This window comes from Methanobrevibacter sp., from assembly GCF_017409525.1.
Classification (GTDB): domain Archaea; phylum Methanobacteriota; class Methanobacteria; order Methanobacteriales; family Methanobacteriaceae; genus Methanocatella.
Genome location: NZ_JAFQSO010000016.1, coordinates 1 through 53,520 on the forward strand (window position 1 = coordinate 1; position 53,520 = coordinate 53,520).

Consider the following 53,520-nt stretch of genomic DNA (forward strand, 5'->3'; position numbering starts at 1 on the left):
AGCGCTACCAGTAATGTTATTGCCAGTATATTCAGCAGTAACATCAGCACCATTCATACCGGAATAAATAGCATAAACGGAAGTATTAGCCTTAATATCAATCACATTATCTTCTACAACACCAGTTGCAGGACCTTCAATATCAATACCGTTAGCATAATAATCGGATTCTACTGTAATTTTGTTTCCATCAATAGTGAAGTTTTCACCGCTGACTTGAATGCCGTAAATGTAAGTGTTACCTAAAGCAGTGATATTATTTAATGTGATAACTGCATTATCAGAGTTTTTGAAACTAACAGCATAAATAGTGTCATAAGAACCTACAACATCACCATATACAACATTAATCTTGTTATCTGCTAAAACTGCATCATCAGAATCCTCAACTACAATACCTTCAGATACAGGGAAAGATACCCAATTGCCTGAACCGGCAGGAATTTCAAACCAAGGAACATAAGAGGACACTAAATCCAATTCAAAAGTATTGCCGAAAATTCTAGAGTCTGATGCATTAGTGAGATAAACCGCATTATTTATACCAGTGCCCATTGTAGTGCCTTGATAATCAATAGTGTTAGTGTAAATATCCAATATTGGAACATCAGCAGCATAAATTGCATAAGCATCCTTATCAACATTAGCAACAACATTTATGAAGTTGTCTTCAATTTCAACGAAATAAGTAGCGCCTGTAATAGAAATACCTTTGCCTTGAGTAGCGATAACATTGTCAGTTATGCTAGCATTACCTTGAACAACTTTAATACCAACAGTCTCAACACCAAAACTTTCCGAAACGGACATGTTGCCCTCTTCAGAAGAAGTTAAAATTATCCTATTCTTTTCAGCATTGATGTATGAACCTCTATAAGCGATACCGGTAGTGTAATTACCTGTTAAATCAACGTAGTTGCTTTCAAGATGGCTTGAAACATCACCTAATGAGAAACCAAATACATTATAAGCGCTACCAGTAATGTTATTGCCAGTATATTCAGCAGTAACATCAGCACCATTCATACCAGAGTAAATACCATAAACGGAATTATTGGCTTTAACATCAATCACATTATCTTCTACAACACCAGTTGCAGGACCTTCAATATCAATACCGTTAGCATAATAATCGGATTCGACAGTGATGTTATTTGACCTGATTGCAAAATTTTCACCAGAAATGGTCATACCATAAATGTAAGTGTTTCCAACAGCATTAATGATATTCTCTTTAATCATGGCATTGTCAGAATCCTTGAAATCAATAGCATAGATAGTGTCATAAGAACCTGAAACGTTATTATAGATTACATCAACGAGATTTTCAGAAAATTTAACATCATTAGATGATTCAATTACAATACCTTCAGAAATCGGAGCGCTTACCCAATTACCTGAACCAGCAGGAACTTCAGCCCAAGGAACATAAGATGAAACTAAATATAAATCAAATAAATTTTCCTCAATTAAAGCATTTTTTGCATTGGAAAGAAGAATTGCATTGTTTATAGCGGAACCAGTTGTTGTTCCAACATAAGTTATTGCATTTCTTAAAAGATATAAATTGGATACATTATCCGCTTTAATAGCATATCCGTCTTCATTTGCAATAGCTTCAAAATTAATTATTGAATCTGTAATATTAACATTGGATGTGCCATAAGCAGAAATTGCATAAGTTCCATTATTTTGATTTAAAGTTAAACCGGATATAACAACATCGCTAGCTTTTACATCAATAGCTATATTGCTTAAAGTAGCATTATTACCAGTCAAAGTTATTGAACGGTCTAAAACTATTGTGTTTACACCAACGTCGGAAATTTCGCCACTAAAAGTCAATTCTTTAGCAGTTACATTTGACAACAATGATCCGTTTCCATCAAAATAATTATTAAAGTTCTCCTTTGTTACAACATCAGAAGTAACAGTTTCATCACTTGCTACTTGAGTATCATCAGAAATAGCAAGTGTCTCCCCACCGGTTAAATCATCATTAGCTAAATCGGAATTATTATCAGCAGCAAACGCTGAACCAACTGATAACATTACCAAACAAAGCATAATTAATGAAATAACCAAAGTTTTCGATTTAATAATTACACCTCTATTTAATATATATTAAATTTTGTAATAGTCTAAAAAATTTTATAAAAATAAAAACAACATGACTATTGGTAAATATTTTTGATTTAAAAATATTTAAATATTATTCAAGTAAATTTTAAAAAAAAGTAAAATAAAGGTTAAAAACCCTTATTTTTTAATTGTAATGGTATTTTTAATTGTGCATCCACCGTAAGAGGAGGATATGGTATATTTGCCCACACTTAAATTCTTAATGGATAAGGTGGAGATACCTTTGGCATTGGTTTTTGCAGTGTATTTCTTATTTTTGATGCTGAAGTTAATCTTTTTATTCTTCAAGATCTTACCGTTTTTGTCAACTAATTTCACGGTGAATTTTGCAACTTTTCCTTTTTTCTGAGTAACATCTTTAGCTGTTAAAGTAGGTTTGAAGGTAATTGTATTTGATACCTTTTTAGCGCAGCATTGCGCTGTGATTGTGTATTTACCGGCAGCTAACTTTACGGAATAAGATGCATAACCATTACTGTTAGTTGATACAACCTTAGTTTTTCCATTAATTTTAAATGTTACTTTCTCGCCTGCTCCAACCGCTTTGCCGTTGGCATCAAGAATTCTGACTTTGTAAGTTACGGTATTGCCGTAATATACAGAATAGTTTTTACCGCCGGTGATTGAAACCTTTTTAATAACATCCATAGTGGAAGAAGTGTCCGCATCATTATACTTTTCTACATCGGATACCTCAGAAACAATTTCATGTGATCCAACAGCCAAAGATACAGGCACATTATAAACGAGTGTAGCAATACCCTCATTGTTTGTTATGGCAGTTCCCATAATAGCAAGCCTATTGGCTGAAGTTACACGATTGAATTTAACTTCCGCTCCTTTGATTGGATTTCCAAGCTCATCAAATACTTCCGCAGTAATATTCACATCAGATCCTTGCTCTGCAGAAACGTTTATCACGTTGATTATGATATTTCCTTTGGAAATGGAAACACCAATATTGAAACTAATGGACTTGAAATCCTCTTTTGAAAATTCGGCTGAGAACAAATACTGAGCCGGAACATATGAGGAGTCGAATTCATAAGTTGCACTGGCAACGCCATTTGATACAACTGCCTCATCAAAACAGATATTGTCAGCATCGAAGAATTTTACAACTCCTCCATCAACATTCTTGTCAAAGGTCACTTTGAAAACGCCAGTGCCCCAATATGGAACATTGATGCTTGAAGCTGACGGAACTGCAATGTATCTGTAATTATCAGATACGTCATTGTTTCTGGAATCATATACGGCACCGTTGCCTGAAGTATTCTCTCCAACCAGATAATTGTCATAAACCACATTGTCAACGGCTACACTATCAAGTAAGATTGCATACCCTTTAAGTGAGGTGACCTTGTTGTCTTCAATTAGATTGTTGGTAGAGTTTGATTTGAGATACACACCAGCATTGCCATAACCGAGAGAATCTGTATTTAAAAATGTGATGTCCTTACCGTTTCCGTTTGCATGAATTTCATTGCCTGAAATCAGGTTATATTTACCGTTTGAAAATAGCATTCCATAGGCATCATAAGCATTTGCTACAACGTAATTATTGATTATAGTGTTATTGCTTGAATCGTATCCTATGATACCATAAATGACCTGTGAATCCAATGAAATATTATTGCTGTCGACAGTTGACATCTGAGACATTTCAAAGTAAACGCCGTAACTAACGCAACTTGATTTGATGTTTATCACATTATCTTTTATTATTGTGTCTTCAGATTCATCACCGATGATTATTCCTTCAACACAATACAATCCTTCAAGATTAATCTTGTTTGCGATGAAGTAATTGTCTGTAGCACCTTGACCTTCAGGAGCTGAATGTCCGGTGTAATAGCCTAAAACGCCCATACCATAAATGTAATTGTCGTTACCTGTAATAAAAACGTTATTGTTTGAAACAGTGTTGTTATGACAGTTGAAATACAAATCAATTCCCACCAATGAATTCTGGGAAGACTCGTTTCCAATATGTGAATATGTACTTTGCAAGTTTGAAGTGACATTTACGTCGTTTCCAGAAATTATACTATTAGATGAGTACAACAATAAAATTCCATAGGTTTGATAAATTTCTGAAACTATGTGGAATCCACTGGTTGCTGATTCACTGCCATCCAAACAGTAAGTTGTTCCGTTAATTACTAGCTCATTGCCGTCAATGCAATAGGAAACACCATTAATGAATACTTCATTACCGTCCAAACAGTATTTGTTACCATCAATTACAACTTCCTCACCATCAAGGCAATAACTGGTTCCATTAATTACAAGCACATCCTTGTTTAGAGTGTAGGAAGTACCGTTGATTACTAATTCATTACCATCAAGACAATAGCTAGTGCCGCCAATGACAAACTCGTTACCATCCAAACAGTATTTGTTACCATCAATGACTAGTTCATTACCATCAAGACAATAGGAAACACCGTTTATGTATAATTCATTGCCATCCAAACAGTATTTGTTACCATCGATTACAACTTCCTCACCGTCAAGACAATATGATCTGCCATTGATTACCAATTCATTGCCGTCAATACATTTTTCAGGACTGAACTTATATGCATTTCCAGTTCCAATAGTGTAAATTGTGTTATTGGCAAAATTACATCCTTCAGAAGCATAAGAAAGTAAAGTGAATGTCAAATAATCTCCTTCTGAAGCTAAATAATTATTCCAGACATCAACATCAGTTGATTCCAAGACATAAATTGCATAAGACGCCTTAGGGTCATTAACAGTGATTCTATTATTTACTATTCTAACGCCCGGAGCCTGGTTAACAAATATACCCCAAGCATTTACTCTTTCTGCATATTTATTGATGATTGTTAAATTTTCAATTAAAACATTGCCGGAAGTTACTTTGAATGTTGAATTATAGAATATAGGGTTATTTCCAGTGATTTTAACACTTTTTGTGATATATATTACTTCGTTTGAAAAACTTCCGGAGAAGCTTAAAATATCACTATTGTTTACTTCAGATGTTAATCCACCATTCTCATTAATATAATCACGGATATTGTCCGGAGTGATGTAGATGGTCTTTCCTTTATATGTGTAAGATGGTTTTGATGTGTCAATAACACCTGAAGGTGAATTTATTAAGGTTGAAACTATGTTATTTTCTATTACGGAAGTATCAGCCTGTACACCACTGGCATCTATTGAATATTTGTTAGTAGTTAAAACAATATTGTTGATTATTGTCACGTTCTTCGGCATTCTTTTTGGGCTCACTTGCTCTATTAGAATTCCAACACCTGAGTGTGAAGTAATGTTATTTGCTTTAACTAATAAACCAGAACCTTCATCTTTTTCATAAATTCCGGATCCAACTTCAGTATATACAACATTATCTTGAATAACTACATTAGAACCTCCTGCTGCAATACCTCTACCTTTTAAAGTAACATTAACGACATTATTCTCTACAATAGAATTGTCAATAGCTGAGATTCCTGCACCAGTAGAAATTACTTTAGCGCCGATAATCTCATTATTTGCAACATATGAATCATAGGAAGCTACAATTCCATATTCTCCACCGGTTTCAACATTAGGATGATTAAAATCTGCACCAGTAAGGTTGATAATTTTGTTTTCAATTATAATATTTCCGCTACCTGCAGTGGAAACACCCCTATAACTTCCGATTACAGTATTGGATTTTATAGTATTGTTATTTCCCATTACTTGAATACCCCATGACCATGAAGTTGGTAAAACATTATAATGGAGGGTATTATTGTAAATAATATTAAAATTGGAGTTGCCTCCATTTAATGGACCTCCAGAGTAACTGGACAAATAAATACCATTCGCATCATCAGATTCAACATGGTTATTAGCCACATAATTATAATAGGCACTACTTAAGATTAATGTAGGTGTGGATCGTGTAAAACTACCATGACCATATGTTATACCATATGTTTTCAAATAGTTATCAGTGACGGTATTGTACATTGCCCCATTGGCTACACAAATACAGTATGAAGACTTACCTGTGTTGACTATATTACAATTCTGAACAGTACAATTATTAGCAGAGTTTAAAAATATCCCATAAGTCTCATCTTTAGTATTGGCAATCTTCAAATTAGTTATTGAACTTCCAGATGCTCCACTTGTCAATGTAATGAAACAATTTTTAATATCATTGGTGGAAGTTCCGATAATGTTTACCGGTTTATTGATTGTGAATTTCAAGTTAGAGAAAGCACCATCCAAATAAATAGTGTCTCTTGAATTCACAGTTGAATCTATTAAATTCCCCTTAGTATCAAAATATTTTAAATAATTGCTTTGATTGATAGTGTGAGAAGAAGATTCTGACGTCATATCATCAGTATCGGAAATCTTCAACACATCCGAATTAGATTCATCATCAGTCATGTTTACATACTCGGAAGCGCTTACCGCCCCTACAGATAATAAAATAACCAATAATAAAACTAATATGCTTAATTTTTTTATCATTATTATACCTCATCATATAAGCTTTATAAAAATATATGAAAGTTTAATTAAAATAAACTTTAAAAATTTTCTATTATATTATTAGATATACAAAGATATAATATTTAAAAATAACGAAAAAAATAAAAAAAGTTGATGATGAATTAATAGTCATCATCATCGTTTTTCCTCACATATCCGAAGAAGAATATCGCAAGCAATACAAGGACTGCTCCAATAACAAATATTGGCATGCTTGATTCGCCTGAAGCAGCAGATTTTGATGTTGATTCTGTAAGCTCGTAAGCATTGGATCCATCGCCAGCACTATCTCCAGAGGCCCCTTCTTGAGAGCCTTGTGAATTAGAGCTGGATTTTGCATTAGCTCCTTGTGAAGGATCAGCACCGAATGCGGTTTTTCCTCCAGAATTGGACCCCTCAGATTGCTCTTGAGAAGTGTTATTAGCTAATGTATCTGCATTCTGATTACCATTACTTGAACCGGATTGACCTTGATTACCGTTTGATTCTTGTTCATCCATTTGATATAATGGATCAGTGTTTGTTGCCTGTGCAAGGATATCTGCAAATTGCTGTTTTTGTGAAGAAGTTAAAGAACTCAATTGAATTATTTCTGAATTCCAAGCGAGATTTTTACATGTGTGGTGACAACAAGCTACACCATAATCGATTACGCTTTGCATGTAAGTATCAACCAGTTGCTGAACAGTGCTGGCATCACCGTCCCATATTCCTTGCTGAGCCATATAAATCATCCAAGCAGTGGAGGATTGTGCACCTGCAGCAAGCTGAGAGTTGGTTACTCCGGAATTGATTGTCATTACTGTATCAGCCAATTGATTACCGAGTTCTTTATTCAACTCGCCACCACCAATGACTGTACTTGCATAGAAGTTCTGGAATCTGGATGCATAAGCGTTCATTCCACCAGGAGTATTTACCAAAGCATTATAATATTGAGGATTCAATAACATACTTCTCACTTCAAAATCAATTTCATCTTGATAAGTTCTTGAAATATAGTTATTTTTATTCCTAATATCGAAAAATGCAGTATCAGGTTTTTCTTTACCGGATTGAGCCTTTAACACATTAGCTGCATTATACAATCCGCCAAACCAATCATAGTAATCATCGGAATCGAATAATCTCCATGAACTGTCGAAGTTTTGTGTAATGACATCGACCTTATCAAGCAAATATTTATAGTTCTCTTTTTGATTGTTGACTACAACATTTCCTTTTTCATCAAGAGTCCAAGAATAAGATACCTTACTTAAGTAAATATCCATAGCATACTCGTTAACTGTAGATATGTTCCAGTCTGCAGTATTCGGAATAAGATTGGACATACCAGTTCCTTCCAATACGTTGCCCGGAAGACCGAACAATCTGTCCAAGGTAGGATTTTCAGCGTAATGCTTGATTACATAATTGTTTGTCTCATCCTCACCAGTTGCATTTACTGCCAAACTGAGTGAAGTTAACATCCAAGTAATCCAATCCTTGTTGTTGGTTACCATACTTGCAAATACATCAATTCTAGGCCTGTTAACAACAGTGCCATTATTTAATTGAACTGTTAAATCTTCTATTGGAATCTGTTCAACACCAAGCACTTTACCATTGTCTGCCCAAACCGGCTTGCAGCCTAGGAAATACATGAACTCGGCAACACCAATTCCTTCTGTCCTGGATATTTCAGTACCCCACAAGATTAAAGAGGTCAATTCAGGCCATTTACCGTGTTGTTCATAGTAGTTAGCTAAAAGCATGTCTACAATCTTCACGGCAGACCCATAAGCAGCCTCGGAAGGCATCCTTGTAGGGTCGGAAGCGTAACCGTCATAACCTGTAGGTATTGAATCACCATAGGATGGATCGGCGAATAGTCCTGATTTAACATAACGTCCACTTAATGAAAGCATGATTGCATTCCATTCATTGTTTTTCTGAATGTTGTCAATAATAACTTCACAGTAAAGTGTGGAATTATATAATGCAGTACCTTCCTTAATGCCAAATTCCTTATTCAAATCTGCTGCAGAAGTTCCATTGACTAGGCGAGAAGCATAGTTCTTCAGGAATGATTTGATTTTATCCACTTCATTAGAATATTTGAAATTGCCCTGCATGTCTCCGAAGAAGGTCAATCCTTTCAAATCAGGATATAAAAACTCAATTAACTGGTCATAAATCTTGGTTTGGGAAGTTACGATTGTAACAATTTCCTCTGAAAGCTCATAACCGGTCAATATTTTTCCTAATGTGTGAAGGCCGAATGTATTGAAATCATCTTCCATTGCATCCAGATAATGGTGCAAATCATCAATCCAATGCTGGAATGTTTCACCGCGTGAAAGATTTCTGAAACCTAAACTAGGAGCCAAATCAAGGATTTTATTTTTATATTCCTCTGCATTTGTTGTTACATTTAAAGACATTTGGTCTTTATAATAATTAATGTAATTTTTTAAAGTGGTATAATTGCCGTATAGCTCAGATGAAACCATTGCAGGAGTCATGTGAGTGATCAACAAAGCTGAACTTCTATCCCTTGCAACCATCGCTTCACCAGGGTTGGATACAATATATGGATAAACTGTAGGAATTAAGGACAACTCAAAAGTCCAATCTCCAGGGAATGCCCCAAGATTAATACCCGGCAGCCATTCCAGAGTTCCATGAGTTCCCATACTTACAATTGCATTGATATTTGCAGTCTTTTCCATCCATTTATAAAATGCAACATACTGTTGATGTGGAGGAATCACTAGGCTGTGATAATCTTGAACCTCTTCCCAACCTCTACTTGGTTGGAAAGTGATGAAAATATTACCAAACCAAACGCCAGGAATAACAATATACTTTTGCTTATAGACCATTGCAGGACCTAAATTATCTCCCCAATAGCTAATAAGATCATTATACAGTTCATCCCTAACATCTGCGGTTAAATGTTCAAACTCTTCCAGTGAAATCAATTGGTGATGCTCCATCAAATCATCCCAATTTTCTTCCACATACTTTTCAAGCAAACCAGAAGCCCATGACCCCTTATTGTTCATGTCAAAAATAATCTGGGTTAGATTATATAAGGAGATGAAGTTGGTCAAAGTTCCGTTGATCTTATAACCGTCTCCTGATGACTTGATAAGCAATTCATAGGTATTGTTGTAATAGTTTAAATACTCGACTGAACCGCCTATATCATAACCCTGATTATATAACTGAACAAGCAAATCATAAGCACTGGAGAATACATCCAAATAAGAAGCGCCAATCTCAGCCTTACCCGGAGGATAATTATAAAGCATCACAGCAACTTTTTTATCGGAATTATTTAAATCATGCAAATCGGCCCATTTACAATTCAGTTGGACCATCTTGTCTACACTGTCTTGGATAACATGAGATTTTCCGTAACTATCCACCCAAGATAGAGCAACTTGACCGAACACCCCTTCGAAACTTGGATATGTAACCATGTAAGTCCATTCAACCTGAGGACCCAATTCACTATTATAACTGTATTCGGAAATTTCAACGATTCCTTTCAATACATGCAAATCAATGTCAGTTAAATCAGGCTCTGCAGTACCATTGGCATAATCCAATGACCAACTGCACAAGGAGTTGACAGCAGAGATTCCAACGGTTGAAATTGAATTGATCTTATTCAAGATTGAAGACATTGGAGGCTGAGTTCCAGTTTTAAATACATTAAATGCTGGTCTTCCATTAGCTTCATAACCTCTAATTAATGCATCAGTTACCTCTTCTCCACCATAGTAAGAAGCTATAGCTATGAATGATTTATCTGGATTGAATCTTTCGATATAATCCTTTTCGAATTTTTTGAACAATGATGTAGGGTCCAATATTTCGGATAACCACACAACATAATTTTCAGTCATCCAATTCAGGCTACCGTCTGAACTGTGAGTATAACCAGGATTCTCTTGAATCCACTGGTTGATTAAATATCCTTCAGGAACTAAGGTATACATGCCCAAATCGGGATGATAAAATCCGCATTCTGGAGACATTAACGGAGCATTATTTTCATCTAGTGTCGGATTACTATATTTAGATGGATTAATTAAGTAAAACACATAATCTAAATAATTTCTCATATTGCTTTGCAAGATATATGACTCTTCAATGTCACGAGCTTGGAAATATGAACCGATATAAGTATTTTCGATAGTATCAAAGGTGTTGTTAGCTGGAGAAGCACCTACAACATGCAAACCAGTGTTATTTAAAATTTGCTGTGAATAAACACTGAATGTATATGCCACGTTATAATTTGCATTTGCCGGAGATTTCGCCAGAAGCTGCTTTAGATACTGACCAGTGAGAACACTGTATGCCGATTCTGAAAACATGTCAATATGCATATAATTAGCATATTCAACTAGCCATGCGCGGGATTTATCAAAATCGGTAGTACTGATATATGCAACTCTCCTGGACATGTTCATCAACACGTCAACCTTCTCATTGTGAGAGTTATAGTCCACAAGCAGCAATATGTCCGGAATAAAGGTTACTCCATTAATATCAACTGTGCCGCTATTTTTGGTGAAGTCTACAGCATCAAGCCTGATTGGTTCATAAGTTGAATAGCTAACTTCCAAATAATACTTATCAGAGCCCAAATTTTTAATTGCGGCATTACCGTTTGAGTCTGTGGTGTATGTTGAAATCAGCTTATTTTTTGAATCAAAAACTTTTACTGTAGCTCCGGCCAGATTAAAACCGTCTTCATCCCAAGTTTTGACTGTTCCATTGTAAGAATCCCTGACATTAATATTGATAGCATTGTTATTTGCTGTTAATACTTGATTATCCTGTGCTGTATCTTGAGCTTTGAGAACCTTACCGCACGTTATCGTGCTAATATCTGAATTATCCGTTATATCAGATATTGTCTCATCATCAACTGCAAATGTACAACTTACAGACAATAGAAGCAATAAAGAAATAATTAATGTAAATATAATCCGTTTATCAAACATTTTCGTATTTTCACCTCCTTTAAGCCAATTAAATGAAATAATAATAGCAATAAATAATTTACTATAAGTTTAAATTTAATTTGAAAACATATAAAATTTACTAAACTTAATTAAAATTATGATATCGTCAATTAAATTATACACATAAAAGATACATTTAAATAGTAAATAAAATAAATAAAGTGTGCTATTATATTAGAGGTGATAATATGCGCAAAAGCACTATTGGTATAGTAATTTTATCCATAATATTTGCGGGAATGATAATCCCTATGGGATTTTCAGGGCAAGCTAGTGACTCCGTGGTAATTACCTACGGTGAAACCACATATGCAAACTCAGATTATAAAAATGATGTTGACACATTCTTTAAAAATCAAGCCAACATCGATTTGGGAAATGCAAACTCAAAAGTAATAACAGCTAGTGAAGTTAATAAAATTGCAAAAAACATAACTGGAAAAACTTACGGGTCAAACCAAATATTTTCATCTGCACTCGTTGATTTAAACGACAACGAAGATCTCAAAGTAAGTGTTGACAAATCAAAAATCACAACCATTACTGGAGACATGTACATTTCAGCATTGAAATCCGTTGGAATCACAAGCGGACATGTTTATGTAACCAGTCCTGTAACAGCAACCGGTGAATCTGCTTTGACTGGAGTTATGAACTGTTATGAAGAGGCAACTAACGTTGAAATTCCGGAGGATATAAAAGAGGCAGCAAATGACGAAATTTTCACAGAAGCTGAAATTGTTGAAAACTCAAATGTCAGCGCTGATGAATTGTCTGACTTGGTTGACGATGTAAAAGAAAAAGTTAAGGAAGACAATATCACAGATCACCAAACAATTGTAAACATAATCAACAATTACACTATCATCAACAACATCAACATTACAGATAGTGATATCGAAAACCTTGCAAATACAATTGAAAAACTACAGAATTTACAAAGCGACATTGACGATTACGAATCACAAGTATCAGATGTTTTAAATTAACACAAAGCGGTGATTCGGGATTATTTGACGGACTATTCAATTAGGGATAGTCCCTATCTTATTTTTTAAAACATATACTATTCAGTTTTCATCATTTTTCACAAAAGTTAATTAATGCAGGCTTAAAAAATATTAGTAACAATTTTTAACGATAATATGAAATGGAAAATAGACAATGTTAAAATAGACAATCAGGTCGTCTTGGCCCCTATGGCGGGTATTTGCGACTCTGCCTATAGAAGGATTGCCAAATCCATGGGATGCGGCCTTATCGAAACTGAAATGGTTTCGGCCAAATCAATCGTATATGAAAACAACAAAGCCAAAGAAATGCTGTATATGACTGAAGAAGAGAGGCCCATTTCACAGCAGATATTTGGAGCGGATGCTGAATCCTTTAAAATTGCATCAGAATACATCTCCGAAAACATGAAACCCGACATCATTGACATCAATATGGGATGTCCTGTTACAAAAGTGGCAGTGAAAAGTAAATCCGGAAGTGCACTTTTAAAAAACCCTGAAAAAATAGAAAGCATTGTGCAAACTGTTGTGGACAGCGTTCCCGAGCCGGTTACGGTTAAAATAAGAAGCGGCTGGGAGAGAAAAAATATCAATGCAGTTGAAGTTGCAGGAATTGTTGAGGATGCTGGTGCATCTGCCATTACAATTCACCCGAGAACTAGAGAAGACAGGTATGATGTTCCTGCCGACTGGTCACTAATTCGTGAAGTGAAGGAGAACGTTTCAATACCAGTAATTGGTAATGGAGATATCTGGACATGCTATGATGCAAAAAGAATGATTGATGAAACCGGATGTGATGCAATCATGCTTGGAAGGGCAGTTAGGGGAAACCCATGGCTCATTAAGCAGTGCATTGATTATCTGGACAATGGAATCGAACCCCAAAAGGTAACAATCGAGGAAAAAATAGCCATGATAAAAAAGCACATGGAACTTCTCAGTGAAATAAAAACTGAAAAAATTGCATTGCATAAAATGAAGACTCAAACTGCCTACTATCTAAAAAATTCATATAGAAGCGTTGAGATAAAGCCGAAACTGTTTAAAATCAATACTAAAGAAGAGCTGTTTGATTTGCTTGATGAATATAGAAAATCAATAGCCCGTTAGTTCAACTCTTTTTTATGGCCCAAATGGATGCCGATATGACCAATTCCCAAAATGATTGTTGAAATAATCAAAAATACATTTTTCCCATAAATCCCCAAACATAAGAATGCTAAAACAGGCAGAGTTGCACCTGCAACTGGAATGCCTATGAAACTGGAATACATGTCATCCATTGTCTTAGAGCTTTTGAAATACTCAATCCAATAGAATTCATACAGAATCATGAATATAAATGCCAAAACCAATATCAACACCGAAAATTCAGATCTAATGTTGAAATCTGTGAAAATTAATGAAAAGCAGACTACCAATACCTGACCCGCTCTCTCAAAAATAGATAAAATCCTATTCTCATTTTCAACATATTTCTCATAGTCCTTTGGTTTGTTTTTTGACCAGACAATGTTTGGAGCAAAAAGCATTATCAGAAACACTAACCCAACATATGAAAATCCAAAATCCATAATTAAAATTAAAACTTTAATAAATATAAAGATTTAAAAATGAAAAATTAAAATAGTGATAAATAATTAATATTTTCCATCTTAAGAGTAACACTCAAGAATTTGGTGGGTTGTCTATTAAAAATCTGTTAAGACTACCATTATTTCCGACAAAAGTGTGGATTTGAATGTTATCTTGTATAACAAGCGGTGAAAATATCGATTCGAATGATTGCACTTGAATATGGCAATTGTCTCAGATGCATCGATGATATATGTATAATATATAGACCAACATAAAGTATATGAAAAGGAGGAATTTAAAATATGGAAAAAAAAGAAGAAAATTACAAGATTGAAAATTAGGTAGGAGTTCCCATCGACTATTCTGACGAAAACAACTGGGTTCCTCTGCCTGAAAATGCCGACAAGGCCGTAGACACCCTTTTCATTTACCCAACCCTCTATGTCAACCCAGAACCTGACGCTCCGGCAATCGTTCCGGTTGAGGATCCTATGCTCCGTGAGACTGTGAGCAACCATTATTCTCAAGCCCCGATGGTTTTTGAGGAAATGACAAATGTGTATGAACCTTTTTACCGCCAAAGTAATCTATGCGCTCTTAATGGAAAGAATCCTGAAGAGCTCATGGCTTTCCAGCTTCGCGAACAGAGGACAGATGTCTATGCCGCACTGGACTACTTCTTTGAGCATTATAATAAGAACCGTCCATTCATTATTGCCGGACACTCTCAGGGTTCTTTGATGCTGAAGATTGCGCTGTGCGACTATTTCAAGGAACACACAGATTATCTCGAGCGCATGGTGGCCGCCTATATAATCGGATTTTCCATCACAACCGATGATTTAATGATAAACCCTGCCTTGAAGTTTGCCGAAGGTGAAGACGACACCGGCGTAATCGTATCATGGAATACCGAGGGCCCTGGCAATAAGAATGAGGAAAATGCTGTGGTTCTTGAAAACGCAATTTCCATAAATCCCCTCAACTGGAAAAGGGACGACACATATGCGCCCGCATCTGAAAACTTGGGTGACCGCATTCCAGTCATGAATCCCGGAACCTTACTGGCAGTGGACTTCAATGTACACAAGCCCGGCCTTGCGGATGCACAGCTCGACCTTGAAAGAAGCACAGTAGTCTGCACTGCCCTGGAAGATGAATATGTCAAGCCTATAGTGCCTGAAATGGGAGATATCTTCGGACGTGCAAGCCTTCACCTTGTTGACTACACTGCCTACTGGGACAATATCCGCGAAAATGTCAAAACAAGGATTGAAGCATTCTTGAACAAGTAATCACGAAACATGCGGCAATGTCTGAGTTGCCGTGTGGTCATTTTTTTTAAACGTTAACCAACACTTTTTTTATGCTGAGATGTTACGTCTATTTCAACTAGTTGAAAATCAGCATTATCACTAGAAATCCTACACTTGCAGTTAAGACCAATTCTGTTGCAATTATTCCAATGAATAATATGAAATGCAGAATACTAAATGTGAAAAATATGCAAAACAAGAAAAATAATTAATATTCATGGCCTGTTAAGAGTAACCCACCTTCTGTTTAACAGCATTCATCTTAGCGTGCTACCTTGCCTCATACAGATTGTCATCGGCACCTTTGCTCTTGCATCCTATGGAATGGCCGTTTCACCGCTTCTTTTAATGTCCTCAATTAAATATCATCGTCTACCATTAAAAGCCGTGTCGTTTCTGCTCCAGAGTCATACTTCTCAGTATACGTTTTTCAACGCCATAGTTCTGTACTGATGGGCGGAGTTTCCTTAGTTTAAAATAAACCAGCAGCTGTCTTTAACTTGCCAAAAAATATTAATTAAAAGTAGCAGGGCCTAGATTTGAACTAGGGATCTCGGGGTTATGAGCCCCGCGGGATCACCAGACTACCCCACCCTGCTATACGACAAAAAATAGTTTACACTATAATATAATTATAATCAGGATAATATATAAATCTTTCTATAAAAAGAGTAAAAATCAAAGAAAATAAATTATTTATTTTCTAATGATTCAATTCTTTTATCTAATTCATCCAACTTGTCTTCAGTTGCCTTTTGGAATTCTTCAGATGATTTTCTAAATTCATTGAAACTTTTGTCTAAACTATCAACATTAGCTGAAGTTTCTGAAAATTTAGATTCTAGTTCTTCCAAATCATTTGTAGTGGCTAAAGACCAACTTTTAATCAATTCATCACTTTTCTCATCCAAAAATGCATCGATTTTATTGGAAAAAGCATCAGTATTAATAGAGGACATGTCAATGTCACTTAATTTAACTTTGATTCTTTTACTCACTGAATTAGAATCATCTTTTGGAGCATCTTTAGACAAATCATAACCGGAATTGTTGGATCTGCCTAGAATTTCGTTCATATGAGCATCAGCAGTAGTTGGCACATAGCCACGTAATTTATCCACAGTTCCAGGACTATTCAATAAATAATAATAAACTAAAACAACAATCGCTAAAATTAATATTAAAACAGCAACTGCTTCCATAGCATCCATTTTACCACCTATTTATTCATTTTTTTAAGTTTTGCTTCTTTTGCTTCAATTTCTTTAAGCATTTTCTCTAATTTTCTTTGTTCAGTTTCAGCTTCAAGTCTTGCTAATCTCTCATTAATCTCTGAGTGAAGATAACCAACATTGCTTCTTACTTCAGTAGTTGATTGTCTAATAGCTGAAAGACTATCCTGTTGCTCTTGTGGTAATGGAATAGGATTATCCATTAATCTTTTGGATTCAATGTCTTTTTCCACCATGGACATTTTCTTAAGCTCTATCTCTTTTTCAAGCATTAAAATTGAATTTTTAGATTGAGCGATTTTCCTCCATTGGAAAACAATGATAATTAATACAATAGCAACAATAACCAAAATGATTAAATAAAACATTTGGTCAGGTATTGTAGGAATTTCCATCTTCTAACCTCCAAATAATATATACAGTATAATAATTATAAAATATTATATAAACTTTATCTATTATATAATTAATTATTGACTTAGAAGGTAATATCACATGATGGAATCTTATATTAAAGCAGGAAAAATTGTTTCTGACATTCGCAGTGAAGCTTCAAAAATGATCAAGGATGGAGCTTTAGTTCTGGACCTGGTAAACTACGTGGAAAGCGAAATTTTAAAGACTGGTGCTGAAATTGCATTTCCATGCAATGTTTCAATTAATGAAATAGCTGCCCATTATACTTCTCCTGCAGGCGATGAAACCAAATTTAAAGCTGGAGATATGGTGAAATTAGATTTGGGAGCCATGGTTGACGGATATATTGCTGATTCAGCAGTTACAATAATAGCTGACGGAAATATCGATGAAAATTACAGCCAGGATGAAATTAACTTGCATGAAGAGATAGTAGAAGCATCAGCAGCAGGTCTTGAAGCGGCCATTGCAACAGTAAGGGCAGGCATCGAAGTCTCAAAAATAGGTGCTGCAGTCCATGAGGCCATCTCAGAATACAATCTCAATCCAATATTCAATTTAACTGGACATAGCTTAGAACAGAACAATTTACATGCCGGTATTTCGATACCAAATTATGACAATAACGACAATTACGTCTTGGAAGAAGGACAAGCGGTGGCCATTGAACCGTTTGCAACAAACGGAGAAGGAATCGTCAATGATGCTCCAGGCCATTACATATTCTCATATATGGCAAACAAGCCTTTCAGAATGAAAAGTACACAAAGGGTTTTGAAATATATCCAACAGAACAACAGGTATGTTCCATTTTCAGGACGATGGATTACTGATGAGTTTGGCGAGAGAAAAGGATCCATTGCACTAAAACAACTTTCACAGGCCATGGCCATCTATCCATACGCTCCGCTTCGCGAGAAAAAGAACTGTTTTGTAAGCCAAAAGGAGCATACGATAATCGTTGAAAAAGAAGGCTGTACAGTTACAACAATTTAATTTCGAAGAGGCTTTTTCTCTTCACACTATTTTTTTTGAAAAAAAAGAATCTGAAATATACTAAAGACGAGAATAAACTATTTTTAAAAAAAAAGAAAAAAGAAAGAAGATTTAGTATATAGCTGGGATTTTAACTCCCATTTTAGCTCTTCTTTCACGTTCTGCAGTGTTTTTATCTTTTTTACCTTTAGCTAATTTTTCAAGTAAAGGAAGACCTGGTTTTACTTCATCCATTGGTTTGGTTTCAATTAAACCAGCAGATACAGCGGCTTTAAATATGTTGTCACCATCATCAGTTCTGGTTAAAACAGTAGACCATCCATCAGGAGATCCAACAGAACCAGTTGATACGTCAGCCCATTCACAAACGTAATCTTGACAGATGTTACAACCTGCTTGTTCATATCCGTGAGTTTCTTTAATAGCTAAACCACTGTCTTCACCATCTTTGGTTAACCAGAATTTACCTTTACCGATGTCCATTTTAGTAGCGTCTTGTAAGCTGTCAAATCCTAATTTAGCAGTTGCAAAGGTATCAAGAGAAGCCATAGGGAAGTTTTCCATACAGTAGATACCGACGATTAATTTGATTTTTTCAGCGACAAATCTAGTGAATGGGTAAGCTTGTGCTTTCCTTAAACCTTGGGTTTGACATGGAGTTGCTACTACACCAACTTTTTCTAATCCGTATTGACGTGTTGCTTCTTTTAATGCGGATAAAGTTGGAGACATTGAATATTTTGTTCCAGCTGCTGCGATAACTTCATCAGCGGAAGTTACAACAGTAGGAATTGGTCTCCAATCATCATCAGGAGTTCCAGCTACTACTGCACCTTCAATAATTCCTTCATCGAGTGCGTAACAGAGCAATGCTGAAACAATTCCTCCGTCTTGTGATACATCTAGAATTTTTTTATCAGTAGATCTTGCAGATAATGCTTCTTTATAAGTACCTAATGGCATATCCATTCCTCCTATAATCCTGTTTCCTTTTTAATTCTGCCTTCAGGCAACCAAGATCTAGGACACATCATGTAGCAAGAACCACATTTGACACATCTGTCCCTGTCACATGCAGGTCTACCTTCAGCAAAGCCCATTGCCCTTGTAGGACAAGCAAGAGCACAAGTTCCACAACCAGTACATAATCCTTGGCGAACTACATTGGTTAATACATCACAGCCACAGCCTTTATCACATGCAGCCCAATCCATTGCTGGTTTTAAGTAATCTAAGTCGCCTTCGCATAATGCGACAACAGCTTTAGCGATTACTTCAGGTGCTACAGGACAACCAGGAAGTGCTAAATCTACTTTAATTAATGAACTAATTGGTAAGAAAGATTCGTGTTTAGGTTGTGCTTGTTGACCTCCACGTGCGAAGGTTGTGAAACAACCAGTTACAGCACAAGATCCAAATGCACAGATTAAACCAGATTTTTTCCTTGCTTCTAAGAGTTCGTGAACACTGTGTTCATCTTGTAAACATACAGATCCTTCAATTAAACATAAGTCCATTTCTGGCATTTCTTCAGCATAGGTACCGTGAATCCATTTATCAACTAAAGTTTGTCCGTATACAATATCAATCATATCAGTTAAAACAGTGGATAAAATGTCATAGTTTTCTGTTAAAGACATTGCATCCCCAGTACAACCACTTAAGTGTATGTAACCAATACGTGGTTTTGATGAAGCAGCTTTAGTTTCTTCTGCAGGAGCAGCTTCAACTTTTTCTTCTACAGGAGCAGCTTCAACTTTTTCTTCTACTTTTGGTGCTTCTTCAGAAGATCCTCCAAAAGCTTTTTTCAATTTATCAAACATTATTTTACCCCGATTTCTTTTAAAATAATATCAATAGCTTCAGGAATCGCCTTTTCTACAGGTTCTGTTAAACCCATATCCACATCCGGAGTTGGAATCTCTGCTGGTTTACAACCAACAATTACTACTTCACATTTTTGAGAAATCTCTTGTAGTGGATTCTCCACAGTCATTCCATGAGGATTGTCATATTTTCCCTTTTGCATAACATTTGGATCAAATACATCTACGGTTCCAGGCTCAGCATTAAATTCAACTACATCTAACACGATGAGTTTTTTCCAATCATACTCAGTGTATAAAGGGAAGAAATTAGTTGGAGCCGCAGTACCACCATCAATGAATTGAACACTTTCAGGTAAATCAATACCTTCAAATTTCTCTTTAATTTGTTTCAAAATCTCTTTATCGAATTCATTCTCCACATATGAAGTAACAACAGGATCATAATAGTCATTAGTGTCATTGAAATATTTTTGTAATATGTTAATCATGACTGGACCGAATCCATCATCCTTAAATAAAATATTTCCACAGCCAATAACAATAATGTCCGAATGATAAGGCATTAAATTCCTCCAAATTACTTAGATTCTCACCATTTCGTTTTTAAGAATGGATTTATCTTCATCGTCAACTACCATTACGTGAGTAGCACATGATAAACATGGGTCGTATGCTCTGATTACATGTGGACCAAACTCGTGATGGAATCCTTCAGTTGCAGGACCCATGGTTGGAATGTTCCAAGTAGTTGGTACAATTGCAGAGTAAAATTTAATTTTACCTTCAACAACTTTTGCCATGTGAGCATTGGTTCCTCTAGGACCTTCGATAATACCGAATCCGAGTTCACCAGTACCTCTTTTATCATAACTTACATTTGCAGGAGCAGCAGGATCAATTGCGTCTAAAGCTTCCATACATGCATCGTAGTTTTTCAACATTTCGTCAGCACGAGCTACATGTTGAGCAATGACACCTTTATCTTTAAATCCTTGGAATTTTTCCATTCTTGCTCTAGGACCAGTTTCGACATTTTCACCATTAATTAATGGAATTACAGAACATCCTCTTTTACCAACTTCAGGGTCATCATACCAAGCTTCAGGTAAAACTTCAGAAAATGCATCCATATCAAAGTCGTTTACACCATAAGTTGGGTGAACTGCCATTAATGGTTGATTTACTACACCTAATTCAGCAGGAATGCCTAACTTTTCAGCACTTTCAGCAACACAGTTTTTGATTAATTCAATGTGTTCTTCAAGTTTTGGTTTAAATGCAGTCATTCTTTCGATTAATCTTTCTTTAGTGAATGGAGTAATGTTTCTAGCCATTCCACCTACTCTTACATCAGATGGGTGGATACCTTCACCAGCACACATTTCTACAACATATTGTACTGTTTTTCTTACTTCACTGACACTGTCGACAGCAGCAGCGAATAAATTTTCTGGCACAAAGTCTGTTGCAACTAAGAAGTGGTGAATTGCTGCACTGTTAATGTTATGTGCTGCTAAAGTAGCTCTTCTTAACTGTTTAGCTGCTTCAGGAATTTCAATACCTAATGCCATGTCAATAGCTTCAGCGGATGCTAAAGTATGTGGAATTGGACATACTCCACAGATTCTTTGACATAAAACAGGTGCGGTTTCAGGAGCTTTGCTAAGAACCATCTTCTCTAAACCCCTTACAGGAGTTATACTAAAATACATACCTTTTGTAACTATCCCTTCATCGTCAACTTCCATGACAAGCTCGGCATGGCCCTCTTGACGAGTTGTAGGGGATATAACTACTCTATCTTTCAAATATGTCACCTCAATTATTAGCAATTAGAAACTAACATTAATTATATTTATACATTATTATTAATAAGTTATGCCACAAAAATATAATCGAAATATATATAAGAAATAAAAAACTAAATTTAAATATTATACATAGTAATATAATTTAAAGGAGGGAAAAAATTGGATAAAGCAAACATCATAATTTCTATAATTGTCGTGTTATGCGTTGCAGCAGCTGTAGCAGCATATGGAATAACAAATAGTGATAATCCAATATTCTCCGACTTATCAAGTATGTCTGGTGACAATGGCGATGGCGATGGACTTGGAAACAATACCACTTCCGGAGATGATGGAAGTGGAGACTCAAGTGGTACCGATGGATCTGGAAGCGGGTCCGGAACCGGAAGCGGTTCAGGCTCAGGCTCAGGAAGTGGATCCGGGTCAGGAGGCGGTTCAGGCTCAGGTGGATCTGGAACCGGTTCTAACACACACTTATCAACTTCCCAAGCACAAAGCATTGCAAACAGTGCTGTTGGAGAACCAGGATGTCATGCCGGAAGAGTATCATACTCTGGTGGATACTGGTATGCAAAAGTCTATGATTCAGATGGCAATGTTGTAAGTGGCCTCAGAATTAGTGATGCCACAGGCCATGTTGATGAATGGTAAGGATTAAATTTAATCCTTTTTTTATTTTTTTTAATGAATATAGATAAATATATATAACAAAAAAAATATATTTATTATTGTTGTATATGAAGGGCCCGTAGCCTAGCAGGATAGGGCGTCGGACTTCTAATCCGAAGGTCCCGGGTTCAAATCCCGGCGGGTCCGCTTTCAATACATAAAAAACTTTTTTTATTGCAATTTCATCTATTTAACGTTATGGGCTTGTAGCCTAGTCTGGAAGGGCGTAAGACTCCTAATCTTAAGATCGAGGGTTCAAATCCCTCCAAGTCCGTATTTATTTTTTTTAAAAATTATCCAAAGTAGTAATTTTAGCTTCTTTTGGCTTTTCTAACTTACCACTGAAAGAAATTTCCCCATATTTACCTCCACCACCAGGAATAACATCAATAGAGTTATTTCTAAAAGATTCAATAGCTGAAGCTATATTGGAGTCGATTTTAGATATTTCACCAATTGGAACCTCGATTAAAACATCTATTTCCGTGCCGAAATTATCAATTAATTTTTGCCATCTGCCCTGAACCGTTTTGGTCGTGACGCCTTTGCCATATACTGTTGAAATCAATTCGGCAAGAGGCATTAGATGAACATATTCCGGCCTGAATTCAGGATGCATAGGTTGCGAATAATCAGCAATTTCAGAAATCCTAAAGTCAACACCCTTTTTGATAGTTCCTCCGCAGCTGCATTTCATTTTATTTTCCCTAGCAACAATAGGGTCAACCAACTTATAGCAATTTGTGCATGCAGTCATGTGATATTTGCCCAAATTCGGAACCAATCCGTAATTCGCCTTAATATCATTGTGTTTGATCGCCTTTTTAATTGATGAAAATGAAACATCCTCAAGTTCAACTTGATTAAATTCCCTTCCCAACCTATGGGGCCATGGGGAGTGCGCATCGGAATTAGTGAGAAAAGGAAAGTCTTCAAGTTCGCTGACAGTATCTGCCATGAATGTGTCTGCAGATAATCCAAGCTCTACAAAATCTGGCTTTTTTTCATAACAATCATAAATACTATCAAACGATTTATACATTCCAGTCCATGGCGTGAAAGCATGAGCGGGACCAATTAAGCAATCATAATCATGTGCCAACTCCAAAAGCTCAGCACCATCCAAACGTGTTTTAGGCCTCCCGTCAATATTCTTATTTTTTGAAGGCAGCTTTTCAGACAACTCCCTTGCAATATCCATATCCGGAATGATAATTACATGATGGATTCTGTTTTTGCCTTCGACTTCTGTTGTCAAAACAAAATCCATATCATCAAAAGTATAAATTCCATCACCTGAATAGGATGTGGTCTCTTCAATTATGTCCAACCAACCGGGATGGAATGCATCTCCAGTTCCTAAAAGGTTCAAACCTTTTAATTTAGACTTTGGAGCCATATTCTTAATTAGCATGTCCTTTGATGATGCCATCGAAAAACAGCTGTGAACATGAAAATCAGCATTTACCAACATGATTAAATGTTAGAACGTGGCATTATATTAAATTATCCAATATCTTTTTAACATCAAAAACATCACATTTATCCTTATTCGGATATAAATCAACATTTAAATTATCCAAATTAGAATCATCGGACATCTCATTTAGATTTTTTAAAAAATAGTTAGTTTTATCAATCAAATCTATTATCCGTTTTTGATTGGTCGGATAAGACAATTTCAATACTGGAATGTTCAAATCATGAAGTATCTTCAAGGACAGGCTGTGTGCATTATTGCATGCGTTACTTCCAAACAAGATTAAATCGTTTAACGTATTGTATATCGGTTTGTGATTCTTTGGCCGTTTTCCGATTACAATGGCCGCATCCGCCTCATTAATGACTTTAGAAAATAAGATTAATCTTGATTTAACGCCTGAAGGCATTTCACTGGAGCAATACTCACTAATTATATTATCAAAAACCAAATTGCCTTCACAGATATCCATATTATCATATTTGGAAAAATTTGAAGGCGACAAATAATTGTGTCCATTTTTTTCAATCAATGGAATGACAATCATGGACGCATCTGGAACAACTACAACGTTCATGTAAAAAAAAAGTAAAATAAATATATTGAAATCATCCAATATATCTTAAATCATCAGCATTTCCTGCATTGGCTTTATTTATTAAATCTTGTTCCATTTGTTGAGCTTTAGCAATCATTTGTCTAGTTTCTTCAGCTCTTTCCTCTAATTTATCGACATTAATCTCAAAATTAAGCAAAACGGACAATTTATTCAATATCGCTTCAGCAGATTCGGCATCAATAAAGTAGCCTGGAGTTTCACCCATTAGACAAGACCCAGGTATTTGCTGGCGAACACCTAAACCTAAAAACAATCCGGAAGCTCCAACAATGCCTCCATCATTAGCCCTAAGTTCGATTCCGGCTTCTTTCAATAATTCAGCATTTGCTTCATCAGTTGCAGCACCAAAAACCTTAGGATTTTCAGGAGCCTGGCCTGTAACCATTCCGCCTAATGTGTAGATTCTACCAATGCCATAACCTTTAACAAACTCCAAAATATCTTTACATACCAAGTATTGACCTTCTGGGGATAAAGATTGGGTATTTCCAACAAGAATGATTAAATCCAAATTTTCTTCACCAACATCTTTTAGGTAATATAACTCATTGATCATATTTTCTATTATCCCTTCATCTTTAACAATGACTTGCGGAGGGAAAGTCGGAGAATAAATTTCAGCAAATTTTACAGCTCCCAATTCATCTATAATATGATCAGCAGCTAATTTGCCAACATGTCCAAGACCAGGTAATGCCTCTATAAAAATAGGATTGTCTAATTCGATGTTATCTTCTAAAACTGTTATTTCTGTAGTTTTCATATCCCATTACTCCTTCATTGATTCTTTTTTCAATATTCTGCGATATTTACCATACTTATCCTCAATTGAAAATTTAGGAGGATAGATTACCTTAAGCTTTCCGCCACATTTAGGGCAAGCATCCTTTAAAGTATAAATACCGCATTCAGGACATTTATTCATTTTCATATTCATAAGAATCTAATTAATTATCTAATTCTCTTAAAAATGAACCATTTCCATCAGATTCTTCGACGACTGCAATGCATCTATCGGCAGCAGCTTTAAGAGCTTTTTCCGCCAAGATATAATCAGTAGATTTTACGGTAATTCTATACCTCGGTGCACCGACGCATTGAACCTTAATTTCTTCCTCGTCATCACCATTATCTTCAGCAGCTTTCAAAGCATCGATAATAACTTCCACACCATTAGGTACAAAAGTTTCAATATCTACATAACCACTGATGTGAACTTCAGGGGGAGTGATATTTTTCTTAGCCACTTCGGTAATAGCTTCAGCCCAATCCTGTGGAATTCCTTCTTCAGTAAGTGATTCAGCACCTTCATCAGCAGCTGTTTCAAAAGCACCGTAAACATCCCCAAAGATGTCCATGAGTTCATAACCTACTTCATCATAAGCAACGTCCAAATCTTTATCTAATGATTTAGCAGCTAATTCTAAGAATTTTTCAGCTTTTTGCTCAATTTTCCAATGTTGGATTTTTTTAGTTCTTTGATCTTCACGGATTCTTTTCAAGGAAGCATCAACATGCCCCTTTTTAGGATTTACTCTGAGAACACGACAAACGATTTTCTGGTTTTCCCTTACATGATCTCTGATATTTTTAACCCAACCAGAAGATACTTCAGAAATATGAATAAAAGCTTCTTTGCCCTGATATTCTTCTAATTTAGCAAAAGCCCCATAATTAAGAACTTTATAAACTGTACCTACAATAAGTTCTCCTTCATCAGGCCATTCTTGACTTTTTCTCACCATACTCTCACCAACATTAATAAAAAATTATAAAAAATAGTAAAAAATAAGTTTAAAACTAGAAATCTAGTTTAAAACTTTTTCAATGTGTGCAGTGATTTTAGCTTTAGCACCGCGAGATTTGACAAGGGTTTTACCACAAATAATACATTTTACATCAGATGCTGCACGATCGAATATTATTTGTTCATTGTCACAATCTAAACATTTAACTTTTAAAAAGTTTCCTCTACCTTTACTAACCATGTTAATCACCTATTTAGCTACAAATTCAGGTTTTCCTGTTCTGAAAGATTGTTTGATGTGAGATTTGCCACATTCTTTACATTTAAGTCTTAAGTCTAATTTTTTAACTGGCTTGTTTCCAGCAGGTAAAGGTCTTGGATAACCTCTGTAACCAGCAGTTACACGTCTGAATTGTCTTTGTCCCCAAGTTAACTCACTAGCTTTCCTTTTTTTAGCAGTGTGAACCTCATGTACTGTATGTTTTTTACAATGAGGACAGTATGTTCTTTTTTCTTTTGGTATTTTCATTTTTCCACCGTTCTTTACACTAAAAAGTGTTTAATTAATAAATCATTGTAAATCTATTCATAAATTTATCTAAACGGAAGTTTTATTAAAAAACGTTAGAGATTAAAACTGCTTTGTAACGCATCAAGTCTACAAACAGCAAAAATCCAAATTATATAAAATATAATTTTTTAGTATCACAAATAGATATGCTCTTTATTTATGTTTAATAAGTTATATAAAGTTAATGGAAAAATAGCTAAATTTTCACTTGACGGCCTTTTCGATTTTTGAAAAATATTTTTGCATTTACCATCGGCAATGTTACCAAATCCTGAGGTCTGAACGGACCGTAAACCTTCTCATCAACGCCCACAATAGGACCGATGTCATCAAAAACCAACATGGTAACCAATTCAGTATCCTTGGCTATCCTTTTAGATTCCAAATCATAAAACTCATTGTTTTCCTTGAATGCATTAGGATTTTCCTCCAAATTAGTTTCTTTAGGCTTGGAAATATCGTTTGGTTTGGTTTTGGAGTCGATAATCTGTTTTTCTATTGGTTCCCTCTTCTCATCAACAAGAACCTTGGCATTAGTAATCTCATCCAACCTGTCCAATACCTCATCATTCTTTGGAGTCTCCTTAGGCGGTATCAAAGTATTCTTTTGAACTTGCTTGATTTCCACATCGCCAGAGGCCTCATCATCATCGGATAATTTTTCTAAGGAAATATTCCCCCGATGGTTTCTTAAAGTTTCAATTAAGGAATAATAAAATTTTTCCTCTTCAGGGGTTAAATTTAGTGGAGTCGTATCAACCAAATCAAATTCAGGCTTGCCTGTGAAAAGATGGTATGACCTATGAATATTGACTACTGCCGCTTCGGTGATTTTCTTTTCACGTCTTTCACAAATCTCGGTTGCAATAATCTGAGCCTGCTTAAGTATTCCGTGAACATTTGAAAATGGGTCTTCAATGGCCTGCCTTTTTAAGTCATCCAAATACTCGTGAATCTTATTGTAAAAAGTTTCCTCAACACGAGCTAGAGTACCGTTATTTCTTTCCTTTTTCTGAATTTTACGTAATTCCTGATAAAACTGATCCACTTAATACCATCTCTAAAATATGATTTAAAAAGAAAAAAAAGTAAACAAATGAAATTATTCATCTGTTTCTAATCTAGGAGCAAGCAAGAAACTTAGTTTACCATCGCCAGTAACCATATTAAGGGTTAAACTTAATGGCATGTCAGTACCTAAACCAATTTCAGCTTCCTCTGAAAATTTGTCTGCCTTAAGCATTTCTCTAATTTTATCCAATGAGAATAAAGATTTTGCATGTTCATTGATGTTTTCCCCATGGAGATATTTGATGCTTGCATCACCAAATTCACCATCAGCGGATGCAATAAAGTAATCTTCATCCACTTGGAAAGCAATTTTATCTGAAAAGATATCAATATCGTTGATACAATCTTTTAAGATGGAGAAACGTACTTTAAATGAAGTTGGATGATCGATTTGAGGTGGAACAGGGTTATCGTATTCCATATCAATCAATCTTATTTTGAAAGTTCTTGTTGCATCACCTTCAAAAGTAATGATGAAATTACCTTCATCTACAGACATCAAAACTCTGTCCTGTGATTTAGCACGTTTGAGAACTCTCATGAATTCATCAGTGTCAATATTGATTTTTTCAGGAACATCACAAAGATACTCATCAAATAAACTAGCTTTGAGTTCCAAATGTACGAAAGTTATATGACTACGGTCTAAGGCATCCAGTCTCATGCCTTCACTATCAGTTTGAATTTGTACTTCATCAACGATTGATGAAATAGCATCAAAACTTGTTTTTAATATACTAGAATCACTTAATTCTGCTTTAAACATAAATAATCCTCTAATCAATAATATTTCTATATTTATTTTTTATTATATAATAAGTTTATCTTTTTTTAAAATTATTCATTGGCAGCCTTTTTCATACTTGAAACATAATCCATCAAAGGGCCTTTAGCGTCTTCGCCATTCTCTTCTATGATTTTTACAATTGCGCTTCCAACAATAACCCCATCGGCAATTTTACCAATTTGAGAAGCCTGCTCCGGAGTATTTATTCCAAAACCAACAGCCAATGGCAAATCAGTGACATCGCGAATGTCGCTTATTATTGCATTCAGGTCCGTTTTAATCTCAGAACGCATCCCAGTAACACCTAGAGAGGATACGATATAAATAAAACCGCTTGCATCGCTTGCAATTTTTTGAATTCTTTCCTTGGAAGTTGGAGCAATCAGAGAAATCACATCCACACCATTTCTCTTAGCGATTTCATCGATTTCACCCTTTTCCTCATAAGGCAAATCGGGTGATATTATCCCATCAACACCCAATTCTGCGCATTTTTTAAAGAATTCCTCATAACCGTAAAAGAAAACCGGATTGATGTATGTCAAAAATACTAAAGGAATATCAGTCTTTAATCTAACCTGCCTTATGATATCAAACACATCATCGGTTGTGGTATTGTGCTTTAAAGCCCTTACATTAGCATCCTGTATAACTACTCCTTCAGCCATAGGGTCTGAAAATGGAATGCCTATCTCTATTAAGTCACATCCCGCTTCTTCCATTGCTAAAATATATTCAACTGTCTTTTCAACAGTAGGATCTCCTGCAGTTAAAAAACCGATGAATGCTTTTCCATCTTTAAATGCATTAGCTATTTTACTCATTCAACTCAACTCCCCTGTATTCTGCAATTGATCTAACATCCTTGTCTCCCCTTCCTGAAAGACAAATCATAATAATATCATCCTTATCCATTTCTGGAGCAATTTTCATTGCATATGCAACCGCATGAGCACTTTCAATAGCCGGAATAATTCCTTCCATTCTTGATAAATATTCAAAGGCTTCAACAGCCTCTTCATCATTAATCGGAACATATTCCGCCCTTCCTATATCCCTTAAGTATGCGTGTTCCGGACCAACACCCGGATAGTCAAGACCTGCTGAAACAGAATATACCGGAGCAATTTGACCATAATCTCCTTGGTTAAATATTGATTTCATGCCATGAAATATTCCAATCTCCCCATTGGTTAAAGCTGCCGCATTATATGGGGTATCAACGCCTTTACCTCCAGCTTCACATCCTATTAATCTGACATCCTCATCTTCTATGAAATTATAAAATGCCCCCATTGCATTGCTTCCACCACCGACACATGCAATAACTGCAGTAGGCAGTTTTCCTTCAATGTCTAAAAATTGTTGGCGAGCCTCCTTACTGATAACGGCTTGAAAATCACGGACAATCATAGGGAATGGATGCGGTCCCATTGTAGAACCAATTACATAATTCGTATCATGAACACGAGCAATCCAATCTCTAAATGCATCATTAACCGCATCTTTCAGTGTTTTCGTTCCCGATTTAACAGAATGCACCTTAGCACCAAGCAATTCCATCCTATAAACATTCAATGCTTGTCTTTGTGTATCCACTTCCCCCATAAATACTTCACATTCCATATCTAAAAGTGCAGCGGCAGTTGCAGTTGCAACACCATGTTGGCCTGCACCAGTTTCAGCTATCACTCTTGTTTTCCCCATCTTTTTAGCAAGCAATACCTGGCCTAAAACATTATTAATCTTATGAGCTCCAGTATGGTTTAAATCTTCACGTTTTAAATAAATCTTTGCTCCACCTAAATCCTCAGTCATTCGTTTTGCATAGTATAACAAGGAAGGCCTTCCGGCATATTCCTTCAATAAAGTATTCAACTCATCTACAAACTCGGGGTCGTCCATGTAATGATAATATTGCTCTTCCAAATATAACAGTTCATTCATTAATGTTTCGGATATGTATTGGCCCCCATACTCACCATATCTTCCTTTACTCAATTTATTACCTCCATAATCTCTTTAATTTTACCTTCATCTTTAAATCCGTCAGTTTCAAGGCTGGAACTTAAATCAATAGCATAAGGATTAAATTCTAAAATTGCTTCCCTGACATTAAGAGAATTAATTCCTCCTGCTAAAAAAAACTCTTTTTTTAAGTCTTTTCTGATTAAACGCCAATCAAAGGTTTTACCACTGCCTTTACCACTATCTAAAAGTAAATAATCAGCTAATGAATCATCATATTTTAACAAATCATTATTTTCCGCCATTTCAATAGCTTTAATAATTTTTAGTTCATTATCAGTTCTTTCTTTTAAAATATTAATATACTCCTCACTTTCATTGCCATGAAGCTGAGCAATTTCTATAGTCTTCGCATTAAATAACTCTAAAATTTCATCAATGCCTGCATTTACAAAAACGCCTACTGAAACTATATCTGAACTTAAATTGCTTTTTAAATCTGCAGCAAGCTCATGTGAAACTTGTCTTTTTGAATTAGCAAATACGAACCCAATGTAATCCGGTTTATACTTATTCACGATATCAATATCTTCAAAACGCCTGATTCCACAGATTTTAATCTTAACCATTTTTCAACTCCAAAATCATAGCCTTCTTATCATCGCATTTCATTAAAGTTTCGCCAATTAAAACTGCATCGACATCATTTTCTTTTAATTTCCTAACATCTTCCGGTGTTTTAATCCCACTTTCAGAAATAAATATGACATCTCCACTTACACATCTACGTAGGCTAATACTATTTTCAATGTCTACAGTGAAATCATTCAAGTTCCTATTATTCACGCCTATTATTTCAGCACCTACATTCAAAGCTGTCCTAATTTCATCACCATCATGTGTTTCAACGATAGCAGAAAGACCCAAATCATGAGCCAAATCCAAAAATTTCTTCAATTCTACAATGGACAATATAGAAACAATCAATAATACACAAGAAGCTCCCAATAATTTAGCTTCCCAAATCATGTACTCGTCAATTACAAAATCTTTTCTCAAAATTGGAATGTTCACATTCTGTGCGATTTCTTTCAAATAATCATCAGATCCTTTGAAAAAGTAGGGTTCTGTCAAAACGGAAATCGCTGATGCCCCTGCATTTTCATATTCCTTTGCAATGTTCACATAATCAAAATCTTCAGCGATTAATCCCTTTGAGGGAGAAGCCCTTTTAACTTCCGCAATAATGGAAATCTCATTTTCACTTAATGCCTTTTTAAAAGGGAAATCTTGAGTAATTTCCAATTGTTTGACTTCTTCCTTAAGTTCCTCAAGAGACTTATTCTTTTTTGACTGTGATACCCTTTCTTTAGTTTTATCAACAATTTCTTCCAACATGATAATCAACTATTTGTAATTTCAATAAATTTTTCCAATTGCTTTAAGGCTTTTCCAGAGTCAATTAGCTCTTCTGCCAATTCAACACCTTCGCGTAAAGAATCTACTTTTCCAGCGGAATATAATCCTGCAGCTGAATTTAATAAAACAGCATTTCTTTTAGGACCCTTTTCACCATTTAAAATTGACAATGTTATTTTTGCATTCTCCTTTGCATCTCCACCAACAAGATCCTCTTTTGATGCCAGTTCCATGCCGAAATATTCCGGTGAAATTTCATAAGACATTATATTGCCATCCTTAAGTTCGCAAACTGCAGTTTTATCGCTGACTGAAATTTCATCCATTCCATCCAAACCATAAACAGTCAATGAAGATTTAACACCCAAATTCTTTAAAACTTCAGTCAATGGTTCTACAAGTTCCTTTTCATAAACTCCCAATACCTGCATTGTTGCTCCGGCAGGGCTTGTTAAAGGCCCCAATATATTAAATATTGTTCTGATTGACAATTCCTTACGGACCCCCGCAACATACTTCATGGCCAAATGATAATTTTGAGCAAACAAGAAACATAAATTGATTTCCTTTAAACATCTTAAGCTTTTTTCAGGTTCAATGTAAATATTAACACCCAATTCTTCCAATACATCAGCAGCACCGCATTTACTTGATGCAGACCTATTTCCATGTTTTGCTACAGGAACTCCTGCTGATGAAATGACAATTGATGATGTGGTGGATATGTTAAATGTGTTTGAACCGTCACCACCTGTCCCGACAATTTCCAAAACTTCCTCGTCGTTCAATAATCTTACACAATGAGCCCTCATTGCTTCAGCGGAAGCTGTTATCTCTTCAATTGTTTCTCCTTTCATTGACATTGCAGTTAAATATGCACTCATCTGGACTTCGCTTGCTTCGCCACTCATGATTTCATCCATAGTCTGATAGGCTTCATCATAAGTTAAATTTTCATGTTTGTACACTTTTAAAATAGCTTCTTTAATCATAAAATCCCTTTATCTACTTTTTCTAAAAAATTACTGATAATAGTTAATCCATCTGGAGTTAAAATTGATTCAGGATGAAATTGAAGTCCATAAATATTGTAATCTTTATGTTTAACCGCCATGACTTCCCCATCATCTTTCGCTTTTGATATTATCTCCAAACAATCTGGAATAGTGTCCTTTAATAAACTTAAGGAATGATATCTGCCAACAGTTATCTCACTTGGCAATCCTTTAAATATAAAATCATAATCGAGAGAAATTTTTGAAGATTTGCCGTGCATTAATCTTTTTGCATGAGACACTGTGCCTCCAAAGGCTTCACAGATTGCCTGGTGGCCTAAACAAACCCCAAGAATAGGAATTTTATCGCAAAATTCCTTTACGACATCAATGCAAATTCCAGCATTTTCCGGCCTTCCAGGACCGGGAGATAAAATTATTGCATCCGGGTTTAAACGAGAGATTTCGCCAAGAGTTATTTTATCATTTCTAAAAACAGCAAGGTCATCATCAACCTCTCCGATTAATTGGAACAGATTATATGAAAAACTGTCATAGTTATCAATTAAAAGAATCATTCTATCCCCCCATCTGCAATTTCTAATGCATTTATAACGGCGGCCGCCTTATTTAAGCTTTCATCAAATTCAGTTTCAGGCACACTATCAGCAACAATGCCTGCCCCAGAACGGATGAAAACTTTATTTTTCCTTGCAAAAGCTATCCTAATAGAAATGCATGTGTCAATATTTCCGCTTAAATCAACGTATCCAATAGCTCCACCATATATGCCTCTCTTATTATTTTCAAGCTCATTTATAATTTCACAGGCTCTTATTTTTGGAGCTCCAGACAATGTTCCTGCAGGGAGAATTGAATCGATTGCTACAAGGGAATCCAAATCGCCTCTTAGAGTGCCGCTAACTGTAGACCCAATATGCATCACATGTGAAAATCTCTCTACAGACAGGTACTTGTCAACATTGACAGAGCCTATTTCAGATATTCTTCCAATATCGTTTCGTCCCAAATCAACCAACATGTTATGTTCAGCCAATTCCTTTTCGTCTGCAAGCAATTCCTTTTCGAGTTCCAAATCCTCCTCTTCGGTCTTTCCACGAGGCCTTGTTCCTGCAAGGGGGAAAGTATACAATTTTCTATCAGTTAATTTTACTAAAGTTTCAGGAGAAGCACCGGCTATTTCAATATCATCGCTTGAGAAATAGAACATGTATGGAGAAGGATTTGTAGTCCTTAAAACCCTATATGTATCAAATAAACTCCCTGAAATATCCGCTTCAATCCTATTTGATAAAACAACCTGGAAAATGTCTCCCTCCTTAATGTAATTTTTGGCTTTTGAAACCATGCCGCAATATTTTTCTTTTGAAAATGCTGGTTTAAAATCTGATTTTAATTTTAATGGCTCGATTTCGGCTTTTTTGCCATTTTTAATTAAATCTGCTAAATTCCTTAAGTCTTCACAAGCCTTTTCATAATTGTTTTCCAAATCATCAGTTTTCATGTTTGAAATTAAGATAATCTTTTGCTTGAAATTGTCAAAGGCTATGACCTTATCAAACAACATTATATCAATGTCTTTGAACTGATCCTGGTTTTCAGCATCCAAGTTTAATGAAGGTTCAGCGTATTTTATATAATCATAAGCAAAATAGCCGACAAAACCTCCTGTAAATGGAGGCAAGTAATCCAGTTTTGGAGATTTGTTCAATTTAATCAAATCCCTAATGATTTCGCTTGGATTATCTGTTCCAATGACGATTTCATCATCAGTTAATCTCTCAAATTTATCGTCACCTTTAATGTGAACAACACCGTTTTGACATGTGAACTCCAACACAGGATTAAAGCCTAAAAAACTGTATCTTCCCCATTTTTCGACATCTTCAATACTTTCCAATAAGTAACAGTGCTTGCTTGTTGCTTTTAAAACTCTTAAAACTTCTATAGGAGTGGCCATATCTGAAAACAATTCACAGAATATGGGAATCCTCTTATACTCTTCATTTTTTGATATATTTTTTACTTCTTCTAAACTTGGGGAAAACATATAATCACATTATTCTAATTCTAATAGTATATAGTATAATGTACTATTTAAAACCTTGTTGTAACTTTTTGTACATTGATGAATATTTCAAAAAAAATATGCTACATCTTATCCTGTTCTTGGCTAAATTGAATAACGATTTTTTTAATTTCCCTACTTTCCAGATAAGGAAGCTTTTCTGTTATTTCCTTTTCCAAATCCCTATTCAATTGCAACCTTTTCTCAACATATTCCTCACCATCAAGTTCGGCCTTGTACTGTTTATTCAAATTGGAATATTTAGTGATTAAAGGTTGAAGAATATTGCCGATATCTTCATCCAATCTGTCATTGATAATCTTTCTTTTTCTTATTTCAGTCACATAACCCAGAACGGTAATGAAAAATCCTAAAACCGTAACTGTCAAAGCAGGAACAAAAATCTTCTGATTACCAATGAAGACTATTGTAAAAAAAATTCCTATAAATATCAGAACAATTCCAATTTTTCTTATATCCATGTTAAAGATATTATAATTTATTAATATTTAATATTTTTTCAATTCTTCAATGATTGAACTTAACAACAACCATGTGGAAATGATTGCCAAAACACCTACAAAACCCATCACGAAATAATTTGTAAATAAAATATTATTCACATCACTTAATCTGATTATTTCAGCGAATAAATTGTTTAAGAAATGAGCAAAGATGGGAACGAAAATATTTTCTGTTTTAAGATATAATATGGCCATGCAAATTGCAAAAACAAATGCGGAAATCATCCCTCCAAAACTATGAAGGGCACCAAACAGCAATGAAGTAATCAGCACTGCAAAGACTGTTGGAATAAACAATTTAAATTTATTTAAAAAAACGCCTCTAAACAACAATTCCTCAGAAATTGGAGAAACGACAACAGTAGTGAGAAAACTGCCAACCATCGGCAAATAATCTATTGACATTGAAGGTATCGAAAAGTTAACTAAAAAATCCAGAGATGGAAAATTATTAATCAAAGCCACTGATACATACAGCATCCCATATGAAAAGAAAATATTTAAAAATACGATTAATAATATGTATCTCAAATGCATTTTTGAAAAGACATTTTTCACATCCTCTTTTAAACCTTCAGTGCAATTTCTTAGTGAAAATACAAAATAAGCAATAATCAAAATATAGAACAGACTGCTGTCATTAACAATATTGAAGCAAGACAAAATGAAAAATATCACATATGCCAAAACAATGAAAATGGCAAAATCTATAATTTTAATGTTTTTTAGATTCTCATTCAATTCAGACATACTATCAAAATCAATCAATCAATTATGTAAAAGATAAATTACATCGAAAAACGGCACATATCCTAACCTAAACAACCACAATACAAATCCAAATCTCATTCAATCGTTTTCATCAAACGTAAAAACATCTTCAATAGAATTTTTACCTAAAATCTTTGTGATCTTATAGGCCAATAATAAGGAAGGATTATAACGAGCATTTTCTAAAGCATTTATTGTCTGACGAGTGACGCCAACAGATTCGGCCAACTCCTGTTGAGTCATGCCTTTTTCATGGCGAAACTGGCGTATTTTTGTTTCCATATACTCACCTATCATATAATCCATTGACTATATAGTTGTATTATTCTCTTTAAATAAAGCAATATAAATGTTTTGTATAATTTAACACTATAAATATGTAAAAACATATTATTTTAAAAGAAAAATTTTTACAAATTTTATAAAAAACGATGAAATTAAAAAAATTTAACAAAACAATTTCAAAATGCACATCTTAGATGTTAAAATATAATATAGAGAACGGTAATAATATAATATAGCATAATGAAAAAAAATGAGTTGATAAAAAATGGCAATACATCCTATTGAATTTAGGTATGGTACCCCAGAAATGAAAAGAATATGGGAAGAAGAAAATAAATTACAAAGAATGCTGGATGTGGAATCTGCATTAGCTCAAGCTGAAGGAAAACTTGGCATTATACCTCAAGAAGTAGCAGATGAAATCGCATCCAAAGCAACTACAGAATACGTAAAATTAGAACGAGTGAAAGCTATTGAAGCTGAAACCAATCACGATATTGCGGCTCTTTCTAAAGGAATTACAGAAGTATGTGAAAATGGCGCTGGAGAATATGTCCACTTTGGAGCTACCTCCAATGATATTGTAGACAGCTCCAACTCATTGCTTATTCGTGACTCAATTGAAGTGTTAAAAGAAAAATTAGAAAGATTGACTAAAATCATGCTCAAATTGACTGAAGAAAATAAAATGAAGGTGTGCATTGGACGTACTCACGGACAACATGCGCTTCCAACAACCTATGGAATGAAATTCGGTATTTGGGCGGATGAACTTCACAGGCAATATGAAAGGCTGGAACATGCTGAAGGCAATGTCTGCATTGGCATGATGGATGGGGCCGTAGGAACAACCGCCGCATTGGGCGAGCAAGGTTGGGAAATTCATAAAAGCGTTGCCGAAATATTGGGATTGCCTGCCGCCACAATTACAAACCAAGTTGTCCAAAGAGACAATCACGTTGAATTCATTAGCGTATTAGCCAATATCGCAAGTACCCTAGATAAAATCGGATTGGAAATTAGAAGCCTTCAGAGAACTGAACTCATGGAAGTTGGAGAATATTTCGACCCTGAAAAGCAAGTAGGAAGTAGCACAATGCCACACAAAATGAATCCTATTACAGCTGAAAGGATCTGTGGCGTTGCAAGAATTATTAAATCCTATGTAAATGCGGCCTTGGACAACAACCCCCTTTGGCATGAAAGAGACTTGACCAACTCCTCCTGTGAAAGGATAATGTTTCCGGAAAGCTGCATTTTAACTGACTATATCCTCAATTTAACTATAAAATTAATGAATAATTTAGTTTTCTACGATGAAAACATCGAAAGAAACCTGAACTTAACAAACGGTTTAATTATGGCTGAAAGACTAATGGCAGAACTTACCCGTGCTGGAATGGGAAAACAAACTGCATATGGAATTGTAAGAAAAAATGCAATTAAAGCCAATAAAGAAAAACTATTATTGGGTGAACTAATCTTACAAGACGAAGAAGTTCAGAAATATCTAACCGAAGAAGATGTCGAAAAGATAATGGACCCTCACACATATGTCGGGTCCATATCAATAATAATTGACGAATTACTTGAAAAATCCAAGAATTGGTTTTAGGTGAAAAAAATGACTAGTATAAAAGAATTAAAATCTATTGATTTATCTTCCTTTACAGTAAATATAACTGGAATTTCCATATTGTTTGCTATTCTAGCAGCAATAGTGATTACCTTAGCAATTGGAATTATGAACGTTAGTGCAATCATGGTTGCGATTTACCTTATCCCAACAATTGTCGTTGGCACCTTCATGGTGACCATATACTATGCATTTTCCAGCGGATTGTTATACAATACCCTAGCTAAAAAATTGAATCCAATTAAATTAACATTTGAAGATAATGGAGAACTCGTAAAAATTTCAACAACCGAAACTGCAATAATGACTTCAATAATAGCTACACTCCAAGTAATAATATTTTACTTAGCAACAATGCTGATATTACCATTACTTCTCAATACTGTTGTGCAAACATTATTGTTCTCAGGTCAGCAAATGCTTGCATTCTTGATGTACCAGTACATGCTAATTTTAAGCCAACCTACCACAATCGCAATAATCATCTTCGGTACATTCATCATTACATTCATACTTGTTTTGCTTGGATGTTACATCTACAATGCTTTTGCAAAAACAGGCAGAGGAGCTGTAATAAGCTTGTCTGAAGAAGATGGCATGACTGCTATCGAATCAATTGACATAATGAAATTTGCAATCGCATTCGGTATAGTTTACGGTATATTAAACTTGATTCTCACCCTCATAGGTGCAATCAGTGGAGGAGACATCGTGAACTTAATAATAAATATTATTGGAGGATTCGTTAGTGGAATTGTTAATGCTGCATTAATAGCATTGTTCTACAACATCGTTGCACCAAGAATCGCAAAAATAAAATTAGAATTAATTGATAGATAATCAATTAATTTTATTTCTTTCTTTTTTTATTTCAGGAACATATCTCTTAAGCATTAGAGATAACGTAATAACTGTCACGGAACTCATTGCCATAGCGAGCCCTGCCAGTGCCGGTTCAAAAGTAATGCCAAATGCAGGATATAAAACACCCGCCGCTACTGGAATCAAAATAGAGTTATAAGCGAAAGCCCAGAAAATATTTTCCTTAATCCTTCTCATTACCTTTTTGGAAAACTGCACTGCGGCAACAACATTTTCCAAATCGCCTTCCATAACAACAATATCCCCACTTTCCATAGCAATATCAGTTCCGTTACCCATAGCAACACCAATATCCGCTTGTGTTAAAGCCGGAGCATCATTGATACCATCCCCAACGAACAGCACTTTCTTGGTATTGTTCGCTTGAGTTTCCTTCACTATGCTTAACTTATTTTCAGGAAGAACACCAGCTCGCACATTGTCTATGCCAACTTCACGAGCCACATTAAGTGCAGTCGATTCATTGTCGCCCGTAAGCATATATGTTTCAACGCCCATCTTGTGCAGCTCTTCAATTGTCCTTTTGGAATTAGATTTAATCTTATCTGACAAACTTAAAATTCCCTTGACAGCTTTGTCTTTTGCCAAAAAGATAATGGTTTTGCTTAAGCTTTCAAGTTCATGATACTTGTCAATGGCCTCATCTGAAACATTAATGTCATTGGATTTCATTAAGGCCAAATTACCTGCAAGGACTTCACTGCCATTTAAATTGGCTTTAAGTCCCTTACCAGTTACATTTTCAAAGCCATCAGTTGAATCTAAAGCAATGTTCATCTCCTTTGATTTGTTGACAATGGCCTTGGCAATAGGATGGTTGGAATTTTGCTCTACACTAGCCGCAAGAGCTATTAATTCCTCATCGGAAATTCCATAAGTTATAATGTCATCAACTTCAGGCTTTCCTTCAGTGATTGTGCCTGTCTTATCAAAGGCCGCCACATCGATTTGACCAGCATTTTCCAGAGTATCCCCATTTTTGATTAGAATACCAAATTCGGCAGCCCTTCCAACACCTACAGTAACTGCAGTTGGTGTAGCCAGTCCTAAAGCACATGGACATGCCACAACCAATATTGAAATCAGACATGTTAGGGAGAATAACAATGTTTCGCCTAAAACAAAATACCATATTAGAAATACCACAATGGCTATTGTCAGAATGACTGGAATAAAGTAGGATACGATAGTGTTTGCGAATTTTTGAACAGGAGGCCTTGAGGACTGTGCCTTTTCAACCAAACGAATGATGTTTGACAATACTGTCTCTTTTCCAATTTTTTGAGCTTTAATATATAATACTCCATCTTGATTAATGGTTCCCGCAAATACTTCCTCACCATCCTTTTTAACCTTTGGAATCGGCTCCCCATTAATCATTGACTCGTCAACATAGGACTCTCCACCAACGACATCGCCATCGACAGGGATCTTGTCACCGGGTTTTACCAAAAGCAGATCACCAATGACAATGTCGGCAATTGAAACTTCCTTTTGAGATTTGATTTCATTGTTTTCATCAAGCTCAATTGCAGTTGCAACTGTTGGCTGAAGGCCTATCAATTCCCTGATTGAATCGGAAGTTCGCTTTTTAGCTCTTGCCTCCAAATATCTTCCAATCATTAGAAATGAAGGAAGCATTACCGCTGAGTCATAAAACATGAAGGAATGGTCTAGGACAATGTGAAATGTTCCAAGGATACTTGAGACATATGCCACCATAATACCCATCGAGTACATCACATCCATGTTCAAGTTCTTATGGGCCAAACCATTGCCGCCCGCTTTCAAAATAGGTAAAGAAACATATAAAAACGGAGCAATACTAACAATTAATGACAATAGACCCATCGAAGAAATATCAATTCCAGTAGCTTGTTTAATGGATTCTGTGATTCCCATCAATGGGTCCCATCCACTGAACATCAGCACCATTAGAATTGCAGAAAAAATCAAACCTACAATGATTCTATTGCGTTTTTCCTTTAGGTCCTTTTGATAAATGGCTTCCTCATCGATTTCTGTTTGTCCCTCAACACCCAGAAGTTCAAAACCCAATGAATCGATTACCTTTTCAATTTCATCCAATGTGACTTTGGAAGAATCATATCGAATTTTTGCTGACTGTGATGTCAAATCGGCCTTTACATCGAAAATACCGTCGAGTCTTATTAGGAAATTCTCAACATTCATAGTGCATGAAGCGCAATGCATTCCCTGGATTCTTATGGTCATTTCATCCGTGTGGAGTTCAAAACCCAGATTTCTAACCAGTTTCTCCATCTGTTCATAGGAAATTTTTTTAGTGTCAACTGTAATATGCAACTTATTTGCCGACAGGTCCGCATCCACTTCCTCTACACCTTCAATTTTTCCAAATGTTTTATTTACGCTTAAAACACAGGAAGCACAGTGCATTCCTTCAATTGGCAAATCCATATGTTTATGCTTTACTATGACATCACACCCCTATTTATCATATAAAATTAGTTTATTTTTAAATATTATAAAAGTTTAGGTAATGCTAAATTATTGGTAAGGCAATTCTTTTCTTGAGAAAATTATTTAACTTTAATTCCATCTTGGAAAACACTTAAAATATTATCATTGTCACTTAAAACAGAAATATCATCCAAAGGATTAGTATTGACCAAAATCAAATCTGCGATGTAATTTTCCTTTACTAAACCTAAATTATCTTGACCTAAATATTTAGCTGCTTTAACAGTTCCACTAGCTATTGCTTCTGTTTCACTCATTCCAATGTCGACCAAATGAGACAATTCCTCCAGATTATGCCCATGAGGGATAACACCGCTATCAGTTCCCATCAAAATATTAACGCCTTGCTCATAAGCAACAGAGACATTTTCCTTGTGAACCCTAACAATATCCTTTAATTTAGCTGTTTTTTCAGCAGCATAGCTGTCCCAAGCTGGAAAACCGTTTTTGTATAAGAATTGATGAACCAACAGTGTTGGAACCAAAGTGACATTCTTTTCAACCATTTTTGAAGCCGTCTTTTTATCGATGAATGTTCCATGTTCAATGGATGAAAATCCTGCATCAATACAGTTGTTCATTCCTTTTAGGCTATGGCAATGAGCTGAGACTTTCATATTGCTTGCCTTAGCTTCCTTTACGATTGTCTTAAGTTCCTTTTTATTGAACTGTGCAAATTCGGGTGATGTGTTGGTTGTTAATACTCCTCCGCTTGCCATCACTTTTATAAAATCAGCACCCGCTCTTTTAACTTCACGAGTCTTTTTTAAGACTTCTTCAATGCCATCGCATCTTCCCTTTGGAAATCCAGGATACATTATCTCCATGTCAAATCCAGATGGAAGAAGCAAATCAAAATGACCCCCTGTCATCATCAATGGAGTGATTGACAAGTGAATTTTTGGAGCTATGAATAATTTTTTCTCTTGAGCCAATTTAAAGCTTAAATCTGCAGACCCACAATCCCTAATTGAAGTAACACCCGCATTTATTGTCTGCAAAGAATGAGGAACGGCATTGTAAAAATGAATACCTAAAGGATTTGCCATATTTTCCTCTTTGTGAAAACCTTTAGCGAAGATGTGGGCATGGCAATCAATAAAGCCCGGAAGTAAATAATTATCTTCCCCATCAATGACTTTAACATCCTTTTTAGTATTTATAGAAGATGAAATCTCTTTAATAATATTATCTTCAATCAATATATTTTGATTGGTATTTATTTCTTCAAAGGGATTGATAACATTTACATTTTCAATTAGAGTCTGCATATTACCACACTATAATATTTCGATTGTTCCGTTATCCCCATCGACTTCAACCAAAGTCCCATCAGTCAAGTCATTGACATTGCTTGGTGAGTCAACCATTGGAATATCGGACATTATTGCACCTGTTGCAATGATAGGCTCAGCATTAAGGCAGATGATGGCTTTTGGAGCAGTGTTGTTTTTCATCATCTGAAAAATCACGTAAGATCCGACAGTAGACCCCTTTCCACCAGGAATAAATAAAACCTTATCTTTGATAATTTCCCCTTTCAATTCATGATTAGGATCAATTATTTCACCATTTTCAGGATTTACTCCACCTAAAAAACTAATCGGTTCAGATGAAACAATCAACTCCCCTTTTCCCTTTCCTTTTGCAATACTTCTACATTCAATCATAAACTCACCTAAATAACATCCTTTTTCATTATTTCTCTTAAAACTGCAGTCGCATAAGAGCCCTTATTAATGGAAAATTCGCATAAAACCCCCTCGTCGGTTGGAGTCGCCTTACTGTCCCAAACTTGAAAACGCATATTGCGCCTAAGTCCAAAACTTCCTAAACGAGGCATTTTCGGAACTTCAAAATCCTCTTTTTTAACACCATACTTGTCTAAAACGCCCTTTTCCATTTCTCCAACTTCACCGCCTGCAAACGGAACCTTTGTACCATATAACGGGCAGGTCGGGTTGGCCTTAAAGTTTGTAATCAATTCCTGAAACTCTTCATGGGATTTGTCCCGAACAATATGCTCTTCATTGTCAATGACAATATCTCCCTCAACATATTTGTCAATGCCCATAGCAACCCTATTGCTTACGGCCTCATTGAACAGATAAGATTGATATGCATGGACAAACATTCTCTGCAAAGGCTTTGGAAGTGCGTGCAGGGCATTCATATAGGATTTGTCTGTCAATTCCCCCTTCTTGGAATCTTTAATCAATTCCTTAATCATCATCTTTTCATAGCGCATTCCCTTGCCCATCAGACTTAAAGATTCCTCCAAGTTTCCATCATCATAGGCTTTTCTTGCCTTTTGATTGTCTTCACCCTCATCTTCTGTCGGATTTCCTATATATCTTCTGACAGCCTCCTCAAGGTCATTTTCAACCAGAGCCTCTCCAACAAGATGGGTAACTGTTCTAGGCTTTCCAAATCTCTGCCAGCCGAAATAATTGGGAACACCTCTGATTTCAAGTTCAGTCAAAACTTCATTTGCAATCTCAGCGCTTTCTTGGACATCATCCAAATCTTTGATGAGAATTTTAAACTTGTTCCCCTTAAGCTGACCCATTCTGAGTTTTTTACGACCCCTAACAACCTTTAAAAAATCAGTATTGTAAATATCCAAGTTTTCAACTTGCCTGAACTGGTCTTCGGAATCCATGTTTGCAATGCAAATCCATTGACGAGTTATGGCTTTTTTATCTTTCATACCTGCAAAGCCCATTCTTTTTCTTGAGATATGCAAGTCACGGGCAATGTCGAGGACAACGTCCAAAGTTGTTCTTCCAAGTTTTTCAATCCAAACATAAACATTTGGGCCTTCACCATCAGGAATGACCTCTGGAATTTCTTCAACATAAAAGTCTTCATATTGGTTTCTAATAGTTCCACCAATACCCTCTTGAGATGTAACATAAGTAGTAGCATTTAACATGATATCACGGAAATAATAATGCCCCGACCGGGATTTGAACCCGGGGAATGGGATCCGCAGTCCCATGTGTTATCCAAACTACACCATCGGGGCCATACAAAATAAGATAACACACTAATATATTATACTTATAGTATTTAAATTATTGCTACACTATAAAAGAAGAGGAGTAGATGCGTGTTGCACCTACCTGATTTTAATTTCTACGTTTTTGGTTACTCTTTTGTAGTAGCTGTTTCCTTTATATTTGATGACTGCCTTGTAAGTTCCCTTTTTAGTTAATTTAGTAATTTAAAGGTTGATTTGCCTTTACTGTTGGTTTTAGCAGCATATGTTTTACCTTTAACTTTTAAGGTAACCTTTACTTTTTTAACTGCTTTCCTTTACTGTTTTTCAAGGTTATTGTGTATTTGGTCTTGTAAAGTTATTCAATGATGCAAACTCACTTAAAATAGCAGTCGACATAATTATCACAATTATCGTTGTTGGACTTTCCGTGCTGTTTACGAAAATGGATGCTAAAAATACATGAGTTTGGCAATCCTCTTATAAAATGGTTCATTTGTTGTGAAAAAATCAATGTATTCAACATCCAATTGATTATATGGCATTCACATAGTCTTTTTTTTCTTTTTGAAATTTTTTTGTAAGAATTCAGATAAACTTTCTAAACAACCAAAATTTAACAGTATTACATATAAATTATATATGTAAAATTATAAAATTGTATATAATTACTCAATTTAGGAGGGTATTGAAGTTTATGAATAAAAATAGGATAATCGTAATATTTTCAATTTTATTCGTTCTTTTATGTTCGCTTTCAGCGGTTGCTGCAAGTGAATTAAACTCGACTGATGCAATTACAAGTGAGATTACGGATGAAACGATTGGTGAAACTGCAGATTTTGATGCAGAATCAGGGAAAATATTAACTACAATCAATGAAGAACAGGAAAGCATATTGAATGTGACCTGTGAAGAACAGGAAAGTGTATTGGACGCAACGGAGGACGAATCAGAAGAATGGGGTACATTCACTGAGTTAAGGCAGTTAATAAGTGATACCCTATACACTAAGGAAATCAAATTGCAAAAGAATTATAGATCTACTGGTAGTGGAGGTTCTAGCGATGAAATAGTCATTAACAGAGAGGTTACCATTGACGGAAATGGGCATACGATTGACTGTGCAGGAAAATCAACTGCATTCGTACTCGATTATAGTTACATTCATTTAAAAAATATGCGAATTACAGGATTTGCCGACACTTCAAAGTCTCACCTTTATGCAGTAACTGTTCAACCTCATCTTCAGCACTGCATAATTGAAAATTGTATTTTTGAAGGTAATTCATATAGCGTATTGAGTATGCAAGGAACCTTTAATAAGATTGTAGATTGTGTTTTTAGAAATAATTCTGCAAATGGGGCTGAATTAGTTTATTTGACTACTAGTAATCGTCAAAAAGATAATGCATTTCATAGAAATTATATGACTGGAAGTATTTTTGTAGATAATGGAAAAATCACATCAGACGGCAAATTTGACACAGACAAATTAGTTCTCTTAGGTGATGATTTTATTGTTGAGTATTCTCGCTTTGAGAACAATGTTGCTGAAAAAGGAATTGTCCATTTTGGCGGTCATCATTATCTTTCTACTGTTAATAAATGTTTCTTTGGTGTTGCTGAAACCGGTAATGATTATGGTTTAATTTGTCGTAATGGCAACGTAAGGGAGTCAATTTTTTGCACTCCTGATATAAAAGGAAATGTTATCAATGGTGTTAGAAATCTAGACTACAATCTCTGGTTTGATGGTACAAAATCTTATGAAATCCCTGAAAGAGTTGTTGAAAGTGAAGGCTATGGGACTAGATATGAACCATATATAGTTACCGGATATGAAGTGGTGAAGGAATATGAACTAATTATCCTGGTCAAGACTTATTATGTTCCATCAATACCTAAAGAAGTGAGACTGGGTGATACAATTCAATTAAAACTCATGTTTCTTAAATCCAATACTAGCCTTTTACAAATGCCCACATGGAAAACAGTAACATTCCAAGTCGAATTCAGTGACAGTAACCTAAATTCAACAAACATCACATTCACTAATGGAATATCAACGCCGTTTAATTATACTGCATTGGATGGTGAAGAGGGCACAGCAACAATACTTTATAACGGTGCAATTATTACCTCCATTAAATTAAAGCATTCTGGAGAGTATGATTCATTTACTCTACTGAAACACGCCATATCAAAGGCTTCAAATGAGATAGATCTGACTCATGATTATAAATTCTATTCCTCTCTTGATGATAAAATTGCGTTTACAGTGGATAAGGACATTACAATAAATGGTGATGGCCATACAATTGATGGATGTAATGGCGCCAACGGAATTTTTAATTTTGCAAGCGGAAGAAATATCACAGTCAAAAACCTTAATTTTGTAAATTTCAAGGGTCTTGTGGTCAATGCTGAATCTTCCGGCAATGATCAGATTACATTTATAAACTGTACTTTTAAAAACATTGGCGGAGGAATAAAATCAAATAAAATAACCGTAATTTATGATTGTAAATTTGAAGACAGCACAGCTACTGCCATTAATTTATATTCCACTCAAAATATTGCAAGCATTATTGACAACTCAATATTTGAAAATTGTAAAAGCAAATATGATGGCGGTGCAGGATACATTAATTCACCAACCATTATTACAGATTCCCAATTCAAGAACAACTATGCAAGAAACGGTGGGGGATTATACATTGACGCGCAAAATTGCGCTATAGACAATTGTGAATTTATCGGTGATAAAGCGGATTACCTGGCCGCAGGCGTCTATTTCAACAATACTGGATGTAATCTTACCAATTCATTATTTAAAAGTAATTCAGCCGCATCAAATGTGCCATTTTACTTTAAAACAACACAAGGAACCGTAGAAAACAACACAGAAACCAATAATACAATATCCAAAAATTCATTCAGTGACCTTAAGGGCATAATAACCAGTGGGGGAAATGTAGTCAATTTAGAAACTGATTATAAATTCAAATACGGTTCAAAAGAGGATTCCAAGATTGCAGATGGCATACCTATTGAAAAAAACCTAATAATAAACGGTAACGGCCATACCATTGATGGTGACGCATATGCCACATTTTTTGAAATATATGGGAAGACACTTGAAGTAACATTCAACAACATTAATTTTGTTAATGCATTGTGTTTCGGTATTTATATTAAAAGTGCCAAAAGCGTCTCTTTCAACAACTGTACTTTTCATTCCATTGAAGGTCAGGAAAGTACTGATGCAGTAATATATATTGATTATAAAAATCGGGATGAATCCGTTACAGACAGCGTGCTCATTAACAGATGCAGTTTTATTTATAATGATATTTATAACATAATTTTTGCAAATCCTGGGGATTATGCACTAACCGTAAAAGACAGTGTTTTTGTAAACCCAGACTCCACCTATGACTTATTCATTAGATCCCATAACTCTAAAAACTATTTGGATTACAATTGGTGGGGAAACACTGAATACAACTTCACCAGCATGCCTAAAGTAAATGTCAAATTAAATAATTGGTACTTCCTGAATGACACTACAGTTAAATCCAACAGGGCGACAATATCATTGAACAACTTATATGATAATGTGGCTAAAACAGTTACCGAAGATGCAAACTGTAGTCTGACGGATGTGCCAGTAGAATTTATCGGGAAAGACTTGGTAATAGATGATGCAGTCATTAAACATGGAATTCTCACAGTGCCCTATAAAACAATTAAAAAACCGGCATTTTTGACTACAGTCATATATGGAATTAATAATACCGTAAATATAACAGAAAAAGGACAATTTGATATGCTGCAGGAATTGATAGATAATGCCACCGGCAATATCGTGAATCTGAATCGGGATTACACACTCACTGAAGACATAGACAGTGTTGGGGGCATTATAATAAATAAGGATAATTTGATTATTAATGGTAACGGACACACAATCAATGCTCTTGGAATATCCAATCTATTCAACATACTATCGGACAATGTCAAATTAATGAATCTGATTCTAATCAATGGAAATGGCACAATATCACAAAGCAGCCCTATCCAATGGAGAGGAAACTATGGAACTATAGAAAACTGTACAGTTTCCAATAACTTTGCAGAGCGTTTCGGAGCAATAACCTGGACAGGAACCATGGGAGGCATAATCAATTCCACTTTCAACAATAACCGAGGGTTAAGTTCCGGAGGCGCAATTCTCATCGAGGGAATTGGTGTAAGCATCATCAATTCAAATTTCACAAGCAATGTTGCATTGAGAGGAGCATCAATATATTCAAACAATGGATATACTCGCATTGATAACTGTAAATTCATAAAAAATGATGCATCTGATGGCGGCGCCGTTTACTTGAATGATGAATATGGAAGAATACGATACAGCATATTTGAAAACAATACTGGAAGATACGGCGGAGCAATCTACTGTAATGACATAAATGATGCTATAACTACCAGCATATTCACATTCAATAATGCCCGATATGGCGGAGCAGTCTACTGGAATAAAAAATATGGCAGCCTTGCGGATTGCGAATTTGCCAACAACACTGCAACCGAAGACGGCGGAGCCATCTACTGGAACGCAAATTACGGAACTGTTGATTCAAGCTCCTTTGATAAAAACACTGCAAAAAGAGGAGGTGCAATCTACTGGGATTACGATTACGGCAAAGTGATTGATTCAATATTCATCAAAAATACTGCAAACGATGGAGGAGCAGTCTACTTCTGTGAAGGAAACTTCATTAAAAACGAACAACAAACAGTTGATTATTCCATATTCTTAGAAAACAGTGCGCAGAATAACGGAGGGGCAATATATGTTGCTGCCAAGAAAAGCACTATTGGAAACTCCACATTCATCAAAAACCAAGCAAAAGACGGTGGAGCGCTTTACGCTACTTTTAAAGATGGAACAATATCACAGTCAGTATTCATAAACAATTCCGCATCAGATGAAGGAAGCGCCATATACACAGATGAAGATTCCACTCCAGTCAACTACTGCGTCTTTTTTGAAGACAATTCAAAATCAATCATTTATCATGATGGATCATGGTTTAGCAGTAATCTTAATGCTGATTATAACTGGTGGGGAAACAACATAACAAATTTCAATCAAAAATTGGCCAATGTAAATGATGATGTGGAGGTCAATAACTGGTATGTTTTAGACATGACAATGAACGAGGGAACTGCAAACATCACATTAAACAGCCTATTTGAAAATAACAAAATCCGCACTGATGAAAACTGCAAAATGCCGCAAATTAACATTACATTAACCAATGAAAACTTAACAGTGGCTGACAGCATTATTTTAGGTGAAAACGGATATGTGGAAGTAGAATATCTTCCAAAAGCAATTAAAGGTTCATTGAAAGCAAGTTTTGAAACCTCCTCTGTTACAAGAAGTGAAGAGTTTCTACCAAGTAGCACTACAATTACAACTGCCGAGGACGAATTCATATATGGAAATATTACAATTGAATATGAAGTCATAAATCCTACAATTATCAATGTAGCAATAACTAATGAAACTGGAAGCATTGTTTTTGAGAATTTAACTTCAGAATATATGGTTTCTCCTGATTTGGCAGCGGGCACATATACCGTAACCGTAACAAACATGGGAAATGGAAGCATCGTTTCAAGCAATGATACAAAAACCTTCACTGTAACTAAATTGACACCAACAATCATGGTTGTTGCAGAAGATGTGATTTATCCAGGTGATGTTATTGTAAATGTTACAAGTGATGTGGCCGGAAATTACACTGTTAAAATCGGGAATGTTGCAGAAGAAATAAACTTAACAGTCAATGAAGTCAAACAGTTAACATTCAGCGGTTTAAAAGCACAGGAATACCTTATAAATGTAACATATGATGAAACAGGAAACCATACAAAAGCGTTTAATGATAGTGTTAAAGTCAATGTTTTAAAGGCGGCTTCAGAGATTATAATTAAAAATATCACCTATTTGGACTATTGGAATGTGATTGTAGAAATCGAATTGGTAAATTCAGAAGATTTCACTGCTAAGCTCTACCAAAACGCAACAGAAATCAGTAAAATCACAAAAAATCAAACTGCAATAATGCTCAATGATTTAACATTAGGAGATTACACATTAAACATTACCACCATTGCGGATGAAAATCACACACAAACAACCGAATCGGTAAACATATTCGTCAAATACACTCCGACAATAAATGTGGCCACAGCTGACGTAAGATATCCTGATGACGTTATTGTTAATGTGACCAGTGATGCAACAGGCAAATTCACAATGAAAATAGGAAATAACACATTGGAATTCAACTTAACGGAAGATGTGAAAACTGAAATTTTCAGATTTAAAGATTTAGTAATAGGAGAATATGCAATAAATGTAACCTACCAAGGCAATGAAATCTATACTGCTGCATTCAACGATACAGTTAACGTAAATGTTTTAAAAATCAATACTACAGTCGATTCAACCGTGAAAATAGATGGTTATCATGCAACAATAACTGTTAATGTTAATCCTAATGCTACTGGATTCGTCTATTTGACATATGATGATTTTGCTTGTTATTTGGCATTGGAAAATGGTAGTGCATCCATCAATAATACATTACCTGTGGGCAATTACAATGCATCAGTCAAATACCTTGGAGATGACCTCTACAATGAAAGCAGTACAACTTTGGAATTTGTCATTGTTGATCCTGCAAAAGAGAATACCAACATCACTTTAAAGGTTGAAAGTGATGAAAATGACGTCACCTATAATGTAGATGTCAATCCTAATGCCACAGGTCTTGTTAAATTCGAAGTAACAGGAACTGAAGAATACACAGTATACTCAGATGTCATAAACGGAAAGGCAATTTTAGATGATATATTGGATGCTGGCGACTACACTATAATCGCAACATACATGGGCGACGCAAGATTCAACACCAACATCACAACACAAACATTCACAATAAAAGACCACGAAAAACAGGACACTCCAATTGATGCTAATGTCAATATTACCGGTTATCGAACAACCATAACCGTTAATGTGAATCCGAATGCAACCGGTTTTATTTCCATAAAATTAGGAGATACAATTGCACATATTGCATTAACCAACGGCACAGGTTCATTTATTACTAATCTTGCTGCCGGAAGCTACCATGCGGATTTAACATATCTCGGTGATGATGACTTTAACAAAAACAGTACTGCAGTAACATTTACAATTGTGAATCCGGTAAAGGAAAATACAACTATCAGTTTGGAAGTCATAAGCAATGAAACTGATGTTATTTATACTGTAGATGTTAATTCTAATGCTACAGGATTAGTTAAATTCGAAGTGACCGGAACTGAAGAATACATAGTATATGCGGATATCATTAATGGTAAAGTGATGCTTGAAGACAAACTGGTTGTCGGCAACTATACTGTAATCGCAACATACTTGGGCGACAGCAATTACAATACCAATGTAACATCTCAAAGATTTAGCATTAAGGGACATGCAAAGCAGAATACTACAATTGATGCTGATGTTAAAATAAACGGATATCTCGCAACAATCAATGTTTATATGAATCCAAACGCAACAGGATTCGTAAAATTAACAATCAAAGATTCCATTATTTACCTGGCAGTAAAAAATGGTGTTGCTTCAGTAAATAACACTTTACCAGCAGGAAGCTACAACATTGCAATCAAATATCTAGGCGATGATAATTATAATGAAAACAATACCACTTTGGAATTTGTCATTGTTGAACCTGCAAAAGAAAACACCAATATCACTTTAAACGTTGAAAGCGATGAAAATTATGTTGCCTATATCGTGGATGTTAATTCTAATGCTACCGGCCTTGTCAAATTTGAAATAACCGGAACAGAAGAATACACAGTATACGCAGACGTCATTAATGGAAAAGCAATACTTGCAGACATATTAGAAGCAGGCGACTACACCATTATTGCGACATACATGGGCGATGCAAGATTCAACACCAACATCACAACACAAACATTCACAATCAAAGGACACGAAAAACAGGACACAACAATTGATGCCAATGTCAATATCAACGGTTACCACACAACCATAACCGTTAATGTAAATCCAAACGCAACAGGATTTGTTAGAATAAAACTGGCAGACACAATAGCAAATATCGAATTAACCGACGGTACCGGTTCATTTGTCACCAGTTTAGCTGCCGGAAGCTACCATGCAGATCTAACATATCTCGGAGACAATGACTTCAACAAAAACAGCACTACATTAACATTTACAATTGTTAAACCGCTCAAGGAGAACACACCAATCAGTTTAAACATATCCTCAAATGAAAATGATGTCATTTATACTGTTGATGTTAATTCTAATGCTACAGGATTAGTTAAATTCGAAGTGACTGGACTTGAAGAATATGTTTTATATGCTGATGTTATTGATGGTAAAGCATACTTCTATGACACTTTAACTACTGGTGATTACACTGTTGTTGCCACCTACATGGGCGATGACAGATTCAACACAAATATTACTACTGAATCATTCAC

General features: G+C 35.4%; 41 protein-coding genes, 4 tRNA genes and 1 other RNA gene. 10 read left to right on the top strand and 36 right to left on the bottom strand.

What is annotated here, in order from left to right; genetic code table 11:
* The 3 genes from IJE64_RS09270 to IJE64_RS09280 form a co-directional block, all read right to left on the bottom strand.
* On the bottom strand, positions 1-2,067 hold a 2,067-nt coding region (locus tag IJE64_RS09270; RefSeq protein WP_292785125.1), incomplete at its 3' end, for a hypothetical protein.
* Positions 2,068-2,259: 192 nt separating this feature from the next.
* On the bottom strand, positions 2,260-6,651 hold the full coding sequence (locus tag IJE64_RS09275; protein WP_292785127.1) for a right-handed parallel beta-helix repeat-containing protein: 4,392 nt from the start codon (positions 6,649-6,651) through the stop codon (positions 2,260-2,262).
* Between the two features lie 143 nt (positions 6,652-6,794).
* Positions 6,795-11,675 carry a cobaltochelatase subunit CobN gene (locus IJE64_RS09280; protein ID WP_292785129.1) on the bottom strand — a complete coding sequence of 1,627 codons (4,881 nt, stop codon included), beginning with the start codon at positions 11,673-11,675 and terminating at the stop codon, positions 6,795-6,797.
* A 209-nt stretch (positions 11,676-11,884) separates the two neighbouring features.
* Between IJE64_RS09280 and IJE64_RS09285 the strand changes: the two genes are divergently transcribed.
* Entirely contained in the window at positions 11,885-12,685 is an 801-nt protein-coding gene (locus tag IJE64_RS09285; RefSeq protein ID WP_292785131.1) for a DUF1002 domain-containing protein, read from the top strand.
* A 156-nt stretch (positions 12,686-12,841) separates the two neighbouring features.
* On the top strand, positions 12,842-13,822 hold the full coding sequence (gene dusB, locus IJE64_RS09290) for a tRNA dihydrouridine synthase DusB (RefSeq protein ID WP_292785133.1): 981 nt from the start codon (positions 12,842-12,844) through the stop codon (positions 13,820-13,822).
* On the opposite strand, the gene IJE64_RS09295 is transcribed toward dusB, so the two are convergent.
* Entirely contained in the window at positions 13,819-14,286 is a 468-nt protein-coding gene (locus tag IJE64_RS09295) for a hypothetical protein (protein WP_292785135.1), read from the bottom strand. The genes dusB and IJE64_RS09295 overlap by 4 nt on opposite strands.
* Positions 14,287-14,676: 390 nt before the next feature.
* Here IJE64_RS09295 and IJE64_RS09300 point away from each other — a divergent pair, with 390 nt between their 5' ends.
* A complete protein-coding gene (locus tag IJE64_RS09300; RefSeq protein WP_292785197.1) occupies positions 14,677-15,585 on the top strand; it encodes a DUF3089 domain-containing protein in 909 nt (302 codons plus the stop codon).
* A 241-nt stretch (positions 15,586-15,826) separates the two neighbouring features.
* On the opposite strand, the gene rnpB is transcribed toward IJE64_RS09300, so the two are convergent.
* From rnpB to IJE64_RS09320, 4 genes are all read right to left on the bottom strand, one after another.
* Positions 15,827-16,110, bottom strand: an RNA gene (gene rnpB / locus IJE64_RS09305) — RNase P RNA component.
* A gap of 20 nt (positions 16,111-16,130) precedes the next feature.
* Positions 16,131-16,205: transfer RNA gene (locus IJE64_RS09310), tRNA-Met, on the bottom strand.
* Positions 16,206-16,298: 93 nt separating this feature from the next.
* Complete coding sequence (locus IJE64_RS09315; RefSeq protein WP_292785137.1) at positions 16,299-16,817, bottom strand: hypothetical protein; 519 nt, start codon at positions 16,815-16,817, stop codon at positions 16,299-16,301.
* Between the two features lie 8 nt (positions 16,818-16,825).
* Positions 16,826-17,233: a hypothetical protein gene (locus IJE64_RS09320; protein ID WP_292785138.1), complete on the bottom strand. Its 408-nt coding sequence runs from the start codon at positions 17,231-17,233 to the stop codon at positions 16,826-16,828.
* Positions 17,234-17,333: 100 nt separating this feature from the next.
* On the opposite strand from IJE64_RS09320, the gene map reads away from it, so the two are divergent.
* On the top strand, positions 17,334-18,251 hold the full coding sequence (map, locus tag IJE64_RS09325; RefSeq protein ID WP_292785140.1) for a type II methionyl aminopeptidase: 918 nt from the start codon (positions 17,334-17,336) through the stop codon (positions 18,249-18,251).
* Positions 18,252-18,362: 111 nt separating this feature from the next.
* Here the strand turns inward: map and frhB are convergent, their stop codons facing one another.
* The 4 genes from frhB to frhA are packed head-to-tail and all read right to left on the bottom strand — an operon-like array spanning position 18,363 to position 21,888.
* Positions 18,363-19,214 (bottom strand): coenzyme F420 hydrogenase subunit beta, encoded by an 852-nt coding sequence (frhB, locus tag IJE64_RS09330; protein ID WP_292785199.1) that lies wholly within the window; start codon positions 19,212-19,214, stop codon positions 18,363-18,365.
* Positions 19,215-19,225: 11 nt separating this feature from the next.
* On the bottom strand, positions 19,226-20,074 hold the full coding sequence (gene frhG / locus IJE64_RS09335; protein WP_292785142.1) for a coenzyme F420 hydrogenase subunit gamma: 849 nt from the start codon (positions 20,072-20,074) through the stop codon (positions 19,226-19,228).
* Positions 20,074-20,643 carry a coenzyme F420-reducing hydrogenase, FrhD protein gene (frhD, locus tag IJE64_RS09340; protein ID WP_292785144.1) on the bottom strand — a complete coding sequence of 190 codons (570 nt, stop codon included), beginning with the start codon at positions 20,641-20,643 and terminating at the stop codon, positions 20,074-20,076. Before frhD ends, frhG begins: the two co-directional genes overlap by 1 nt.
* A gap of 18 nt (positions 20,644-20,661) precedes the next feature.
* The gene (gene frhA, locus IJE64_RS09345) at positions 20,662-21,888 is read right to left on the bottom strand and encodes a coenzyme F420 hydrogenase subunit alpha (protein ID WP_292785146.1); all 1,227 of its coding nucleotides are present in this window, start codon (positions 21,886-21,888) and stop codon (positions 20,662-20,664) included.
* 162 nt (positions 21,889-22,050) lie between these two features.
* On the opposite strand from frhA, the gene IJE64_RS09350 reads away from it, so the two are divergent.
* From IJE64_RS09350 to IJE64_RS09360, 3 genes are all read left to right on the top strand, one after another.
* The gene (locus IJE64_RS09350) at positions 22,051-22,542 is read left to right on the top strand and encodes an endoglucanase (protein ID WP_292785148.1); all 492 of its coding nucleotides are present in this window, start codon (positions 22,051-22,053) and stop codon (positions 22,540-22,542) included.
* Positions 22,543-22,633: 91 nt separating this feature from the next.
* Positions 22,634-22,707: transfer RNA gene (locus IJE64_RS09355), tRNA-Arg, on the top strand.
* Positions 22,708-22,760: 53 nt separating this feature from the next.
* A tRNA-Arg gene (locus IJE64_RS09360) sits at positions 22,761-22,834 on the top strand.
* A gap of 12 nt (positions 22,835-22,846) precedes the next feature.
* On the opposite strand, the gene IJE64_RS09365 is transcribed toward IJE64_RS09360, so the two are convergent.
* The 19 genes from IJE64_RS09365 to IJE64_RS09455 all read right to left on the bottom strand — a co-directional run bounded on the left by IJE64_RS09365 (position 22,847) and on the right by IJE64_RS09455 (position 36,883).
* Positions 22,847-24,034 carry a TIGR00375 family protein gene (locus IJE64_RS09365; RefSeq protein WP_292785150.1) on the bottom strand — a complete coding sequence of 396 codons (1,188 nt, stop codon included), beginning with the start codon at positions 24,032-24,034 and terminating at the stop codon, positions 22,847-22,849.
* 22 nt (positions 24,035-24,056) lie between these two features.
* The gene (locus IJE64_RS09370; RefSeq protein ID WP_292785152.1) at positions 24,057-24,617 is read right to left on the bottom strand and encodes a DUF2112 family protein; all 561 of its coding nucleotides are present in this window, start codon (positions 24,615-24,617) and stop codon (positions 24,057-24,059) included.
* 31 nt (positions 24,618-24,648) lie between these two features.
* Positions 24,649-25,422, bottom strand: a complete 774-nt coding sequence (locus IJE64_RS09375) for a proteasome assembly chaperone family protein (protein WP_292785154.1) — start codon at positions 25,420-25,422, stop codon at positions 24,649-24,651.
* A gap of 6 nt (positions 25,423-25,428) precedes the next feature.
* Positions 25,429-25,596 (bottom strand): RNA-protein complex protein Nop10, encoded by a 168-nt coding sequence (locus IJE64_RS09380; RefSeq protein WP_292785157.1) that lies wholly within the window; start codon positions 25,594-25,596, stop codon positions 25,429-25,431.
* Positions 25,597-25,606: 10 nt separating this feature from the next.
* Complete coding sequence (locus IJE64_RS09385) at positions 25,607-26,404, bottom strand: translation initiation factor IF-2 subunit alpha (RefSeq protein ID WP_292785159.1); 798 nt, start codon at positions 26,402-26,404, stop codon at positions 25,607-25,609.
* A 63-nt stretch (positions 26,405-26,467) separates the two neighbouring features.
* The gene (locus IJE64_RS09390; protein WP_042691937.1) at positions 26,468-26,647 is read right to left on the bottom strand and encodes a 30S ribosomal protein S27e; all 180 of its coding nucleotides are present in this window, start codon (positions 26,645-26,647) and stop codon (positions 26,468-26,470) included.
* Between the two features lie 9 nt (positions 26,648-26,656).
* Positions 26,657-26,935 (bottom strand): 50S ribosomal protein L44e, encoded by a 279-nt coding sequence (locus IJE64_RS09395; RefSeq protein WP_178786115.1) that lies wholly within the window; start codon positions 26,933-26,935, stop codon positions 26,657-26,659.
* Positions 26,936-27,173: 238 nt separating this feature from the next.
* The gene (locus tag IJE64_RS09400) at positions 27,174-28,025 is read right to left on the bottom strand and encodes a hypothetical protein (protein WP_292785161.1); all 852 of its coding nucleotides are present in this window, start codon (positions 28,023-28,025) and stop codon (positions 27,174-27,176) included.
* A 54-nt stretch (positions 28,026-28,079) separates the two neighbouring features.
* Positions 28,080-28,814, bottom strand: coding sequence for a proliferating cell nuclear antigen (pcna) (gene pcn / locus IJE64_RS09405; RefSeq protein WP_292785163.1), 735 nt, complete (start codon positions 28,812-28,814; stop codon positions 28,080-28,082).
* Between the two features lie 71 nt (positions 28,815-28,885).
* The gene (trpA, locus tag IJE64_RS09410; RefSeq protein ID WP_292785165.1) at positions 28,886-29,659 is read right to left on the bottom strand and encodes a tryptophan synthase subunit alpha; all 774 of its coding nucleotides are present in this window, start codon (positions 29,657-29,659) and stop codon (positions 28,886-28,888) included.
* Positions 29,652-30,836, bottom strand: coding sequence for a tryptophan synthase subunit beta (trpB, locus tag IJE64_RS09415; protein WP_292785167.1), 1,185 nt, complete (start codon positions 30,834-30,836; stop codon positions 29,652-29,654). The genes trpA and trpB overlap by 8 nt, the downstream gene beginning before the upstream one ends.
* Complete coding sequence (locus IJE64_RS09420) at positions 30,833-31,432, bottom strand: phosphoribosylanthranilate isomerase (protein WP_292785169.1); 600 nt, start codon at positions 31,430-31,432, stop codon at positions 30,833-30,835. The genes trpB and IJE64_RS09420 overlap by 4 nt, the downstream gene beginning before the upstream one ends.
* Positions 31,425-32,201, bottom strand: coding sequence for an indole-3-glycerol phosphate synthase TrpC (gene trpC / locus IJE64_RS09425; RefSeq protein ID WP_292785171.1), 777 nt, complete (start codon positions 32,199-32,201; stop codon positions 31,425-31,427). Before trpC ends, IJE64_RS09420 begins: the two co-directional genes overlap by 8 nt.
* Positions 32,202-32,206: 5 nt before the next feature.
* Complete coding sequence (gene trpD / locus IJE64_RS09430; protein WP_292785173.1) at positions 32,207-33,214, bottom strand: anthranilate phosphoribosyltransferase; 1,008 nt, start codon at positions 33,212-33,214, stop codon at positions 32,207-32,209.
* On the bottom strand, positions 33,211-33,795 hold the full coding sequence (locus IJE64_RS09435; protein ID WP_292785175.1) for an aminodeoxychorismate/anthranilate synthase component II: 585 nt from the start codon (positions 33,793-33,795) through the stop codon (positions 33,211-33,213). The genes trpD and IJE64_RS09435 overlap by 4 nt, the downstream gene beginning before the upstream one ends.
* Positions 33,792-35,288, bottom strand: a complete 1,497-nt coding sequence (gene trpE / locus IJE64_RS09440; protein ID WP_292785177.1) for an anthranilate synthase component I — start codon at positions 35,286-35,288, stop codon at positions 33,792-33,794. Before trpE ends, IJE64_RS09435 begins: the two co-directional genes overlap by 4 nt.
* 101 nt (positions 35,289-35,389) lie before the next feature.
* Positions 35,390-35,788 (bottom strand): hypothetical protein, encoded by a 399-nt coding sequence (locus IJE64_RS09445; RefSeq protein ID WP_292785179.1) that lies wholly within the window; start codon positions 35,786-35,788, stop codon positions 35,390-35,392.
* 27 nt (positions 35,789-35,815) lie between these two features.
* Complete coding sequence (locus IJE64_RS09450) at positions 35,816-36,580, bottom strand: CPBP family intramembrane glutamic endopeptidase (RefSeq protein ID WP_292785181.1); 765 nt, start codon at positions 36,578-36,580, stop codon at positions 35,816-35,818.
* A gap of 99 nt (positions 36,581-36,679) precedes the next feature.
* Complete coding sequence (locus tag IJE64_RS09455; RefSeq protein WP_292785183.1) at positions 36,680-36,883, bottom strand: helix-turn-helix transcriptional regulator; 204 nt, start codon at positions 36,881-36,883, stop codon at positions 36,680-36,682.
* 268 nt (positions 36,884-37,151) lie between these two features.
* Here IJE64_RS09455 and purB point away from each other — a divergent pair, with 268 nt between their 5' ends.
* Both purB and IJE64_RS09465 read left to right on the top strand, forming a co-directional pair.
* The gene (gene purB, locus IJE64_RS09460) at positions 37,152-38,501 is read left to right on the top strand and encodes an adenylosuccinate lyase (RefSeq protein WP_292785185.1); all 1,350 of its coding nucleotides are present in this window, start codon (positions 37,152-37,154) and stop codon (positions 38,499-38,501) included.
* A gap of 9 nt (positions 38,502-38,510) precedes the next feature.
* Positions 38,511-39,362, top strand: a complete 852-nt coding sequence (locus IJE64_RS09465; RefSeq protein WP_292785187.1) for a hypothetical protein — start codon at positions 38,511-38,513, stop codon at positions 39,360-39,362.
* Here the strand turns inward: IJE64_RS09465 and IJE64_RS09470 are convergent, their stop codons facing one another.
* From IJE64_RS09470 to IJE64_RS09490, 5 genes are all read right to left on the bottom strand, one after another.
* On the bottom strand, positions 39,363-41,861 hold the full coding sequence (locus IJE64_RS09470) for a heavy metal translocating P-type ATPase (protein WP_292785201.1): 2,499 nt from the start codon (positions 41,859-41,861) through the stop codon (positions 39,363-39,365).
* Between the two features lie 104 nt (positions 41,862-41,965).
* Positions 41,966-43,177 (bottom strand): amidohydrolase family protein, encoded by a 1,212-nt coding sequence (locus IJE64_RS09475; RefSeq protein ID WP_292785189.1) that lies wholly within the window; start codon positions 43,175-43,177, stop codon positions 41,966-41,968.
* Positions 43,178-43,186: 9 nt separating this feature from the next.
* The gene (locus tag IJE64_RS09480; RefSeq protein WP_292785191.1) at positions 43,187-43,576 is read right to left on the bottom strand and encodes a DUF126 domain-containing protein; all 390 of its coding nucleotides are present in this window, start codon (positions 43,574-43,576) and stop codon (positions 43,187-43,189) included.
* A gap of 8 nt (positions 43,577-43,584) precedes the next feature.
* On the bottom strand, positions 43,585-44,841 hold the full coding sequence (gene truD / locus IJE64_RS09485; protein WP_292785193.1) for a tRNA pseudouridine(13) synthase TruD: 1,257 nt from the start codon (positions 44,839-44,841) through the stop codon (positions 43,585-43,587).
* 19 nt (positions 44,842-44,860) lie between these two features.
* Positions 44,861-44,934, bottom strand: a tRNA-Arg gene (locus IJE64_RS09490).
* 670 nt (positions 44,935-45,604) lie between these two features.
* Here IJE64_RS09490 and IJE64_RS09495 point away from each other — a divergent pair.
* A partial coding sequence (locus tag IJE64_RS09495) for a right-handed parallel beta-helix repeat-containing protein (RefSeq protein ID WP_292785195.1) occupies positions 45,605-53,520 on the top strand: 7,916 nt, incomplete at its 3' end.

What these genes read in the sequence shown, in the direction of transcription:
- IJE64_RS09275 (WP_292785127.1), bottom strand. Translation starts at nt 6,651, where the DNA reads ATGATAAAAAAATTAAGCATATTAGTTTTATTATTGGTTATTTTATTA.
- IJE64_RS09280 (WP_292785129.1), bottom strand. Translation starts at nt 11,675, where the DNA reads ATGTTTGATAAACGGATTATATTTACATTAATTATTTCTTTATTGCTT.
- IJE64_RS09285 (WP_292785131.1), top strand. Translation starts at nt 11,885, where the DNA reads ATGCGCAAAAGCACTATTGGTATAGTAATTTTATCCATAATATTTGCG.
- dusB (WP_292785133.1), top strand. Translation starts at nt 12,842, where the DNA reads ATGAAATGGAAAATAGACAATGTTAAAATAGACAATCAGGTCGTCTTG.
- IJE64_RS09295 (WP_292785135.1), bottom strand. Translation starts at nt 14,286, where the DNA reads ATGGATTTTGGATTTTCATATGTTGGGTTAGTGTTTCTGATAATGCTT.
- IJE64_RS09315 (WP_292785137.1), bottom strand. Translation starts at nt 16,817, where the DNA reads ATGGATGCTATGGAAGCAGTTGCTGTTTTAATATTAATTTTAGCGATT.
- IJE64_RS09320 (WP_292785138.1), bottom strand. Translation starts at nt 17,233, where the DNA reads ATGGAAATTCCTACAATACCTGACCAAATGTTTTATTTAATCATTTTG.
- map (WP_292785140.1), top strand. Translation starts at nt 17,334, where the DNA reads ATGATGGAATCTTATATTAAAGCAGGAAAAATTGTTTCTGACATTCGC.
- frhB (WP_292785199.1), bottom strand. Translation starts at nt 19,214, where the DNA reads ATGCCATTAGGTACTTATAAAGAAGCATTATCTGCAAGATCTACTGAT.
- frhG (WP_292785142.1), bottom strand. Translation starts at nt 20,074, where the DNA reads ATGTTTGATAAATTGAAAAAAGCTTTTGGAGGATCTTCTGAAGAAGCA.
- frhD (WP_292785144.1), bottom strand. Translation starts at nt 20,643, where the DNA reads ATGCCTTATCATTCGGACATTATTGTTATTGGCTGTGGAAATATTTTA.
- IJE64_RS09365 (WP_292785150.1), bottom strand. Translation starts at nt 24,034, where the DNA reads ATGTTGGTAAATGCTGATTTTCATGTTCACAGCTGTTTTTCGATGGCA.
- IJE64_RS09370 (WP_292785152.1), bottom strand. Translation starts at nt 24,617, where the DNA reads ATGAACGTTGTAGTTGTTCCAGATGCGTCCATGATTGTCATTCCATTG.
- IJE64_RS09375 (WP_292785154.1), bottom strand. Translation starts at nt 25,422, where the DNA reads ATGAAAACTACAGAAATAACAGTTTTAGAAGATAACATCGAATTAGAC.
- IJE64_RS09380 (WP_292785157.1), bottom strand. Translation starts at nt 25,596, where the DNA reads ATGAATATGAAAATGAATAAATGTCCTGAATGCGGTATTTATACTTTA.
- IJE64_RS09385 (WP_292785159.1), bottom strand. Translation starts at nt 26,404, where the DNA reads ATGGTGAGAAAAAGTCAAGAATGGCCTGATGAAGGAGAACTTATTGTA.
- IJE64_RS09390 (WP_042691937.1), bottom strand. Translation starts at nt 26,647, where the DNA reads ATGGTTAGTAAAGGTAGAGGAAACTTTTTAAAAGTTAAATGTTTAGAT.
- IJE64_RS09395 (WP_178786115.1), bottom strand. Translation starts at nt 26,935, where the DNA reads ATGAAAATACCAAAAGAAAAAAGAACATACTGTCCTCATTGTAAAAAA.
- pcn (WP_292785163.1), bottom strand. Translation starts at nt 28,814, where the DNA reads ATGTTTAAAGCAGAATTAAGTGATTCTAGTATATTAAAAACAAGTTTT.
- trpA (WP_292785165.1), bottom strand. Translation starts at nt 29,659, where the DNA reads ATGAGTAAAATAGCTAATGCATTTAAAGATGGAAAAGCATTCATCGGT.
- IJE64_RS09420 (WP_292785169.1), bottom strand. Translation starts at nt 31,432, where the DNA reads ATGGTTAAGATTAAAATCTGTGGAATCAGGCGTTTTGAAGATATTGAT.
- trpC (WP_292785171.1), bottom strand. Translation starts at nt 32,201, where the DNA reads ATGTTGGAAGAAATTGTTGATAAAACTAAAGAAAGGGTATCACAGTCA.
- trpD (WP_292785173.1), bottom strand. Translation starts at nt 33,214, where the DNA reads ATGATTAAAGAAGCTATTTTAAAAGTGTACAAACATGAAAATTTAACT.
- IJE64_RS09435 (WP_292785175.1), bottom strand. Translation starts at nt 33,795, where the DNA reads ATGATTCTTTTAATTGATAACTATGACAGTTTTTCATATAATCTGTTC.
- trpE (WP_292785177.1), bottom strand. Translation starts at nt 35,288, where the DNA reads ATGTTTTCCCCAAGTTTAGAAGAAGTAAAAAATATATCAAAAAATGAA.
- IJE64_RS09445 (WP_292785179.1), bottom strand. Translation starts at nt 35,788, where the DNA reads ATGGATATAAGAAAAATTGGAATTGTTCTGATATTTATAGGAATTTTT.
- IJE64_RS09450 (WP_292785181.1), bottom strand. Translation starts at nt 36,580, where the DNA reads ATGTCTGAATTGAATGAGAATCTAAAAAACATTAAAATTATAGATTTT.
- IJE64_RS09455 (WP_292785183.1), bottom strand. Translation starts at nt 36,883, where the DNA reads ATGGAAACAAAAATACGCCAGTTTCGCCATGAAAAAGGCATGACTCAA.
- purB (WP_292785185.1), top strand. Translation starts at nt 37,152, where the DNA reads ATGGCAATACATCCTATTGAATTTAGGTATGGTACCCCAGAAATGAAA.
- IJE64_RS09465 (WP_292785187.1), top strand. Translation starts at nt 38,511, where the DNA reads ATGACTAGTATAAAAGAATTAAAATCTATTGATTTATCTTCCTTTACA.
- IJE64_RS09475 (WP_292785189.1), bottom strand. Translation starts at nt 43,177, where the DNA reads ATGCAGACTCTAATTGAAAATGTAAATGTTATCAATCCCTTTGAAGAA.
- IJE64_RS09480 (WP_292785191.1), bottom strand. Translation starts at nt 43,576, where the DNA reads ATGATTGAATGTAGAAGTATTGCAAAAGGAAAGGGAAAAGGGGAGTTG.
- truD (WP_292785193.1), bottom strand. Translation starts at nt 44,841, where the DNA reads ATGTTAAATGCTACTACTTATGTTACATCTCAAGAGGGTATTGGTGGA.